At 62.2% G+C, this 55,314-nt stretch carries 55 protein-coding genes and 3 pseudogenes (2 of these 58 cut by a window edge); 37 read left to right on the plus strand and 21 right to left on the minus strand.

Annotation, left to right across the window (positions count from 1 at the left end):
• On the plus strand, positions 1-1,899 hold the 3' portion of the coding sequence (gene pdeR / locus OH764_RS25060) for a cyclic di-GMP phosphodiesterase (RefSeq protein ID WP_498848897.1). 105 nt of this gene lie to the left of the window's left edge; 1,899 of the gene's 2,004 nt are visible here — the last part of the coding sequence; its start codon lies off the left edge, out of view; its stop codon occupies positions 1,897-1,899.
• 52 nt (positions 1,900-1,951) lie between these two features.
• Here the strand turns inward: pdeR and OH764_RS25065 are convergent, their stop codons facing one another.
• The 3 genes from OH764_RS25065 to OH764_RS25075 all read right to left on the minus strand — a co-directional run bounded on the left by OH764_RS25065 (position 1,952) and on the right by OH764_RS25075 (position 5,893).
• Positions 1,952-2,839 carry a crotonase/enoyl-CoA hydratase family protein gene (locus OH764_RS25065; RefSeq protein WP_498848898.1) on the minus strand — a complete coding sequence of 296 codons (888 nt, stop codon included), beginning with the start codon at positions 2,837-2,839 and terminating at the stop codon, positions 1,952-1,954.
• Positions 2,840-3,240: 401 nt separating this feature from the next.
• Positions 3,241-4,344: a dehydrogenase gene (locus OH764_RS25070; RefSeq protein WP_498848899.1), complete on the minus strand. Its 1,104-nt coding sequence runs from the start codon at positions 4,342-4,344 to the stop codon at positions 3,241-3,243.
• An 85-nt stretch (positions 4,345-4,429) separates the two neighbouring features.
• Positions 4,430-5,893, minus strand: coding sequence for a M20 family metallopeptidase (locus OH764_RS25075; protein WP_498851286.1), 1,464 nt, complete (start codon positions 5,891-5,893; stop codon positions 4,430-4,432).
• A gap of 330 nt (positions 5,894-6,223) precedes the next feature.
• Here OH764_RS25075 and OH764_RS25080 point away from each other — a divergent pair, with 330 nt between their 5' ends.
• Entirely contained in the window at positions 6,224-6,535 is a 312-nt protein-coding gene (locus tag OH764_RS25080; protein WP_498848900.1) for a superinfection immunity protein, read from the plus strand.
• 43 nt (positions 6,536-6,578) lie between these two features.
• Here OH764_RS25080 and OH764_RS25085 read toward each other — a convergent pair whose 3' ends face one another.
• Together OH764_RS25085 and OH764_RS25090 are read right to left on the minus strand one after the other, a co-directional pair.
• The gene (locus tag OH764_RS25085; protein ID WP_498848901.1) at positions 6,579-6,848 is read right to left on the minus strand and encodes a YodC family protein; all 270 of its coding nucleotides are present in this window, start codon (positions 6,846-6,848) and stop codon (positions 6,579-6,581) included.
• A gap of 482 nt (positions 6,849-7,330) precedes the next feature.
• Positions 7,331-7,630, minus strand: a pseudogene (locus OH764_RS25090) (MFS transporter); the annotation flags it as partial.
• Between the two features lie 335 nt (positions 7,631-7,965).
• Between OH764_RS25090 and OH764_RS25095 the strand changes: the two are divergent.
• The 12 genes from OH764_RS25095 to OH764_RS25150 all read left to right on the plus strand — a co-directional run bounded on the left by OH764_RS25095 (position 7,966) and on the right by OH764_RS25150 (position 18,583).
• The gene (locus OH764_RS25095; RefSeq protein WP_498848902.1) at positions 7,966-8,139 is read left to right on the plus strand and encodes a Flp family type IVb pilin; all 174 of its coding nucleotides are present in this window, start codon (positions 7,966-7,968) and stop codon (positions 8,137-8,139) included.
• Positions 8,140-8,232: 93 nt separating this feature from the next.
• The gene (locus tag OH764_RS25100; RefSeq protein ID WP_498848903.1) at positions 8,233-8,724 is read left to right on the plus strand and encodes an A24 family peptidase; all 492 of its coding nucleotides are present in this window, start codon (positions 8,233-8,235) and stop codon (positions 8,722-8,724) included.
• A gap of 14 nt (positions 8,725-8,738) precedes the next feature.
• Positions 8,739-9,773 (plus strand): Flp pilus assembly protein CpaB, encoded by a 1,035-nt coding sequence (gene cpaB / locus OH764_RS25105; RefSeq protein WP_498848904.1) that lies wholly within the window; start codon positions 8,739-8,741, stop codon positions 9,771-9,773.
• 180 nt (positions 9,774-9,953) lie between these two features.
• Entirely contained in the window at positions 9,954-11,261 is a 1,308-nt protein-coding gene (locus OH764_RS25110) for a type II and III secretion system protein family protein (protein WP_498848905.1), read from the plus strand.
• A 15-nt stretch (positions 11,262-11,276) separates the two neighbouring features.
• Entirely contained in the window at positions 11,277-11,648 is a 372-nt protein-coding gene (locus tag OH764_RS25115) for a CpaD family pilus assembly lipoprotein (RefSeq protein ID WP_408416556.1), read from the plus strand.
• A 15-nt stretch (positions 11,649-11,663) separates the two neighbouring features.
• The gene (locus OH764_RS25120; RefSeq protein WP_498848906.1) at positions 11,664-12,884 is read left to right on the plus strand and encodes a CpaE/TadZ family protein; all 1,221 of its coding nucleotides are present in this window, start codon (positions 11,664-11,666) and stop codon (positions 12,882-12,884) included.
• Positions 12,881-14,293 carry a TadA family conjugal transfer-associated ATPase gene (locus tag OH764_RS25125; protein WP_498848907.1) on the plus strand — a complete coding sequence of 471 codons (1,413 nt, stop codon included), beginning with the start codon at positions 12,881-12,883 and terminating at the stop codon, positions 14,291-14,293. Before OH764_RS25120 ends, OH764_RS25125 begins: the two co-directional genes overlap by 4 nt.
• Positions 14,290-15,291 carry a type II secretion system F family protein gene (locus OH764_RS25130; protein ID WP_498848908.1) on the plus strand — a complete coding sequence of 334 codons (1,002 nt, stop codon included), beginning with the start codon at positions 14,290-14,292 and terminating at the stop codon, positions 15,289-15,291. Before OH764_RS25125 ends, OH764_RS25130 begins: the two co-directional genes overlap by 4 nt.
• 2 nt (positions 15,292-15,293) lie before the next feature.
• Positions 15,294-16,235 carry a type II secretion system F family protein gene (locus OH764_RS25135; RefSeq protein ID WP_498851287.1) on the plus strand — a complete coding sequence of 314 codons (942 nt, stop codon included), beginning with the start codon at positions 15,294-15,296 and terminating at the stop codon, positions 16,233-16,235.
• Positions 16,232-17,098 (plus strand): tetratricopeptide repeat protein, encoded by an 867-nt coding sequence (locus OH764_RS25140; protein ID WP_498848909.1) that lies wholly within the window; start codon positions 16,232-16,234, stop codon positions 17,096-17,098. The genes OH764_RS25135 and OH764_RS25140 overlap by 4 nt, the downstream gene beginning before the upstream one ends.
• Complete coding sequence (locus OH764_RS25145; RefSeq protein WP_498848910.1) at positions 17,095-17,523, plus strand: TadE/TadG family type IV pilus assembly protein; 429 nt, start codon at positions 17,095-17,097, stop codon at positions 17,521-17,523. Before OH764_RS25140 ends, OH764_RS25145 begins: the two co-directional genes overlap by 4 nt.
• Entirely contained in the window at positions 17,516-18,583 is a 1,068-nt protein-coding gene (locus tag OH764_RS25150) for a TadG family pilus assembly protein (protein ID WP_498848911.1), read from the plus strand. Before OH764_RS25145 ends, OH764_RS25150 begins: the two co-directional genes overlap by 8 nt.
• Positions 18,584-18,685: 102 nt before the next feature.
• Here the strand turns inward: OH764_RS25150 and OH764_RS25155 are convergent, their stop codons facing one another.
• The 4 genes from OH764_RS25155 to OH764_RS25170 all read right to left on the minus strand — a co-directional run bounded on the left by OH764_RS25155 (position 18,686) and on the right by OH764_RS25170 (position 23,456).
• On the minus strand, positions 18,686-19,753 hold the full coding sequence (locus OH764_RS25155; protein WP_498851288.1) for an amidohydrolase family protein: 1,068 nt from the start codon (positions 19,751-19,753) through the stop codon (positions 18,686-18,688).
• A 65-nt stretch (positions 19,754-19,818) separates the two neighbouring features.
• On the minus strand, positions 19,819-21,126 hold the full coding sequence (locus tag OH764_RS25160; RefSeq protein ID WP_498848912.1) for an MFS transporter: 1,308 nt from the start codon (positions 21,124-21,126) through the stop codon (positions 19,819-19,821).
• A gap of 75 nt (positions 21,127-21,201) precedes the next feature.
• On the minus strand, positions 21,202-22,476 hold the full coding sequence (locus OH764_RS25165; protein ID WP_498848913.1) for a CaiB/BaiF CoA transferase family protein: 1,275 nt from the start codon (positions 22,474-22,476) through the stop codon (positions 21,202-21,204).
• Positions 22,473-23,456 (minus strand): hydroxymethylglutaryl-CoA lyase, encoded by a 984-nt coding sequence (locus OH764_RS25170; protein WP_498848914.1) that lies wholly within the window; start codon positions 23,454-23,456, stop codon positions 22,473-22,475. The genes OH764_RS25165 and OH764_RS25170 overlap by 4 nt, the downstream gene beginning before the upstream one ends.
• Before the next feature lie 148 nt (positions 23,457-23,604).
• Here OH764_RS25170 and OH764_RS25175 point away from each other — a divergent pair, with 148 nt between their 5' ends.
• Positions 23,605-24,423, plus strand: coding sequence for an IclR family transcriptional regulator (locus tag OH764_RS25175; protein ID WP_498848915.1), 819 nt, complete (start codon positions 23,605-23,607; stop codon positions 24,421-24,423).
• Between the two features lie 518 nt (positions 24,424-24,941).
• Here OH764_RS25175 and gloA2 read toward each other — a convergent pair.
• The 4 genes from gloA2 to OH764_RS25195 all read right to left on the minus strand — a co-directional run bounded on the left by gloA2 (position 24,942) and on the right by OH764_RS25195 (position 27,711).
• Positions 24,942-25,331 (minus strand): VOC family protein, encoded by a 390-nt coding sequence (gloA2, locus tag OH764_RS25180; protein WP_498851289.1) that lies wholly within the window; start codon positions 25,329-25,331, stop codon positions 24,942-24,944.
• Between the two features lie 118 nt (positions 25,332-25,449).
• Positions 25,450-26,037 (minus strand): flavin reductase family protein, encoded by a 588-nt coding sequence (locus OH764_RS25185; RefSeq protein WP_498848916.1) that lies wholly within the window; start codon positions 26,035-26,037, stop codon positions 25,450-25,452.
• Between the two features lies 1 nt (position 26,038).
• Complete coding sequence (locus OH764_RS25190; RefSeq protein ID WP_408192147.1) at positions 26,039-26,773, minus strand: GntR family transcriptional regulator; 735 nt, start codon at positions 26,771-26,773, stop codon at positions 26,039-26,041.
• The gene (locus OH764_RS25195) at positions 26,770-27,711 is read right to left on the minus strand and encodes a polysaccharide deacetylase family protein (protein ID WP_498848917.1); all 942 of its coding nucleotides are present in this window, start codon (positions 27,709-27,711) and stop codon (positions 26,770-26,772) included. The genes OH764_RS25190 and OH764_RS25195 overlap by 4 nt, the downstream gene beginning before the upstream one ends.
• A gap of 301 nt (positions 27,712-28,012) precedes the next feature.
• Here OH764_RS25195 and OH764_RS25200 point away from each other — a divergent pair, with 301 nt between their 5' ends.
• The 4 genes from OH764_RS25200 to OH764_RS25215 are packed head-to-tail and all read left to right on the plus strand — an operon-like array spanning position 28,013 to position 32,260.
• Positions 28,013-29,068, plus strand: a complete 1,056-nt coding sequence (locus tag OH764_RS25200; RefSeq protein ID WP_498848918.1) for an ABC transporter ATP-binding protein — start codon at positions 28,013-28,015, stop codon at positions 29,066-29,068.
• Between the two features lie 46 nt (positions 29,069-29,114).
• Positions 29,115-30,416, plus strand: coding sequence for an ABC transporter substrate-binding protein (locus tag OH764_RS25205; RefSeq protein WP_020067994.1), 1,302 nt, complete (start codon positions 29,115-29,117; stop codon positions 30,414-30,416).
• Positions 30,417-30,447: 31 nt separating this feature from the next.
• Positions 30,448-31,362, plus strand: a complete 915-nt coding sequence (locus tag OH764_RS25210; protein WP_020067995.1) for an ABC transporter permease — start codon at positions 30,448-30,450, stop codon at positions 31,360-31,362.
• 1 nt (position 31,363) lies between these two features.
• Complete coding sequence (locus OH764_RS25215) at positions 31,364-32,260, plus strand: ABC transporter permease (protein ID WP_020067996.1); 897 nt, start codon at positions 31,364-31,366, stop codon at positions 32,258-32,260.
• A gap of 30 nt (positions 32,261-32,290) precedes the next feature.
• On the opposite strand, the gene OH764_RS25220 is transcribed toward OH764_RS25215, so the two are convergent.
• The 5 genes from OH764_RS25220 to OH764_RS25240 all read right to left on the minus strand — a co-directional run bounded on the left by OH764_RS25220 (position 32,291) and on the right by OH764_RS25240 (position 37,710).
• A complete protein-coding gene (locus OH764_RS25220; RefSeq protein WP_498848919.1) occupies positions 32,291-33,004 on the minus strand; it encodes a TetR family transcriptional regulator in 714 nt (237 codons plus the stop codon).
• A gap of 74 nt (positions 33,005-33,078) precedes the next feature.
• On the minus strand, positions 33,079-33,996 hold the full coding sequence (locus OH764_RS25225) for an ABC transporter permease (protein ID WP_498848920.1): 918 nt from the start codon (positions 33,994-33,996) through the stop codon (positions 33,079-33,081).
• Positions 33,993-35,111: an ABC transporter permease gene (locus OH764_RS25230; protein WP_498848921.1), complete on the minus strand. Its 1,119-nt coding sequence runs from the start codon at positions 35,109-35,111 to the stop codon at positions 33,993-33,995. The genes OH764_RS25225 and OH764_RS25230 overlap by 4 nt, the downstream gene beginning before the upstream one ends.
• Positions 35,108-36,688 carry an ABC transporter ATP-binding protein gene (locus OH764_RS25235; RefSeq protein WP_498848922.1) on the minus strand — a complete coding sequence of 527 codons (1,581 nt, stop codon included), beginning with the start codon at positions 36,686-36,688 and terminating at the stop codon, positions 35,108-35,110. Before OH764_RS25235 ends, OH764_RS25230 begins: the two co-directional genes overlap by 4 nt.
• A complete protein-coding gene (locus OH764_RS25240) occupies positions 36,685-37,710 on the minus strand; it encodes a BMP family protein (RefSeq protein WP_498848923.1) in 1,026 nt (341 codons plus the stop codon). The genes OH764_RS25235 and OH764_RS25240 overlap by 4 nt, the downstream gene beginning before the upstream one ends.
• A 196-nt stretch (positions 37,711-37,906) precedes the next feature.
• Here OH764_RS25240 and OH764_RS25245 point away from each other — a divergent pair, with 196 nt between their 5' ends.
• From OH764_RS25245 to hpxZ, 5 genes are read left to right on the plus strand one after another with little or no spacing between them, the layout of a single operon-like run.
• Positions 37,907-38,713, plus strand: a complete 807-nt coding sequence (locus tag OH764_RS25245; protein ID WP_087754913.1) for a cysteine hydrolase family protein — start codon at positions 37,907-37,909, stop codon at positions 38,711-38,713.
• On the plus strand, positions 38,710-39,861 hold the full coding sequence (locus OH764_RS25250) for an amidase (RefSeq protein WP_498848924.1): 1,152 nt from the start codon (positions 38,710-38,712) through the stop codon (positions 39,859-39,861). The genes OH764_RS25245 and OH764_RS25250 overlap by 4 nt, the downstream gene beginning before the upstream one ends.
• 11 nt (positions 39,862-39,872) lie before the next feature.
• Complete coding sequence (locus OH764_RS25255; protein ID WP_498848925.1) at positions 39,873-40,064, plus strand: DUF4089 domain-containing protein; 192 nt, start codon at positions 39,873-39,875, stop codon at positions 40,062-40,064.
• Positions 40,061-41,482, plus strand: a complete 1,422-nt coding sequence (locus OH764_RS25260; RefSeq protein WP_498848926.1) for an amidase — start codon at positions 40,061-40,063, stop codon at positions 41,480-41,482. Before OH764_RS25255 ends, OH764_RS25260 begins: the two co-directional genes overlap by 4 nt.
• The gene (gene hpxZ / locus OH764_RS25265) at positions 41,479-41,859 is read left to right on the plus strand and encodes an oxalurate catabolism protein HpxZ (RefSeq protein ID WP_498848927.1); all 381 of its coding nucleotides are present in this window, start codon (positions 41,479-41,481) and stop codon (positions 41,857-41,859) included. The genes OH764_RS25260 and hpxZ overlap by 4 nt, the downstream gene beginning before the upstream one ends.
• A 288-nt stretch (positions 41,860-42,147) precedes the next feature.
• Here the strand turns inward: hpxZ and OH764_RS25270 are convergent, their stop codons facing one another.
• Positions 42,148-43,335, minus strand: coding sequence for a GGDEF domain-containing protein (locus tag OH764_RS25270; protein WP_498848928.1), 1,188 nt, complete (start codon positions 43,333-43,335; stop codon positions 42,148-42,150).
• 215 nt (positions 43,336-43,550) lie between these two features.
• On the opposite strand from OH764_RS25270, the pseudogene OH764_RS25275 reads away from it, so the two are divergent.
• From OH764_RS25275 to OH764_RS25290, 4 genes and pseudogenes are all read left to right on the plus strand, one after another.
• Positions 43,551-43,726, plus strand: a pseudogene (locus OH764_RS25275) (GntR family transcriptional regulator); the annotation flags it as partial.
• 368 nt (positions 43,727-44,094) lie between these two features.
• The gene (locus OH764_RS25280; protein ID WP_498848929.1) at positions 44,095-44,328 is read left to right on the plus strand and encodes a hypothetical protein; all 234 of its coding nucleotides are present in this window, start codon (positions 44,095-44,097) and stop codon (positions 44,326-44,328) included.
• Between the two features lie 126 nt (positions 44,329-44,454).
• Entirely contained in the window at positions 44,455-44,688 is a 234-nt protein-coding gene (locus tag OH764_RS25285; RefSeq protein ID WP_498848930.1) for a hypothetical protein, read from the plus strand.
• A gap of 126 nt (positions 44,689-44,814) precedes the next feature.
• Entirely contained in the window at positions 44,815-45,048 is a 234-nt protein-coding gene (locus OH764_RS25290) for a hypothetical protein (RefSeq protein WP_498848931.1), read from the plus strand.
• Between the two features lie 550 nt (positions 45,049-45,598).
• Here OH764_RS25290 and OH764_RS25295 read toward each other — a convergent pair.
• Positions 45,599-46,393 carry an alpha/beta fold hydrolase gene (locus tag OH764_RS25295; protein WP_498848932.1) on the minus strand — a complete coding sequence of 265 codons (795 nt, stop codon included), beginning with the start codon at positions 46,391-46,393 and terminating at the stop codon, positions 45,599-45,601.
• Positions 46,394-46,507: 114 nt separating this feature from the next.
• Here OH764_RS25295 and OH764_RS25300 point away from each other — a divergent pair, with 114 nt between their 5' ends.
• The 6 genes and pseudogenes from OH764_RS25300 (at position 46,508) to OH764_RS25325 (ending at position 51,387) form a co-directional block, all read left to right on the plus strand.
• The gene (locus OH764_RS25300; protein WP_498848933.1) at positions 46,508-47,467 is read left to right on the plus strand and encodes a LysR family transcriptional regulator; all 960 of its coding nucleotides are present in this window, start codon (positions 46,508-46,510) and stop codon (positions 47,465-47,467) included.
• Between the two features lie 173 nt (positions 47,468-47,640).
• Positions 47,641-48,492 carry an ABC transporter substrate-binding protein gene (locus OH764_RS25305; protein ID WP_027778486.1) on the plus strand — a complete coding sequence of 284 codons (852 nt, stop codon included), beginning with the start codon at positions 47,641-47,643 and terminating at the stop codon, positions 48,490-48,492.
• Positions 48,493-48,505: 13 nt separating this feature from the next.
• Positions 48,506-49,222: an amino acid ABC transporter permease gene (locus tag OH764_RS25310; RefSeq protein ID WP_498848934.1), complete on the plus strand. Its 717-nt coding sequence runs from the start codon at positions 48,506-48,508 to the stop codon at positions 49,220-49,222.
• 11 nt (positions 49,223-49,233) lie between these two features.
• A pseudogene (locus tag OH764_RS25315) lies at positions 49,234-49,877 on the plus strand (amino acid ABC transporter permease).
• Positions 49,874-50,626, plus strand: a complete 753-nt coding sequence (locus OH764_RS25320; protein WP_027778483.1) for an amino acid ABC transporter ATP-binding protein — start codon at positions 49,874-49,876, stop codon at positions 50,624-50,626. Before OH764_RS25315 ends, OH764_RS25320 begins: the two are co-directional and overlap by 4 nt.
• An 11-nt stretch (positions 50,627-50,637) precedes the next feature.
• Positions 50,638-51,387, plus strand: coding sequence for an IclR family transcriptional regulator (locus OH764_RS25325; protein WP_498848935.1), 750 nt, complete (start codon positions 50,638-50,640; stop codon positions 51,385-51,387).
• Between the two features lie 188 nt (positions 51,388-51,575).
• Here the strand turns inward: OH764_RS25325 and OH764_RS25330 are convergent, their stop codons facing one another.
• Complete coding sequence (locus OH764_RS25330; protein ID WP_498848936.1) at positions 51,576-53,036, minus strand: outer membrane factor lipoprotein domain-containing protein; 1,461 nt, start codon at positions 53,034-53,036, stop codon at positions 51,576-51,578.
• Positions 53,037-53,112: 76 nt separating this feature from the next.
• Here OH764_RS25330 and OH764_RS25335 point away from each other — a divergent pair, with 76 nt between their 5' ends.
• The 3 genes from OH764_RS25335 to OH764_RS25345 all read left to right on the plus strand — a co-directional run.
• Positions 53,113-53,733 (plus strand): TetR/AcrR family transcriptional regulator, encoded by a 621-nt coding sequence (locus OH764_RS25335; RefSeq protein ID WP_498848937.1) that lies wholly within the window; start codon positions 53,113-53,115, stop codon positions 53,731-53,733.
• An 83-nt stretch (positions 53,734-53,816) separates the two neighbouring features.
• Entirely contained in the window at positions 53,817-54,932 is a 1,116-nt protein-coding gene (locus tag OH764_RS25340) for an efflux RND transporter periplasmic adaptor subunit (protein WP_498848938.1), read from the plus strand.
• Positions 54,929-55,314, plus strand: the beginning of a protein-coding gene (locus OH764_RS25345; RefSeq protein WP_498848939.1) for an efflux RND transporter permease subunit. The gene runs 2,752 nt beyond the window's last position; 386 of the gene's 3,138 nt are visible here — the first part of the coding sequence; the start codon lies at positions 54,929-54,931; its stop codon lies beyond the right edge, outside the window. The genes OH764_RS25340 and OH764_RS25345 overlap by 4 nt, the downstream gene beginning before the upstream one ends.

Raw genomic sequence — 55,314 nt, forward strand, 5'->3', positions numbered from 1 at the left:
ACTGGCGATATGCCAGCCAATGTTGCCATTCCGCTCAATCCTCAGCAGGCATCGCAAATTCGTTGCCTCACTGGCATTACGTCTCACCTGGTTCTCGACGTGCGGCTGTTCGGCGAGCCTCTGCGTTTGCACCTCGTCGGCAGAAAGATCAACAGCGGCAGTTGGGCCGGCACCGCGTCGGCTTATGACGACACCGAATCTGTCGCGCGCGATCTGATGCATGGCTTGTCGTTCGCCGAGCAGGTCGTGTCCGAAGTGAATTCGGTTGTCGTGATCGTCGACCGGCACGGGCGAATCCAGCGCTTTAACCGGCTGGCGGAAGAACTCACGGGCGTCAAGGAAGAGAACATTGTCGGGCGCAACGTGTGGGCGCTTTTCATGTCATCGGAAGACGGCGCGGCGTCGAGCCAGAACATTGCGGGCTTCTTCAATCGCGGCGTGTCGTACGAAGTCGAACGGCGCATCAAGACACTGCACGGCGAACGGCTCTTTCTCTTTCGCAACAAGTTCGTGCAAAGCGGCAGTGGTGTAGACGAGCAGTACCTGATCTGCTCGGGCACGGACATCACCGAGGAACGCCTTGCGCAGGAGCGTCTCACGCAGCTTGCCAACACGGATTCGCTCACCGGCCTGCCCAATCGCAATGCGATCCAGGACAAGATCCGCACCGCGATCGAGGAAACGGCGCCCGGCGAATCGGTGGGCGTGCTTTTTCTCGATCTGGATAACTTCAAGAAGGTCAACGATCACTACGGCCACGTGTTCGGCGACCGTCTGATCCGCGACGTGTCGGCCGCGATCGGCATGTGCCTGAACAAAGGCGACACACTCGCGCGGCTCGGCGGCGACGAGTTCATCGTGCTCGCGGCAAAAGGCACGGCGCATGAACTGGAGGCAACCGCGCAGCGCATCCTCGAACGCATGCGCACGCCGTTCAGCCTCGGCCTCGTCGAAGTCTATACGGGCTGTTCGATCGGCATTGCGCGTTATCCGGAACACGGCGACAACCTGGAGTCGCTGATACGCTCGGCCGATACGGCCATGTATGTCGCGAAAGACGAAGGCAAACGCACGCACCGCGTGTTTTCGCCGGAGATGAACCGCAAGGTCGCCGAGTACATGTGGCTCGACACGAACCTGCGGCGCGGCCTCGAAGATGGCCAGCTGACGCTGCACTATCAACCCAAGCTGCTGCTTTCAACCGGCGCGGTGCAGGGCGTGGAAGCGCTGGTCCGCTGGAATTCGCCGGAACGCGGGCAGATCATGCCGACAGAGTTCATTCGTTATGCCGAAGAGTCCGGCTTGATCGGCGTGCTCGGCCGCTGGGTCATGCAAACGGCCGCGAAACAGGCGGCAAAATGGCAAGCGGACGGCTACAACCTGCGCATCGCGATCAATGTGTCGGCGCGGCAACTGGTGGATACGGCGGTAGTACGCCACTTCACCGAAGCGCTTCAGCAGGCGAAGCTGGAACCATGTCTCGTCGACGTGGAACTCACCGAGAGCTGCCTGATCGAGGACGAAGCCGCAGCCATCGACCTGATCAAGCAGTTCCGTCAACTGGGCGCGCAAGTGCATCTGGACGACTTCGGCACCGGTTATTCGTCGCTATCGCAGTTGGGCCGCATTCCGCTCGATGTAATCAAGCTCGATCGCAGCTTCGTGCGTTCAATCAACGCCGACACCAAAGCGCAAGCACTCGTCCGCTCCATGGTGGTAGTTGCGCAGGAACTCGATTTCAAGGTCGTCGCCGAAGGAATCGAAACCGAGTCCGAAGAAACTTTCATGAAAGGGCTGGGCGTCGAATACGTGCAGGGTTATCTGTACGCTCACCCAATGCCGGCCGCGGACTTCGAGCGCTGGTTGCAGGACAGGCAGAAGCTCAGGCTGATCGCCTGAGCTTGCGGCCTGAGTGTCGCAACGGGCGCGCGTCGGCCGCAAGTGGATTGAGTCAGCCGAAATTGGCCGCGCTGGCAGCCGTCTGCCGCAAGTTGGCCGTGCGGCGGTTTTGCAGCGTCACGAGCCGCTCCATGAAGGCCAGGTCCTTCTCGTCGATCATGAAGGCGGCGTCCACCCAATCTTCGGTAATTTCCATCAGTTCGGCGCGCGGCAATTGCAGCACGCGCTGACGCGCCCGCAACATCGCGCGGATGCCGTTCATCTTCGGCTTGAGCGTGTCGATGAACGTGCGGGTCGCTACATACGCGTCGCCCGGTTCGAACAACTGGTCGACTAGACCCTTCTCCCGATGCCATTCCGCCGTGTGCGGTTCGCCCACGCCGATCAGTTCCTCGGCGAGACGCATGCCGGCCTTGCGCGCGACGAGCGAATAGCCGCCCATGCCGGGGAACAGATTGAACGCGATCTCGGGAAAGCCCATGCGCGCGTCCGATTGCGCGAGCAGGAAGTGATGTGCAAGCGCGGCCTCGAAGCCGCCGCCTAGCGCCGTGCCCTCGACCATCGCAATGGAGATCGCGCCCGTATCGAAGCCGCGCGCCGCCGCATGCACGCAATCGACGCAGGCACGTGCGTATGCCATCAGCGCCTGACGCTTGCCCGAGCGAATCGCATCGGCGAAGAAATCCAGGTCGCCGCCCACGTTGTAAATGTTGGGGATCAGCGAGCCGGTCACCCAGAAGTCGATGGGCAAGCCTGACTCCCGTGCGGCCTGCGCGAGTCCGAGAATGTCGTGGACCAGATCCAGATTGAAACACGGACGCGGCTGCGCACGCAGCATCATCCACATGACATTACGGCCTTCTTCGTAGTAAGCCGAGACTTGTGACAGATTGCCGGCTTCGAGGAACGGGCGGCAGGCGTGGTGGTTATGCAGATTCATTTTGAACGGTCCTTTAGGGTTAAACACTGATATTGCAATGCGAGCCTAAAGCAGACCGGATTCGGATGGGAGCGGGATAACCAACAGATCAATGCAACGAAATCTCGAAGCCTTGCGCGACGGGCGTCACAACGGTGCCTGACATCCCCCCGGCGTGCGCCGCACCGCAAACGCTTGCGCGGCGACGATGCGCGACATTGCACGACATTGAGTGCAGGCGCCCAATGCAATTAGCGGACGAGCGAAGCCGGAATTCGCCCGCGAATTCGAAAGAAAAAGCAAGGCACGCCGATTAGGCGGCGCAGTCGAAAATGCCGCTTGCGAATATTTTTTTATTCGTGGTCCAACAGACGGAATATCTATATTGCATAAGCGGCAATTTGCTCATTATCCAGGCGATGCTATTTGAGCAACGCCGACCGGCGCGCGACCTCGTCGGCGTGCATGCCGACAGCGAGCGCGGCCGTGCAGATTTGCGTCCATGTAGCGGCATCGACCGGAATGCCTTGGGCTTCGCGCTCCGCGCGCGTGACGCGCTCCGGCTCGCCAGGCTCATAGATATGATCGACGCCCGCAGCGAGCGGTGAGTCTTTCACCCACGCGATGAACGCGTCGGCTTCTGCTTGCGCGTCAGGGGCGTCGAACGCCGCCGGGTCGATGATGACCGACAGCATGCAGTTGATGATTGCGCTGGTGGTGCCGAGCGTGTCCGCGTGCGTGGTGAAGCCGCCCGCCAGCGCGCCGCTGAATATCTCGCACATGGCGGCAAGCCCGAAACCCTTATGGCCGCCGAACGGCGTCAGCGAACCGAACGGCTCCTCGTGCATGACTTTGGGATCGGCCGTCGGCACCCCTTCATGGTCGATCAACGCGCCCGGCGGCACCTGCTTGCCCTGGTTGTAAGCGACGCGCGTCTTGCCGTACGCCACGGTGCTCGTCGCGAAATCGAGCACGAGCGGCGGCTTGCCGCGCCGCGGATAAGCCGCGCAAAACGGGTTGGTGCCGATGCGGCGGTCCGCGCCGCCAAACGGTGCGACGAGCGGGTCGCCCGCCACATTGACGAAGTGGAACGACACGAGCCCCGCTCGCGCGCATTGCTCGGCCCAGTGACCGATGCGGCCGATATGATGCGCGTCGCGCAGCCCGACTGCGCAGATGCCAATGCGCTGGGCTCGCGCGATGCCCTCTTCCATCGCCTCGAACGCGACTACCTGGCCGAAGCCTTTGCGGCCTTCGACCGTGAGAACGGCACCCGCGTCTTTTACGACGTCGGCATGCAGGTTCAGTTGCAGTTGCCCGTCGGCAAGCGACGCCACGTAGCGCGGAATCATGCCGACGCCGTGCGAGTCGTGCCCGGTCAGATTCGCCGCCACCAGATGATCCGCGACCAGTTCGGCTTCGCGTGGCGCGCTGCCCGCCTGCTCCCAGATCGCCCGGACGAAGGCGTGTAGTTGATCGGCCGCAATGCGGGGCGTGGTGGATCCAGCGAGCTCTTTGTCGGTCATTCGAATCGGGGCGCTAGTTAGTAATGGCAACGCAATAATGGCAACTCAAGTGGAACGGGAGCCGCAACAGGCCGGCAAAAACCGGTCACGGCGCGGCGGCGATCACCTGCGCAACCGCGGCCGTGAGCTTCTTGCCGTACGGCACATGCAAGAATTCGTTCGGCCCGTGCGCATTCGACTTCGGTCCGAGCACGCCGCATACCATGAACTGCGACTTCGGAAAGCCGGCCTTCAGCACGTTCATCAGCGGGATGGTGCCACCCTGCCCAATGTATGCGACGTCGGCGCCGTAATGTTCGCGCGATGCATTGTTGAGCGCGGTCGCGAGCCAAGGCGCGAGGTCGGGCGCGCTCCAGCCGCTCGCCGCTCCGGCGTCCGGCTTGAATGTCACCTTCGCGTTGTACGGCGGGTCGAGTTCCAGCAGCGCCTTGAGTTCCGCAACGGCCTTTTCCGCTTCAATCAGCGGCGGCAGACGCAGCGACAGCTTGAACGCGGTGCGCGGGCGCAGCACGTTGCCGGCGTCGGCGAGTGCGGGCAAACCGGCGGCACCAGTCACCGACAATGACGGACGCCACGTCGAGTTGAGCAACGCCTCCTTCGGATCGGTCGTGGTGGGCAGCACCTGACGGCCGTCCTGACCGCATGCCCACGGCAGCTTCTTCCACACGTCGTCGCCGAGAATTTGCGCGGTGGCTTCGGCTTCGCGCAGACGGTCGGCGGGAATCGGGCTGTGAAAACCCTTGGGCAGCAGCGTTCCGTTAGCGGAGTCTTCCAGACGGTCGAACAACTGCCGCATGATGCGGAAGCTCGACGGCGCAATACCGCCGTAACCGCCCGAGTGAATGCCTTCGTCCAGCACCTGCACTTCCAGGTCGCCGGCGACGAGCCCGCGCAACGACGTGGTAAGCCACAGCTGATCGTAATTGCCCGCCCCCGAATCGAGGCAGACGACGAGGCCGACGTTGCCGAGCCGTTCGCGCAATGCGTCTACGTAAGGCAGCAGATCGTAGCTGCCCGACTCTTCGCAGGTTTCGATCAGCCCGACGCAGCGCGGCCGCTCGACACCTTGCGCGTCCAACGCGGCGAGCGCGGTAATGCTCGCGTAGATCGCATAGCCGTCGTCGGCGCCGCCGCGGCCGTAGAGCTTGTCGTTTTCGAGCTTCGGCGTCCACGGGCCAAGATCCTTGCGCCAGCCGTCGAATTCCGGCTGCTTGTCGAGGTGGCCGTACAGCACGATGGTTTCGTCGCTACCTGAACGTGTTGCCGGCGTCTCGAAGAAAATCACCGGCGTGCGGCCCGGCAGCCGAACGATCTCGAGTTTCAGCCCGCGTACCGGCTGCTGCTCGACCCATTGCGCGGCGTCGGTAATCACGCGTTCCAGGTAACCGTGCTTGACCCACTCGGGATCGAATGCCGGGCTCTTGGCCGGCACCGCAATGTAGTCGGTCAGCGCAGGCACGATCTCGTCGTTCCATTTGCGGTCCACGAATTCGCGCAGCGTGTCGGGGTTCAGGCGTTCAGCCTGCTGGGTCGTATCGTCGGAGATCATGATGGCGGTCCGTAACAGGGTTCGGTTTCGTTCGAGCGAAACGAACATGATAGTCCTGATGCCCGCGGTGCTGAAGTCCTCGTCGCACGTCCGTGTGATGTAGTGCGTGCCGTGGGGCGTGCCGTGGGGCGTGCTGTCGGACTGCTGGACGGCGGCGTGCACGACTGGCGTCTGCATCGCCAGGCTTTCATTCAGGCTGCACGCGTCAGACAATCGCGCGACAATTGGTGAATGAAATGCGGGTGAATGAACTGCGCGCGCAGGCCCGCACCGTATGCGGAACGTTGACCTCGGTCGCCGCGAGGCGAGCCGTATTTCGGGAGGCGACATATGAATGACACGGCCGTCGTTCAGATCATCGCCGTGATGATCGCGCTGGCGCTGTATTTCCTGCCGGCGATTCTGGCCGATCGTCGCAAACGCGTCGACGTGCTGACGCTCGCGCTATTCAACGCGTGCCTTGGGTGGACCGTTCTTGGATGGCTGCTCGCGCTTTACTGGTCGTTGCAGCCGAACCCGCCGAAGAACCTTGCGGGCGACGTGGAGGAAAAACGCAAGCTAATGCGCATGCGCGCATTTTCGTCCGCGCTGTTGCTGCGCGTGCAACGGCGCAGCACAACGCGGGATGGTTCGCAGGAGTAAGCCCGGGAAAGCGGCAGCAGAACCAGAAGCAGAACAGCAGCCGTTATGCCGCGCGGCCGATCCGGTTCCACTGCACAGAGCCCGCCGGAATGGAACGCGGCTCGGCGCGCACGCTGGAGGGCGCGAATACTTCGCGACGCAGTTCGCCGTGGTCGTCGAACCACTCGCAGATCAGCCTGTCGCCGGGATTGAGCGCCACCGGGCCCGCATACGTAACAGTCATGCGCGGGCCGCCGTCTTTCAACGTGACCACGTCGCCGATTGAGAACCGGGCGGGAGGCGGTGTAAGCGTGTCAATGGTAGCGGTCAGCATATCAATCCTCTACGGAACCGTTAGCAGTATTCAAGTCATTGCGCCGTCTATCGACTAAGCCCTATTGAGGGATACCTCTAAACGCGTTCAGATTAACAATCGAAATTAAATACGGCAAGTGCTTTTTATTGATACCGATTTCATAAAACGCGGAAAGACAATTTGACGCACCGCAATTCCGGGTTAAACCGGAGCGATCTCAGTACGCCGTCCCAGCCTTGACGGTGCGGCAACGCACAGACCGCAAGACTTACTGCTCCAGATCTGGCGTCGGGTAGAAAATGCATGGGCGAAAATGCTTCATTAATGAAACAATTTCGAATGTTGCGCGGTCGCCGTCCATTTGGCCCGCCCCGCCGAATTACCTGTGAACTGCTCAATCACCGGTAAATACAATCGCAATTAAAATGAATTTCGTGTGAAAAGCATAATGATTTTCCGCGGAGACACAGCTATGAAAACGATTACCTGCACGGCAATTTTCAAGCGGCTGCGGCGGCCCGCCCCAAGGCGGTTTGCTGGTGCCGCACGAGCAGCACGCTCGAGCCGATGCAGACGAACATCAGCACGGCGTTGATCGCAAGACTCAACTGGAACGCGTGGGCGTAGCGGGCAGGCGCCACTTCTTCAGCACCCGCCGCACCCACTGCGTCGAAGAACGCGCCGCTGATAGCGGCCGTGCCGAACGCCGAGCCGATCTGCAATGTCGACGAAATCACGCCCGACGCGAGCCCTGCCTTTTCGGGCGCGACCTCCAGCAGCACGATGCGCATGATCGACGGCCGTCGACGTTGCTTCCCATGCGTGGGCTCAAGACTTCGTCCATCTGACGATGCGCGATAGACGTCCCCGCCAAGGACCAGCCACTTTTGCCCGCAGGCCAACGCCCGTCATCTTACGAAACACATACAGTCGAATTGCGACGCTTTTTGACCGCACCTCGGTGATTCGACTTGCCGCTGCGAGTGCTCCAATGTGCAGTAGCAGATCGGCGAGGTCACGGTTTCGGAGATTAAAGACTTCCCTCGATCTGCCGATAGCACATCTGGACGGATGCGATCCGCATTTTCCGTTGTCTCGTTTTCCCAAGTAAACGGACTCAACACAGGAGCTGCTTATGGTGCAATTCATCAAGTCCCTGTCGCGTGATGAACGCGGCGTCAGCGCACTCGAGTACGCCGTGCTCGCGGGCATCATCATCGTTGCGGTTGTGGCCGTGGGCACCACATTCAGCCCGGCTCTGTCGACCGTATTTAAGGCTCTGACCGACAAAGTGACAGCAGCAATCTAACCGCATCGCGATCGAATTGGCGGGAACATTAGTTCTCCAATGTTCCCGCCGCATCCCTCGTGCAAATGCATAGCTGAGCGTAGGCAAACCAACATGCTGTACACGGTAAAGCTGGCGACCTGCCTTGCGTTGACCTCACTGGCGGTGTCCGATCTGCTGTTCCGACGCCTGCCCAACAGTGCGGTGCTCGTCGTCGCCGGTCTCTATTGCGTCGCCGCAGCGCTTGTTGGAGTCGGCGTTTCCACATTTTTCAGCCACCTCGGCATGGCGGCGAGCGCGTTTGTTTCATCCGCGCTGCTGTTCCGGTTCGGATGGATCGCAGGCGGTGACGTGAAATTCGCCGCAGCGGTCTTCCTTTGGGCGGGCCCGTCCCTCGCGGCGCCCGTCTTCGTCATCGTATCGGTTTGCGGCCTGGTATTGGGCCTTGCCATCATCGCGGCCGATCCCCTGTACCGCCGCATTCGGGCGTTGCACTGGCTGTCATGTCTGTCGCGCGCGCGCGGCGTGCCTTACGGCGTAGCGCTGGCGCTCGGTGGGGGCGCGGCAGTGTGGGCGCCGCTCGCGCATAGCTCCCCCATCGTCTAGGACAGTTCGCCGCCATGTCGCGAATCCTCAAATTTGCCGGACTCGTCGTCGTCGCGATCATTGGCGCGCTCGTTCTGCGCACGCTTTATATCTCGGCGTCGCATCCGGGTGCCGCAGGTTCACGCGGGACGCAGCGCATTCGCGCCGCTGCCGCCGATTTGCCCGACGGTCTGCTGCTGCGCGATAGCGACCTCGTCTGGAAAAGCGTGCCGCGCGGACAGGCTCCGGCGGGGGCGCTCGTCGAAGGCCAGACGGGCAACGGCGACGCGGACAGCGACCTCAAGGGCGACGTACTGCGTCATGCCGTACGAGCCGGCACAGTGCTGGGACCCGGCGATGTAATCTCGCCTAACGCGCCGGGCTTTCTCGCCGCGGCACTCAAGCCCGACATGCGCGCGATCTCCGTTGCGATCGACGACGTAACGGGCAACGCCGGGCTGATTCAGCCTGGCGACTACGTGGACGTGCTGCTCACCCAAACGCTGAGCGATTCCGAAAAGAACACCGTCGAGGCCGGTCGATCGGTCGAAGCAGAGACCGTGGTCAATCGCGTACGTGTGCTCGCGGTCGGCTCAGCCTTTCAGCGCCCGAAGGACAACACCGCGCAAGCCGATACGCGCGCGCGCACCGTCACTTTCGAGGTGACGCCGCACAACGCCCAGGTGATTGCAGTCGCGACCCATCTGGGCACGCTGTCGCTCGCGTTGCGCAGCTTCGCCACCAAGGACCGTCAGCAGCAGCCAGCCGACACTACAGCGCCGCAAACGCCGCCGGTATGGGGCGGCGACGTGTCCCGCGCCTTGCATGCGGCGCAAATCACTACGAAGCGCGCCGCAGTGGCGCGTTCTGCCGCACCAGCTGTGATCGTCTATCGCGGCTCGAAGTCGAGCGAGGCCTCGGGCGCTGCGTCATTGAGTGGGCCAACGGGCGTACCGGGACTGCCACCGTTGCCGCCGGGCCAGCCGCAACTGCAATCGTCCGCCGCGCCACCCGCACGCCCGCTCGAAGCCGCGCAAACCGGGAACGGCGGGCAGGCGCGCATGCAGTAGCGCAGGAGCCCGCGACGCTCGCGTGGTTTGCCGACTCAAAGGGGTTCGCCCACGCGAAGGGTGTGCAGGATTCATACAGGAAAGGCTATGTTGCACGTTGTTTTCTCATTTCATCGCCCGTGGCGTCGGTTCGCATCGACGCTCTTTTCGTGCGCTGCCGTCCTGTGCTGCGTCGCATGCATGAACTTCGCGTATGCGGCAGACGGCCAAGGGACGCTGCTCATACCCGCGGGCAAGGGCGAGATGGTGAAGCTGCCCGCGCCGGCCGTCGCCGTATTCGTTGCCGATCCAGATGTCGCCGACGTGCATGTGCCGACGCCGGAAACGGTATTCGTGCTCGGCAAGAAAGCGGGCACGACGACGCTCTTCGCACTGGGTGCAAACAATCGCACGATCCTTCGCAAGACCATTGAGGTCAACGTCGATACGCAGTCGGTGCAACGCATGCTGGATGCGCGTTTCCCACAGTTGCACCTCACCCTCACCAGCGCGCCGGGATCGCTGATGGTTGCCGGCCGCGTGCCAGCCGCGGCGGATGCCGATGCGGTCGTCGAGTCGCTCAAACCGTCGCTGCGCGACAAGGAAACGCTGGTCAACCGCCTCACATTGGATCATCCAATCCAGGTGAATCTGCGCGTGCGGGTTACCGAAGTAGACCGAAACATCACGCAGGAACTCGGCATCAACTGGAGCTCGCTCGGTTCGGTCGGCAATTTCGTTGGTGGCCTTTTCAGCGGGCGCCAGTTGTTCGATTCGGTCACCAATCGTTTCCTCCTGTCGTCGACCGGCGCGTTCTCGACCTTGGCGGGTTTCCATACGAAGAACGTCAGCATCGAGGCCGTACTCGATGCGCTCGATCAGGAAGGGCTCATCACAATGCTCGCCGAGCCGAACCTGACCGCGATGTCCGGCCAGACCGCAAGCTTTCTTGCGGGCGGAGAGTTTCCAGTCCCGGTCGCGCAGGACACGACGGGGGCCATCACCGTCGCCTTCAAGCCTTACGGCGTGTCGCTCGACTTCACACCAACCGTACTGGCCGATAACCGGATCAGCCTGAAAGTACGTCCGGAGGTCAGCGACATCGACCCGAGCAACTCGGTCACGCTGGACAGCATCAAGATTCCCGCGCTGACCGTGCGGCGGGTGGACACCACCGTCGAGCTGTCGAGCGGGCAAAGCTTCGCCATCGGCGGTCTGCTGCAAAGCAAGACGAGCGACATACTCGCCGAGCTTCCAGGTCTCGGCCGCCTGCCGATCCTCGGCAAGCTGTTCTCGTCCAAAAACTACATAAACAACAAGAGCGAAGTCATCGTCATTGTCACGCCTTACATCGTGCAACCCACTGGTCCCGGGCAACTGCGCCAGCCGCTCGACGGCGTGACGCACGCAGCCGGCGATGTCGAATACGCGCTGCAGCGTTCGCTCGGCATCGATCCGCTGTCCGGCGACGCCCCGCGTCTCGTCGGAGCAGCGGGCTTTGTTTATTGAACCGGGAGTCATGCCATGATTGCGCGCCTTTTCTCTCTCGCCCTGCTCGCTGCGATAGCGGGCTGCATGTCGGCGCATCCGCCGCTCGGCATGCCCGATTCATCGGTGATGGGGTTCGACGGCTCGCATGCCGTGCCGCCCGACTGCGCGACGCTCATGCAGCCGTCGCATCTGGTGGATGCGGGATTCGGCCGTCCTGGTGTCGCTTTTGGCTGTGCCACGTACACGAACCTGGCCGTCATGCTTGCGCGCCCGGCGGACCTGGTCGCGCCGATTCCTTACGCAGGAGCCGACGCAGCGCTCGGAGCGAGCGCGGTGCGCCGTTACGAAGAAGGGCGCGCGACTCCGCTCAATTCGACCTCGACAACCACCAACGTGGTTCATTGATCACGGAGCATTCCAGTGAGCGCCATCGAATCGTTCCTCAGAGTCACCAGCAGTAGCGAAATCAACGCTGATGATCTGCTGGCGGTCGTGTCCGATCGCGACAGTGAGATCGCCGTGAAGAACCTGATCGTCGATCAATCGATAGAGAGCGCATGCGTGCGCAGAGGAACAATCGACGACGCGATCCGGTTGCTTGGAAATCTTGATCATTCTCCGAGGCAACTGATCGTCGACGTCTCCGGCTCCGAGATGCCGATCAGCGATCTCGCGCGTCTTTCAGACGTCTGCGACCCGTCCGTCGCCGTGGTGGTGGTGGGGGAACGCAATGACGTGGACCTTTATCGCAGTCTGCTCGGCGCTGGAGTCCACGACTATCTTTTCAAGCCGCTTTCGGTCGGCCTTCTGCAGCGCGCGCTGACGGCGCGCGACCCGGCCGCCGCCGTGCGCACCGGCAACGCCGTCAGCTTCGTCGGTGCCCGCGGGGGAGTCGGTACGACCACCATCGCAGTGTCGCTCGCGCGCCACCTGGCCGACGTCACGCGTCGACGCATCGCGTATGTCGACCTCGATTTCCGCGGCGGGGCCGCCAACTCCATGTTGGGACTGACCACCAATAACGGGCTGACCGAACTGTTGCAGAACCCGCAGCGCATCGATGCGCCGCTGATCGGCCGGATGCTCGTCGCGAAGAGCAACCAGCTTCTCGTACTGTCGTCCGAACTGCCATACGGCAACGAGTTCGTGTGTCGTCCGGGTGCGATCTCGGAGCTCGTCAATGCGCTGAAGCGGCATTTCCACTACGTGATGCTCGACTTGTCGGGCGTCACCGGGATGCTCGCTGAAGAAGCACTCGACGCGTCCGCATTCGTCTATATCACCTCGGACCGCTCCGTCCATGCGGCCCGCCAAACGGCCCGCCTGCTGCGGTTCGCCGAAGAACGCGACAGCGATCCGACGATCACGCTGCTGCTGAACAATCCGCATGAACCCGTGGCGGGCCGGGTCGCCGCCGCCGACTTCCAGCGCGCGCTCGGTCGCGCATCCATGTACGAGTTTCCCTACGAACCGAAAACGCTCGCGGCTGCGGAGAATCTCAGCGAACCGGTCGCGGCCGGCAAGCCGACGCCTTTTACCTCTGCCGTGGTCGAGCTGGCCAACATGTTGACCGGCCGAACGGAGGCGGCGCCGCGCAAGCGCTGGTATGAGCGTTTTGTCGGCAACAGGGGCCGCACATGACGTTCGGCAAAAGGACCTACACCGCCGTCGTGCCGCCCGTGGCAGATAGTGAAGCGGCCGCCAGGGCAGGCGCCAGAATGAGCGCAGAGCCGCCGCAAGTCGAGGCGACGCCGGTGCGCGCGGCCGCTCCGATCGACAAGCATGAAGCGCTGATCCGCTCGGACAACTTCAAGAAGATACGCACTGTCGTGTTCGCCTCGATGAACATGTCGGCCGCGTTGATGATGTCGCGCGAGCAGGTGCGCGCAGGCATCGAGCAGATCGCCGCGGAAGTGGTCATGCGCGAGCGGCTCAATGTGACGACGGCCGAGCAAACGCTGATCGTCAACGAAATACTCAATGACATGTTTGGTGTCGGCCCAATCGAGCCGCTGCTCGCCGACGAATCGGTGACCGACATCCTCGTCAATGGGCCGGATCAGGTGTACGCGGAGCGGCACGGCCGGCTGGAACTGACGCCGCTCAAGTTCCGCGACAACGCGCATGTGATCAACGTCGCGCAGCGCATTGCCGCGGCGGTCGGGCGCCGCGTCGATGAAAGCAGTCCGATGGTCGACGCGCGTCTCGCCGACGGCAGTCGCGTCAACGTCGTCCTTCCGCCCATCGCAATTCGGGGCGCGTCGATCTCGATCCGCAAGTTCGCGAAGCGCAACATCACGCTCGCCCGGATGGCGCAGCAGGGCAACATGTCGCCTGCAATGACGCGAATGCTGAAGATCGCCGGCGCGTGCAGACTCAATGTCGTGATCTCCGGCGGCACGGGGTCTGGCAAGACGACGCTTCTCAATGCGCTGTCCCATCATATCGACGAGCATGAGCGGATCGTCACCATTGAAGACGCGGCCGAGCTTCAATTGCAGCAGCCGCATGTCGTGAGCCTCGAGACGCGTCCGGAGAACGCCGAGGGTCTTGGCTCCGTTTCGCAGCGCGATCTGGTGCGCAATGCGCTGCGGATGCGTCCCGACCGCATCATCCTCGGCGAAACACGCGGGGCGGAGGCGTTCGACGTGCTGCAGGCAATGAACACCGGGCACGATGGCTCCATGACGACGATCCACGCGAACACGCCGCGCGATGCGATCACCCGGCTTGAGAGCATGGTGATGATGGCGAACGGCAATCTCCCGCTGCTGTCGATACGCCGGCAGATCGCGAGCGCGGTGCACCTGATCCTGCAGATCGAGCGGATGCGTGACGGCATGCGTCGCGTCACGCGCATCACCGAGGTCGCCGGAATGGAAGGCGACGTCGTCATTACTCAAGACCTCTTTACGTTCCGCTTCGACACCACCGTGTATCAGGACGAGGTACGTGGCGCGTTCGAGTCGTCGTCGTTGCGCCCGGTGTTCTCGGCGCGAGCGGCGTACTACGGGCTCGAAGAGCAACTGCTTGAGGCGATGCGGCCATGACGCCCGCCGATGTCGTCGCCGCCGGCGCTTTTTTCGCGATCCTGATCGCGGGCATGATGGTGTCGTCGCTGCGCGATATGGCTCGGCGCCGGACAGCGCCACGTATTCGCAGCCGGATCGACGAGCTGGGCGCCGACGTCGCTCGCCAGCGAAAAGGGGGCCCTCGCAAGCCGGAGCAGGAGCAGGAACTCTTTAGCCGGCGGCGCCACACTGGGGATAGCGGCGCGTTGCTCTCGTGGTTGCAGAAGCACGCGCAACGCGTGCGCGTGGTGAGCGGCGGGAGCGGCGGGAGCGGTTTCCGGCTGATCGCGGCCGTCGCGATCATCACCTTCATCGCTGCGCTCGTGGGCGTCAAGCTGGCTTCGGCTCCTGAATGGGCGGGCGCTATCGCCGTCATCGGTCTGCCGCTCTTTGCGGTGCGGGCGACGTATCGTTTCCTGATCGCGCGGTTCCGCACCCGCTTCCTGACCGCATTTCCCGACACGCTGGATCTGATCATCCGGGCGGTGCGCGCCGGCATTCCGGTCGTGCAGGCCATCAGCACGGCCGGCCGCGAGGCCGACGAGCCGGTGCGCTCAACGTTTCGCACGATGGGCGATGCGCTGCGCCTCGGCGCGGATCTGCCCGACGTGCTGGACCAGGCCGTGAAGCGGCTGGAGATCGCCGACTTCGCGTTCTTTTCCGTCTGTCTGCTGCTGCAGCGTGAGACGGGCGGCAATCTCGCGGAGACGCTTGAAAACCTCGCGTCGATCATCCGCAGCCGGCGCGATATCCGCCTGAAGACGAAGGCGCTGACCGCGGAGGGCCGGCTTGCGACCAACATCATTTCGGCTGTGCCGTTCGCGATCACGGGCATGCTTTACATCGTCAACCGGCCCTACATCGAACTGCTCTTCATCACACGCGCCGGGCACAAGATCCTCACGCTCTCCGCAGTATTGCTGACGATCGGACTCTGGATGGTGCGGAAAATTTCGCAACTGGATACCTCGCGATGAACATCACGGATGCCGGTACTCTTACGAACCTCGCGCTGCTCATCGTGCTGATCAGCGCCGTTCTCCTGATCCTGCTTCGCACCGGGAGCACACGCCATCGGATTGCGCAACGCGTGCGGCAAGCCGCCGCGCACCGGGTCGCCGATCCGGCCGCAGACGACCGCACGCTTGCGAACATGCGGCAGCGGCTGACGGGGCGCGTAGCACAGATCGGCGAACGCGTGCCAATTCTCAATGCGTTTCAGCGCGAGAAGCTCGCCAGGCAGCTCGCGACTGCCGGCTTTCGCGACCGGCGCACGGTGGCAGGACTGGTGGGTATGAAAATCGTCGTGGGGTCGCTGCTTGCGCTCGTCGCCATCGTGTTCGGCGCGCAGGTGCCGCGCGTCGGCGAATACTTTGTCTTTCGGGTGCTGATGCTGGCCGCGGCTTTCATCGTCGGCATGATTGTGCCGGAGTACGCGCTCGGATTTCTGATCAGCCGCAGACAGAGGGCGATCTCATCGTGCCTGCCGGACGCGCTCGATCTGCTCGTAATCTGCACGAATGCGGGCAACAGCCTCGTCGTCGCGATCAAGCGCGTTGCGCACGAATTGACGCCTATCTGCCCGCCGCTCGCGGACGAACTTTCCGTCGCAGCAGACGAGTTGCAAATGGGCACCGACAGCGCCACCGCACTGCGGAATATGGCAGACCGTATCGGTCTTGCGTCGGTACGCGGACTGGTCACGACGCTGATTCAATCGCAGCAGTACGGCACGCCGATCACCCAGTCGCTGCGCATGCTGTCGCGCGCCGAACGTGCCGCCCAAATATTCGCACTTGAAGAAAAGGCCGCTAAGCTCGCCCCGAAAATGACCTTGCCCATGATGCTGTTCGTGTTGCCGACGGTGGGCCTGATCGCGGCCGGCCCTGCTGTCATTCAACTCATCGCGGTGTTCAAATGAAACACGTCATTTCGTCTTGCCGTTCGCTCGCCGTGGCTTCGGTTGTCACGGCCCTTTCCCTTGCAGGATGTGGAAGCCCGGGCGCCACCAATTCGTGGCCTGTATCAGCGCAGCAGAAACTCGGCCCTGCGAGCGATCTGCACATTGCCGACAGCGCGCTCTCGTCGGGCAATACTGAACTCGCCCTGACCTTGTACGACAAAGCCTTGCAAGCCAAACCCGACTCGATTGAAGCGCAACTGGGTTTGGCCGATACCGTGTACCAGGCCGGTGACCTCGAACGCGCACGCGTGCTGTATGCGCGCACGGCGGACTCCGCGCCGTCGAATCTGAGGTCAAAGCTCGGTCTCGCCCGGGTAGCCCTGCGGCAGCGCCGGCTCGACGATGCGTCAGCGCTTTACCGTTCGCTCGCGGCCCAGCTTCCAGACAATCCAGTCACGGCCGAGGGTCTCGGTACGGTGCTCGATCTGCAAGGCCGCCACGATGAAGCGCAGGCCGTCTATCGCGCCGCGTTGCGCGCGCATCCGGAAGCGCAGGGCCTGACGACGGACCTCGGGTTGTCGCTGATCCTCGCTAACAAGCCACGAGAAGCCGCGAACGTGCTCCTAGAGATTGCGGGGCTCGCCAATGCGCCGCCGCAGGCGCGCCAGAACCTTGCGCTCGCATATGCGCTGCTCGGCAACAGGAACGCGGCGAAACAGATCCTGCAGGCCGACCTGCCCCCCGGATCGGTCGAGGACAATCTGCGCTTCTACGAGACGCTTCGCTCGAGACTTGGGCAGCCGACTGGAGCGCCAGCCGCCACTCGTGTGGGCGCCCTGCCCGCGGATCATATAGCGCGTGACGTGGAGACTGCGAAATGAAGGTGCGCGGCCCTCGATGCCTTCGTGAGGAAAGAGGCATTGCCGCGCTCGAGTTCGTGCTCGTGCTTCCTTTCCTGCTGATGGTGCTCTTCGGCATCATCGACGTGAGCATGATTCTGTGCGACAAGGCAGTGATCACGAATGCGAGCCGTGAAGCCGCGCGGGCGGGCGTCGTGCTGCGCGTGACGCCGTTGACCAGCACGCAGATCCAGAACATCGCGCTCAACTACACGCAAGGCAGCCTGGTGACAGGAGGGCCCGCGACGTCCGCGAGCGCCGTCGCCCAAGTCGGGACCCAGACATCGGGCTCGCCCCTGACGGTAACGGTCACCTATCGGTACCAGGGGTTCGTATTCGGCTCAATATTCAGCGAGCTCACAGGCCCGGTGACGATCCGTGCGATCACCGTGATGAACTATGAGTGACCGGGTGATGCCCCGCCGAACGTCTCGCGCGTATCCGCAACGTCGTGCATTGCCGTCGCGAACGCAGCAGCGAGGATCGGTTGCTATGTTCTTCGTTGCCATCCTCATCCCTTTGCTCATATTCGCCGCGTTCGCGATCAACATGGCACGGCTTAGCGTGGTGCGCAACGAGTTGCAGAATGCGGCAGACGCCGCAGCGCTTGCGGGCGCCTCGCACTTCATTGCAAATGGCGCGGGTGCGCCCGACTGGACAGGGGCGGCCTCCGCGACGACTGCCGCCGTCGCGCTCAATGCGTCGGACGGGATCCAGTTGTCGAGCGCAACGGTGACGACGGGCTATTGGAACCTGGCAGGTTCTCCGTCAACGTTTCAGCCGACCACGATTACGCCCGGCACCAACGACGCCCCTGCGGTGCAGGTCAAAATAAGCCGCACCGCGAGCCAGAATGGCGGATTGGTCAGCCTCGCCTTCGGCGCACTGCTAGGCGTGCCCAGCGTGGGGACTAGCGCCACGGCGGTCGCGGTCGCCGCTCCGCCGGGCACCGTGGCAGGAGGACTCTTTCCCGTCGCGTTGGGGCAATGCCTATATCAAACGTATTGGGATTCGAGTACCAATCAGCCGAAAATCGATCCTTCAACCGGCAAGGCATACCAGTTCCAGATTGGCAGTGACTACGCTTACGGCGGCGGCTGCGATGCGGGTCAATGGACTTCGTTTACCAGCGTCGCGAACGATGTCCCGACGATTCGCGGACTGATCGAAAACGGCAACCCTACCTCGCTCAGCATTGGTGACAACATCTACATTCAACCGGGTGCAAAGACCACGCTCTATAGCTCCGTGCCTAGCAACACGGTCATCTATGTTCCCATTGTGAGCAACATCGTCACGAAGACCTTTCAGCCGATCGTTGCCTTCGCGGCGTTCTACGTCGACTATGCGGTGGGCGGCAGCAGCAAGTACATCTCGGGCCATTTCCTGACCGGCTACAACATACCGCAGTCTTCGGGCGTGGGTCCGGGCTATGGTGGGTATGTGCCGCCTCGCCTCGCTTTTTGATTCGCGAACACTGCCCGTACCGAGGTTGTCGAAAGGCCGCTCTTCAGATCACACCGGCCTTCCCTTCTTCGGATCAGATATGCATCTTGAACAGCCCTGGTTTCAAGCGAGTCGGTAGACCCTCGTTGCGGTTCCGCCGAACAACGTGTGCCTCTCTTCGGCACTAGCGTGGGCCGTCATTCGCTTGAACGCATTCCATCCGTTGCTGAATGGATAGGACCCCTTGTCAACCGGAAAATTGCTTTCGAACATGCAGCGATTCGCTCCGAACGCCTCAATGCAAGTAAGCATCCATGGTTTCCAGGCTTCGGCCAGCTCAATAGACGAAGGCGGCCGTTCGCCTTTCTCGAATTCAAACCCATTGATACGCATCCCGAGGCCGCCCACCTTGACATGAACGTTCGGCAACTGTGCCAGTTCGCGCATTGACCGTGACCACACATCAAAGACGTCCTTGCGGTAGTCCGCGTAACTTGCGATCCGCACCACACCTCCGCAGTGGTTAATGATGAAGGGCGTATCGGGGTTATCTTTCGCCAGATCGAACAGCTCCGGAAGCTGGGGAAAGAAAAGCCACGCGTCGTAGGATAAGCCCAACGACTTCAGCTGAGCGACGCCCGCGCGATAGTTGGGGTCCAGCAATAACCCACGGGGAGCTGCCGACAGCGGATTGACAAGAGTAGAATCCGCATCCCACGTAACAAGGTGACGTACACCGCGCAAGCGGCCCTTACCCGCTTCCAGTTCTGCCTCAAGCACCTCCCGTACGCCAGCGCCGCGTCTCAGGTCTGCATATCCGATAATGCCTTTTGCAACCTGCGGCTTTTCCTTCTGCATCGGTGCTGTTACCTGGGCAACGTACTCGACCTCACCGACCGGACGAAGCTGCTCCGGGCCGGTGGTACGGTATCGGGTCAGCGCCTGCATGAATACCGATGCCGTAATGTTATGTCCCGACCGGGCGTCCTCCAGATACTCATCGAGCAAATAGGTCCAGCCTGGACGGTCATAGAAATGATGATGCGCGTCGACGATGGGCATATCCGGCTCAAGCGCAGCTTCCGTGCCGGACGCAAGCCACTCCGCGCGAACAGGAAGATAATTGCTGGTTGTGCTCATACTGCGCGATTCCCCTTTGGCAAAAACTTGACGCTCACTCAGTGCAGGCATTACAGCCGCGGCGGTGGCGGCGACCAGCAACCTGCGTCGGCGCTTTGAATGAACAGATTGCACTTTTATCTCCTCTTATCAAAGGCAAACAGGGAAAGCGTCAGCAACGTCGTTACACCGAGAACGACAGCCAGGCCAGTCATGCCTGCGGTGAACGTGCCGAAGCTGTCCTTCAGGTAGCCCACAAGGTAGGGCCCCGCAAAGCCACCCAGCGCACCGATGGAATTGATAAGCGCGAGCCCGCCAGCGGCTGCCTGACCGGACAGGAAGCGTGCCGGCAGCGTGTAGAAGACCGTCCGGCCAGCGATAGTGCCGATCAACGCCAGGGTGATGCCCGTCAGCGCCGGAACAAGCTGATGGAACTGGGCCGAAACCCCGAGTGCGACGGCACCGACGAAGAGGCCTGCTGCGAGGTTGGCGACAGGGGCTCCGCGACGATCTACCCGCTTTGCCCACCACAGAAGCGCGATGGTCGCGAAGAAATACGGTACCGCCGAGACCCAGCCGGTTTGCGTCAGATTCATTCCATGGGCTTTGAGCATTTGCGGCAACCAGATGCCGATGCCATAAGAACCCATGGTGAAGCCGAAGGAGATCATCGCGAGGATATATGTGCGCACATCCTTCAGGGCTGCGCCGAAATTCTTCTTTTTCTGGCTTGAGGTGTTCTCACGGTCAAACGCCCCTTGCAACGCCTGGCGTTCTTCCGGCGAGAGCCACCTGGCATCTGCCGGTTTATCGGCAAGCATCTTAAGCACAAGAAAACCGAGAATGCACGCCGGCAGGCCCTCGATGATAAACATCCATCTCCACCCGGACAGGCCAAGCACGCCGTCCATCTTCAGGAGCCAGGTTGACAGCGGCCCTCCGACCAATGAAGACAGCGGCGTCGAAACCGTGAACCACGCAAGCACCCGAGTGCGATAGCTGGCCGGGAACCACACAGCCAGAAAGAAGATAACGCCAGGGAAAAATCCTGCTTCGCCAATGCCCAGCAACAGACGGATCAGGTAGAAGCTAGTAGGGCCGACCGCGAGAGCGGTCGCGGCAGCGAAGAAGCCCCATGTGATCATGATGCGCGCGAGCCAGCGTCGTGCGCCGAAACGGTACAGCGCGAGATTGCTCGGCACTTCGAACAGACAGTATCCGGCGAACATGATGCCAGCACCCCAGCCAAACTGCGTGGCGGTAAGGCCAAGCTCCCGGTTCATCGTCAGCGCAGCAAAGCCGACGCTGGTGCGGTCGAGATAATTAAAGAAGTACGCCAGCGCAAGAAGCGGGATGAAACGCCACGCTGCCTTCTTGACGGCTTGTTGTTCCAGCGTAGTATTCGCGTGGCTTTCGCGCGCTATGTTGGATGATATGGAAGTCATGCTTTGTCTCCGGACGAATGACCGCGCCGCGCTCCGGTATTGCGCGACACAGTGCTTCCTGGTGTGCTTGTCGAATCAGGCGCTTGCTAACTCGTTTGCCGATGGACTGGACGTATCGCCCGAAGGCGTTGCCTGGCACTTGATAACGCCGGCCCTCTCCAGCTGGCTAAGGTCCTCGAAGGAGTAGCCCAACTCCAGAAGCAGCGTCTGCGTGTCCTGCCCTAACGATGGGGGAGCTGCCCGGAGTCGCAGCCGCTCGCCACTGAGGGTAATAGGCAGAAGCGCGGTCTTCGTTTCCACCGGCTGCGCGGCTCCGCTTGCATCGGGCGGCAGGGTAACGTCGGCAAGTCCGCCCGTTGCGAGCAGGTGCGGATCGTGAAAGAGATCTTGTGGTTTGGTGATCGGCGCGTACGGCAACCCGCAGCGCTCAAAGATGGCGCTGATTTCCGCTGCGGAGAACTTTTTAATATGCTGGCGAAGTTCGGGCAGTAGCCACTCGCGAGCTTGCACGCGCTGATTGTTCGTGGCGATACGCGCGTCGGCTTTCAACTCCTGAAGGCCGAATGCGTCGCAAAAAAGTGCCCATTGGGTATCGGAGACGACCGCCAGAAAGATCTGTTCGCCGTCTTTGACAGAGAAAACATCGTAGACCGCCCATGCCGAGATGCGGTTGGGCATGGGTGCCGCGGGCTTGCCAGTCACGGCGAATTGCATCATGTGCTGAGCGACCAGAAACACGTTGTTTTCGAACAAAGCGCTTTGCACCTCCTGCCCCTGCCCCGTCCGCTCGCGTTGCGCAAGTGCAGCCATCGCACCGATCGCGCCAAACATTCCGCCCATGATGTCGTTGACGCTCGTTCCGGCCCGGAGCGGCCTGTCTTCGGGACCGGTCATGTACGCCAAGCCGCCCATCATTTGCACAACCTCGTCCAACGCCGTGCGATGGTCATAAGGCCCCGGCAGGAAGCCTTTATGCGATACGTAGACAAGACGGGGATTGAGTTTTGACAGCGCTACGTAGCCGAGACCGAGCCTGTCCATCGTGCCGCTCTTGAAGTTTTCGCTGAATACGTCTGCGCCACCGAGCAGCTTGTGAACAACTTCCAGGCCGCGTGGATCCTTGAGGTCGATGGCGAGGCTTTTCTTGTTGCGGTTGAACGTGCTGAAGAACCCAGCTCCAGAACCTCGCAGGTTGCGGGTACTGTCTCCAGTGATCGGCTCGACTTTGATAACGTCCGCGCCAAGGTCCGCCAGCACCATGCCGCACGTCGGTCCCATCACCATGTGCGTCATTTCGACGACACGCACGCCGTTGTATGGCAGTGATTGATTCGATTTCACGTCGCTCATTGCGCCACTCCCAACAAACAGCCTTCCGGTTGCGGCGCGCTCGGTGTCCGCCCGTCTGCATACGAGAAGCCTTTTGGCAATCCCGCGTCCGGCACGTGCCCGTAGAGTGCCTCCTCCGGAAGCGCCTCCGCGAGAATTGCGCGCGCGGCGACGAGCTTGTCGATATCGACACCCGTGTCGTAGCCCATCGCTTCAAGAAGAAAAGCGAGATCTTCGGTGACGATGTTTCCCGTCGCGCCCGGGGCATAGGGACAGCCACCGAGGCCTGCCTGACTGGCGTCAATGGTGGTGACGCCGACGTCTAGCGCGGCGACGACGTTGGCGAGGCCTTGTCCACGTGTGTTGTGGAAATGGGCACCGCCTGCCTTCTCTCCGACTTCAGACTGCAACCGACGAAATAAGCGGCGCACCTGGGCAGGATTCGCGTAGCCGCTTGTGTCCGAAAGGCCGATCTCATCGACACCACATTCGGCCATCGCAAGACACATGCGGATTGTCTGGTCGTCGGTAACCGTTCCCGCGATGGTGCAGCCGAAGGCAACCGATACGCCCGCTTCGATCGCGATTCCGGGGAACTGCTGGTTGCGCAACGCGACGATGTTGCGGACCTCTTCGATCAGTTGCTCGGTGGTCTTACGGATGTTGGCCAGTGAGTGCTCATTGGTTACTGAGACGGGCAGCGTGACCTTATGCACGCCGGCTTCAAAAGCGCTTTGGGAACCGCGCAGGTTGGGAGCCAGTGCTGCGACACGAAGGCCACGGATGGTCAACGCATGTGCAACGACTTCTCGAATGTCTGCCATTTGCGGCAGCAGCTTTGGAGGCACGAATGAGCCAACCTCGATTTCCTTGAGGCCGGCGGCTGCCAGCGCCGAGATCCATCGGATCTTGGCAGCCGTCGGCAGGACGCTCTTGATGCTTTGCAGGCCATCGCGAGGACCCACTTCGCTGATCAATATCTGAAGGCTGGAGGTGTTCATATTGCTCCTTGTGTTCTGTTTGACAGACCTCTCGTTCTGCTAGAGAGAACATTATGCCAAAGCAAGAGCACGCAAAAGAGGGGTTAACCCCTTTCTTAGAACTGGCGTTCTGTCACGCAGAACGGTACAGTGATGGCATCACTGGGGGATGTCGATGGTGACGCCGGAAGCAGTACCGAAGAGAAGCACAAGTGACGTGGCGAGCGGCGTTGCCGTTTTGGACCGCGCCTTCGCGTTGCTTAACGCATTTGGCGCTACCGACAGTCGGCTCACGCTGAGTGAGCTCTCGCGCCGAACGGGCCTCTACAAAAGCACCGTCTTGAGGTTGCTCGGTGCTTTGGAACATGGTGGCTTTGTACGGAAGCTGGGCGACGGCCAATACGCGATCGGTCATCAGCCTTTACGCCTTGCCATGCTGTATCAGCAGTCATTTCAAGTGGGGCCCGTTGTCGAACCGTTGCTTCAACAACTGAGCCGTGAGACTGGCGAAACGGCTAGTTTCTATGTGCGTCAAGGAGACCAGCGCCTTGTGCTCTATCGCGTCGAGCCGGCCAGAAGTGTGCGCGTATCGATTCGCGTCGGCGAGGAGTTCGCAATCGGCAAGGGTGCGTCAGGCAAAGTTCTGTTGGCTTTCACCGAAATGGAGGACCCGCGTTGGAAAGAAATCCGCGAACGTCTGTGGGCCGTCTCATTCGGTGAGCGAGACCCTGAAACGGCATCGGTCTCCGTTCCAGTGTTCGCCGCGGCCCGCGAGTTCCAGGGCGCGATGACACTGTCTGGACCTAAGGGACGCTTCGACATTCCACCCGCAATGGACTCCGCATTGGCGGCATTGCTCGAAGGCGGCCGACGCGCTACCGTTGAGTTGGGCGGCAATGGCTCGGTCTACGACGCGAGCATAGAAACGGTCGCACGCATGCCGGTCATCGGCTGCGGAACAGGACCGGTCAGCGGAACGACCGGATGATTGCAGTCCTACTTTCCAGGCGATAGCAGCAGCCTCTTGCTGGCTGTCAGTCCGCGGTCTGCAAGTCCGGACATTACCGGCCAAAGGGCGAGCTTGCAATCGAACTGCCGATCGTTTGACTCTGAGGCCTGAGCCTCCCTGTCATCGATTCGGATGGTGACGTCGAGTTCGAACAACAGAGCAAAGTTGTTCAAACGCAATGTGGCGAGAACGGGGACGCCGTCGGAATCTGAAAACCGCTGGGGTAAGGGTCCTCACCGAATCGACGCACGCCCTATTCCGCAAATCAAACCGAACGCTACCGATCTCATGATCGTACAGATCTTTGACAAGATAGTTCGGGAGCAAATCTCGGACGCTGCTCTCCTGTGGGACTTCATGAAGCTTTGCTCAATGAGCGCGCGCTCCTCGGGAGCGCGGATCTGCGATTCATCGTGTGGGTTGGCCTGCCAACCTGGTCGACAACGAGGATTGTCGCCGACCTGCCCGGCGGTTTAGAACGACTGGTTGTGGCTGAGTCAATCCCCCACCTCGTATAGCTCCAGCGGAAGTCCATCAGGGTCCGCGAAGAAAACGAAACGCCTGTTTGTATATTCGTCGATGCGTACGTCCTCAACGAAAACTCCCTTTGATTCAAGCAACGCTTTACAGACATCGACGTCGCTCACGCCAAAAGCAAGATGACGCAAGCCACACGCTTCAGGATAGGACGGTCGAAGCGGCGCATCGGGAAACGAAAACAGCTCAACCTGCGATCCGTCGGGAAGCATGAGGTCCAGCTTGTATGACTGCCGGTGCTCCCTGTAATGTTCGGCCACTATCTGGAGGCCAAGAATCTCCGTATAGAAGCGGCGAGACACCTCGTAATTCGAGCAAATGATTGCAGCGTGATGAATGCGGAGAAGCATGATAGTTGGCCAAAGCGGCCTGCAGACGATATGAAAGGACTGTACCGACCTTCCTTCCACTTCTGCAAGCCCCTGTTTGGCACGGCCGGTGCTCATGGGGTCGTGGCAGCGACCCGCATCACAATTGGAAGCGATCGCGTGTTGTGACATAGTCGCTCGCGCCGAAGCGGCCCACCGGAAAGTAGTGCTGCAATCGCACTCGCCACGTTTCGATGTCGATCAGCTCGTCCCGCACGTGCAGCATCAGCACCTTGCCGATAAAGATGTGGCGGCTCGGCGTTTCAAGGGTCTCCCACAGCGCGCATTCGAACGCGACGGGCGCCTCCGCGATGCGGGGCGGCTTAACGCGCGTCGACGCCATCGCTGATAAACCCACCTCATCGAGTTCGCTGATATCCGGCGCAAAGCGCTCGCCGCAGCGATGCATCTGTTGGGCAATCGGCTCGTCGGCAAGATGCACGACGAACTCCTTTTCGCGCGGAATGTTCACGGCGGTGTCTTTCAGCGTGCCGTCTGCCAGCCGGTTGATGCTCACCATGACGATCGGCGGTTCCTCGCCAACCATGTTGAACATCGAGAACGGTGCCGCATTGACGGTGCCGTCCGCGCCGAGCGTGGTCACGAGCGCGATGGGCCGCGGCACGATCAGGCTCGCCATCAGCTTGTAGCGCTGATATTCGGTGATCGCTTCGAAGTCGATTTGCATGTCATTCCGTAGAGGTTGATCGATGCGGTTCGATGCCGAGCAGATGCGCAAGCCGCTTCGTTCCCGGCATGTCCGAAGTCTCGATGCGCGCTTCGAGACTTTGCAGATGCGCGGTCATATGCGCAATCGCACCTTCCGCATCGCGCGATTCGAGGCAGTCGAGAATAGCCGTGTGCTCGTCATGCTCGCAGGGCGCATTGCCCACCCGCTCGTACGCTCCGACGATCAGCGAACTGCGCGAGATCAGCTCCGTCAGATAGCGCTCAAGAATCGCATTGCCGGACAATGCGGCGATACGCAGATGGAATTCGCTGGCAAGCCGCGCCCACGACGGCTGATCGAAGCGATGCATCGCTTCGTGCTCATCGGCAAGCTGCTTGCGCAGTGCGCTGATGTCCTCGACGCTCGCGCGCTGCGCCGCAAGCTCGACGAGCGCACGCTCGACCGCGCGCCGCGCCTCGAAAATCTCGCGCGTTTCCTCGCGCGTCGGTTGCGCGATCACCGCGCCTTTGTTCGGGCGCAATACGACGACGCCGTCATGAGCGAGCTTCTCCAGCGCGCGCCGCACCACCGCGCGGCCCACGCCGAACAGCGCGCACAGTTCCGGCTCGGGCAGCTTGGTACCAGGCGTAAGCCTCTGATTCAACACCCCTTCGAAGATCGACTGATAGATCCGCCCATCCGCGCTCACCTCGTCGCGCTGGCCGTGCCGCGCAACCGCACGCACGGTGCTCATGCGGCTTGCGCCGGTGCGGGCACGGCCTCCTCGACATGACGCGCAATCGCGCCGGGCGTGGTGAGCCAGATGTCGTCGCGCGCGTTGGCAACATGCGCGAGCGCCCGACGCAAATGCCGCAACCGGTATGGCTGGCCGACGATGTACGGGTGCAGCGCAATCCCCATCACGAGCGCCTGAGACTCGCGCGTACGCAGAGTCTGCTCGAGCATTTCGTCGAACTGGTCGACGATCATGTCCGCGAAATCGCGCATGTCCATCTGCCGCGCCATGATCATCGGCAGATCGTTCAACTCCTGCGGATAGGGAATCGACCAGAGCGGCCCCGCGCTCGTGTGCATTCGCACGGGGCGATCGTCGTGACACCAGTTGAGCGTGTAGCGATAGCCCGTTTCGGCAAGCAGGTCCGGCGTCGCATGCGACTCCGAGATCCACGGTGACAGCCAGCCTTCCGGCACGACGCCGGAACACTCGCGGATGCGCGCGCGGCAATGCGCGAGCAGCGCGCGCTCGTCGTCCCGATCCAGATCGCTTTGACGCTGCGCGTTCGTGTGGCCGTGAGCAATCAGTTCGTCGCCGCGCGCCACGCACGCGTCGATCAGCGCGGGGCAGTGATCGTACAGCGACGTATTGATGAGCGTGCCCGCCGGCATGTCGAGCGAGTCGAACAATTCGATGCACCGCCACGCGCCGACGCGGTTGCCGTACTCGCGCCAGCTGTAGTTCAGCACGTCAGGCTGCGGCGACAGCGGCCCGAGCGCCGCGCCCAGCCCTTCGCCGAACGCAAAGTGCTCCAGGTTGAAGCCAAGGTAGACCGCGAGCCGCGCGCCGTTCGGCCAGGCGTAGCGGTTGCCTTCATGAACCGGCTGATAGTCGAATCGGCCATGTGTCTTTAGGAAACCCAACGAAGCACACGGCTCTCGCTTGTAGTCGTTCATTGTCACGTGTGAATGATCCGGTTTGGTTAGTTCGTGCCCCAATCCGAACGAAATCTGCACTGCGATCGCACACGGAATGCATCGGCAAGTGCTGACGATCGGGGCCTGCAATCGTGTGCAATATGTGCGCCAACGTGTCGACACATGCGGTCAGCAGGCACGGTGGCGCTCGTTGCCGGTCCCGCACGCGGCCGACACCATCGCGAATGGCATACGACTTGCAAAAGCCCCCGGGCTGCATGCGCCGTGCCCCCGCACGTTCGCCGTATTCCACTCGTGTCTACACTCAGGACAAACCTTCATGGTTCAGCCGGCATCCACTGTGGTTCATGCAAGCCCAGCCGACATCGAGCTCGTGCATGTATCGAAGCGCTATGGCGATTCGCTCGCCGTGAACGCCATCGACCTGCGCATTCCCGGCGGCGCTTATTGCTGCCTGCTCGGTCCGTCAGGTTGCGGCAAGACCTCGACTTTGCGCATGATCGCGGGTCACGAGTCGGTGTCCGACGGCGACGTGCTGATCGGCGGTCGCAATGTCACGCGCGAGCCGCCTGCCTCGCGCGGCACGGCAATGGTCTTTCAGAGCTATGCGCTGTTTCCGCATCTGTCCGCGCTCGACAACGTCGCGTTCAGCCTCAAGATGCGCGGCGTCGCCAAAGAGGTGCGCAGAAACCGCGCCGGCGAACTCCTCGAACTCGTCGAGATGTCAGCCTACGCGCACCGCAGGCCCGCGGAGCTTTCGGGCGGCCAGCAGCAGCGCGTCGCACTCGCGCGCGCCTTGCTCAACGAACCGCGCTGCCTACTGCTCGACGAACCGCTCTCGGCGCTCGACCCCTTCCTGCGCGTGCAGATGCGAGCCGAACTGAAACGCTGGCAGAAGGAACTCGGCATTACCTTCGTGCACGTCACGCATTCACAGGAAGAAGCGATGGCGCTCGCCGATCTCGTGGTGGTGATGAGTCACGGCCATATTGAACAGACGGGCACACCGTTCCAGGTCTTCAACCAGCCGCGCACGGAATTCGTCGCGCGCTTTCTCGGCGGCCATAACGTGCTCGGCGCGAACGGCCGGCTCTTCACCGTGCGCGCCGACCGCCTGCGCATTGCGCCGCAAGGCGTCACGCCCGGCACGAGTGCGGGCGAAAGCGGCTTGAGCCGCATCGGCGGGCTCGCGTGCACGGTGCGCGAAGCCGAGTACCAGGGCACGCACCTGCGCATCACGCTCGATCCGCAGGATGGTTCGCCCGCGCTGGTCTCGCTGATGAGCGACGCCGACTACGACCCGCAACGTCTCGGACCGGACGCGCGCGTGACCGTCTGGTGGGACGAGCAGAACGCCCATCCGCTCGCGGCGTAATGCCCAAGATCACAACCCAACGATAAATTCCTTCGAGGAGAAAGCAATGAACGACGACAAGCTGGCAGCACCCGCGCAACACGTTGAAGAAGAGACCGTCAGCAAGGGCATGTCACGCCGCACGTTCGTCAAGGGCGCCGTCGCGGCGGCGGGCATCGCGGGTTTTCCGTATGTGCACGCACAAGAGAAAATCACGCTGCGCTACCTGGGCACGGCCGTCAACCAGAGCGCGGAGATCGCAAAGAAGTTCAAGGCAGACACGGGCATCGAGATTCAATACATCCCCGTGACCACCGACGACGTCACCAAGCGCATCATCACGCAACCCAATTCATTCGATATCGTCGACACCGAGTACTTCGCGCTCAGGAAACTCATTCCCGCCGGCACGCTCGCGGGCATGGACGCGAAGCGCATCAAGCTCGCCGACAAGATCACCCCCGTGCTCACGAAGGGTGAAGTGGACGGCAAGAAGATCGGCGATCAGGGCACCGCCCCGAAGAAAGTGATGTTCCTCAAGGGCGCGCGTTCGACAGAGTTTTCCACTACGCCGACGGAATGGATGACGCTCATCCCGACCACGTACAACGCCGACACGCTCGGCATTCGCCCCGACCTGATCGCCCGTCCCGTGACGAGCTGGGCCGATCTGCTCAATCCGCAATTCAAGGGCAAGGCAGCGCTGCTGAACATTCCCGCCATCGGGATCATGGACGCGGCCATGGCGATCGAAGCGACGGGCCGCGTGAAGTACGGCGACAAGGGCAACATGACCAAAGCCGAAATCGACCAGACCATCAAGATACTGATCGAAGCGAAGCGCGCCGGCCAGTTCCGCGCATTCTGGCGCGACTTCAACGAGAGCGTGAACCTGATGGCCTCGGGCGAAGTCGTGATCCAGTCGATGTGGTCGCCCGCCGTCACGAAAGTGCGCACGATGGGCATCGCCTGCAAGTTCCAGCCGCTCAAGGAAGGCTATCGTTCATGGGCATCGGGCTTCGGCTTTCCGCGCTCGCTGCAGGGCAAGAAGCTCGACGCGGCGTACGAGTTCGTCAACTGGTTCCAGGACGGCTGGGCGGGCGCCTATCTGATGCGCCAGGGCTATTACCCCGGCGTCACGGAAACGGCGAAGTCGCATATGCAGGCCTACGAATGGGACTACTGGATGGAGGGTAAGCCCGCCGCGCAGGACATCAAGGCGCCCGACGGACAGTTGCTCGAAAAGGCGGGCAGCGTGCGCGACGGCGGCTCATACAACCAGCGCATGGGCGCGATTGCATGCTGGAACGCCGTGATGGACGAGAACATCTACATGGTGCAGAAGTGGAACGAATTCATCGCGGCATGACGGTCCTCACGCATCAGCCCGGAGTGTAACGATGGCCTCGGTCGACTACCTGCAGCAAACGAAGCGAATGCCCGCGCGCCATCGCCGCGTGAGCGCCTGGCTGCAAGCCACGCCGCTCACGCTGACATTCGCGTTCTTCTTCATCGTGCCGCTTGTGATCACGTTGATCGTAAGCTTCTGGGACTTCAACGAGTATCAGATCATCCCGGCCTTCACGTTGAAGAATTACGCGGCGATATTCGACGGTTGCGGCTCGCTGACGGATGTGTGCGTCACCTTCAAGACGTACTGGTCGACGCTCAGGTTCTGCGCGATCGTCTGGGCGGTGACGCTCGTGCTCGGCTTCGCGATCGCGTATTTCCTCGCGTTTCACGTTCGCACGACCGCGATGCAGACGGTGCTGTTTCTCGTCTGCACCATTCCGTTCTGGACCTCCAACGTGATCCGCATGATCTCGTGGATTCCGCTGCTCGGCCGCAACGGCCTCGTCAATCAGGCGCTGATGTCCGCGCATCTCGTCGATCAGCCGCTCGACTGGCTGCTGTATTCCAGCTTCTCCGTCGTGCTCGCGTTCGTGCATCTGTACACGTTCTTCATGATCGTGCCGATCTTCAACGCAATGATGCGCATCGACCGCTCTTTGTTCGAAGCCGCGCGCGACGGCGGCGCGAGCAGCTGGCAGGTGATCCGCGACGTGGTGTTGCCGCTGTCGAAGACGGGCATCGTGATCGGCTCCATTTTCGTCGTCACGATCGTGATGGGCGACTTCCTCACCGTCGGTGTCATGGGCGGGCAGCAGATCGCTTCGGTGGGCAAGATCATCCAGGTGCAAACGGGATACCTGCAATTCCCCGCCGCGGCAGCCAACGCGATCATTTTGCTCGCCGTGGTGCTCATGATCGTCTGGACGCTGACGCGCGCGGTCGACATCAGAAAGGAACTGTGACATGCGACTTCTCGCCCGCCATCGCGAGCAGCGGCCCGCGAGCTTTTACTGGCTCGCCCTGCTCTTCGGACTCTTCGTGCTGTTTCTGTACGGCCCGGTCATCACGATCTTCATTTTGTCTTTTCAGGGTCCTGAGGGCGGCTTGACCTTTCCGATGCGCGGTGTGTCGCTGCACTGGTTCGCTGTCTTGCGCGACGGCGTCGGCGATGTCGATATCTGGGCCGCATTCGGGCGTTCAGTGAAGCTCGCTCTTGCCGTCACCGTGTTGACGGTCCTGTTCTCGGTGAGCGCGGGCCTCGCATTCAGGCGCCGCTTTCGCGGCGACACGGCGGTTTTTTACGTGTCGGTCGCGAGTCTGATCATGCCTTCGATCATCGTGTCGCTCGGCATCGGGCTGACGTTCCGTCTGCTCGACACGCTCATCAAGTATCTGGCGAACGCGTGGGGCTTCCAGTCGTTCGCGGACGGCTGGACGACGTCGATGGGTCTCTACACGTCCGCGCTCGGCGCGCATCTCACCTGGACCCTGCCGTTCGGCCTGCTCGTGATGTTCGCCGTGTTCAACCGCTTCAATCCCGCATTCGAAGAAGCCGCGCGCGATCTCGGGGCCTCGCCGTGGCAATCGTTCAAGAATGTCGTGCTTCCCATCATCGGGCCCTCCGTCATCGGCGTGGCGATGTTCGGCTTTACGCTGTCCTGGGACGAAATCGCCCGTACCTCGCAGGCAATCGGCGATCAGAACACGTTGCCGCTCGAATTGCAGGGCTTGACGACATCGGTTACCACGCCGGTCATTTACGCGCTCGGCACGATGACGACCCTCATCTCGCTGCTGGTGATGATTGGCGGGCTGCTCATCGCGAGGTCGATCGCGCGGAAGCGGGCAAGCGTTCGTTGAAGCGCGCCGCACGCAACGTGCGGCATCCGCTCAGGCATGCGCCGCCAGCTCCGGCACGCGTGCGCCGGCGAGAAACGCGCGCACCAGTTCGTGCGCCTGCGCCTTGTGCGCAGCCTGCCATGAAGGCTCGAGCATCTCCGTCGCGAACATGCGCGAGAGCGTGTACGCATTGGACTTGTGAAAATACGCGAGACTCACGAGCGTCACGTACATGTGCAGCGGGTCGATCCCCGTGCGCAGCGTGCGCGCGGCCTCGCCACGCTTGAGCAGCGTGCGCAGCTTGTCGAGCACGGGCGACGACATCTCCGGAATGGCCTTCGAACGTTTCAGGTAGCGCGCGCGGTTGAGGTTCTCCCACGACAGCAGACACAGCAGTTCAGGGTGCGCAGCGAAGTGTCCTTCGATGAAATCGTAAAGCTGGACGATTCCCGCTACGGGTTCGACCGTCTGCACATCCGGCGCAACGGCGAGTTCGGCTTCGCGCAGCCGCTCGAGCACATGTTCCAGCACTTCGACGTACAGCATCTCCTTGCCGCCGAAGTAGTGATAGATCATGCGGATGTTGACCTTCGCGCGGCTCGCGATGCCTTCCACGCGCGCGCCGCTAAAGCCTTTGTCGGCGAACTCCTTGATCGCGATCCGGAAGATGCGCTCGCGCGTTTTCGCCGCAAGCTGCTGGCGACGCGTTGGCGCTTCCTTCGTGTCCCGGGGGTGTGCGCTGGATGCAGGGGCGTTGCGTGGCATGGTATCGATGAAAGTGGGAAGATGGCGCGGCGAATCGCTATGGTACTCCGCCGCGCCTGGGCGCTCGCGCCGTGTCAGCGCCGGAACGGCTGGGTAAGCGCGGGCGGCGCGGACTGGCGGCCAATCAGACCGGCCACGGCCACCAGCGCGAGCAGATACGGCAGCATGATCAGCAGCGCCGTCGGCACATGCAGGCCGAACATCGGCAGCTGGAATTGCATGGCCGTCGCCGCCCCGAATAGCAGGCACGCAAGCGCCGTGCGGCCGACCTTCCAGTTGCCGAAGATGATCGCGGCAATCGCCAGATATCCTGCGCCGTTGGTCATGCCTTCCGTGAACGTGTGAATATCGCCGATCGACAGGAAGCAGCCCGCCGCCGCCGACATCACGCCCGAGAACACCACAGCGCCGTAGCGGAGCCGCGCGACGCCGAGTCCCGACTGATCCACCGCGCGAGGCGCGACGCCGGTCGCATGCAGCGCGACGCCCAGTGCCGTGCGCCGCATCACGACGGATGTGCCGATCAGCACGGCAAGCCCCGCATACAGCAGCCAGACCTGCGCGAAGACCGGCTCGCCGAGCACGGGAATCTTGCCGAGCACGGCCGGCGACCAATGCGCGAGCCCCGGGATCACCGCGCTCGACCGCTCGCCGAAAATCTTCCGGTACGCGAGCGTGGTGCCGCCAAGCGCCAGAATGTTGATGCCGATGCCCGTCACGATCTGGTTCGCGCGCATCGTCACGCTGAGAAAGGCCTGCAGCAGCGCGAGCGGAATCACGCCGAGCATGCCGCACAACAAGCCGATGACGGGATTGCCCGTAAGCCACGAAAACGTCGCGCCGAGAAACGCGCCCGTCAGCATCATGCCTTCGACGCTCATGTTGAGGACGCCCGCGCGCTCGCTCACGAGTTCGCCCGTCGAGGCGAGCATCATCGGCGCAGCAAGGCGGATCGACGCGCCCGCGAATACCGCGAGAAGTTCGAGATTCATTGCCGTGCGTCTCCCCTGTCGAGCCACATCGCGCCGCCCGCGAGGGCGATCGTGACGATGCCCTGCACGATCAGCACGAGCGCCGACGGCACTTGCGCGATCATCTCCATGTTGATGCCGCCCGAGCGCAGAAAGCCGAACAGCAGCGCCGCCGCGAACACGCCTGTGATCGAACCGCGCGCGAGCAGGCCGACCACCAGGCCGTCGAAGCCGTAGCCCGACGAGAAGCCTGCTTTCAGCGAGTACTGGTCGCCTTGCAGCATCAGTGCGCCGGCGAGGCCGCTGAACGCACCGGCGAGGGCAAGCGCGCCCACGATCGACGAGGTGATCGGCAAGCCCGCGCGTTTTGCCGCGATCGCGTTGAGGCCCGCGGCGCGCAGCGACAGTCCGAAGCGTGTGCGCGTGAGAAGAATTGCCGAAGCGAACGCGAGCGCGACGCTCACCGGCAGGCCGATATTGAGGTTCATGCCGCTCGCGGCGAAGATCGCCGGAAGCTTGGTCAAGTCGGGGATTTCGAGCGATTCGGGCAAGGTCGCCGCGTTGCTCATCGGCTGGCGCAGCAGGGCTTCGCTCTGCACGCACCAGTAGAGCAGCCACACGGCGATGAACGACAGCAACAAGGTGCTGATCACTTCATTGGTACCGGCCTTCGCTTTCAGCACGCCGGGCACGCCGCCCCACACCGCGCCCGCCATCGCCGCGCCCAGCATCGGCACGATGAACGACAGGCCCAGCGGCAGGTGCGCGCAACCGCCATAAAGACTCAACGCTGTCGAGACGATGCCGCCGATGGCGATCTGTCCTTCGCCGCCCACGTTGGTGAGCTTCGCGCGGTCCGCGATCACGAAGCCTGTGCCGACGAGCGCGAACGCGAGGCTGCGATTGATCGACGCGCCGATCGCATACGGCGAGCCCCATGCGCCGTCGGCAAACGCCGCGAGCGCATCGCCGACGGGCACGCCCATCATCGCGATCAACAGCAGCGCGGCAAGCATCGCGACGGCCACGGCCGCTGCGATCACGCCGGCGACGCGCCAATGCGGCAAACGCGTGCGCCAGCCTTGCGCGCCGTGCGCGGCGCCAAACAAGGTCTGCGACTTCATATGCGGATTCATGCAGGTTCTCCCGCGCCCGCCATCCATGCGCCGATGCGGCCGCGATTGCTCGCCTCGGGCGTGCAGGTGCCCATGATGCGGCCGCGATACAGCACGACGATGCGATCAGCGACGCTCATCAGTTCGTCGAGTTCGGAGGAAATCAGCAACACGCCCACACCGCGATCGCGTGCGGCGCGAATGTGCGAGTACACGGCGGCGACCGCGCCGACATCGAGTCCGCGCGTCGGCTGCGCGGCGAGCAGGAACAGCAGCGGATCGAGCGTCAGCTCGCGCGCCAGCACGGCCTTCTGCTGATTGCCGCCGGACAGCCCGCCGAACAGCGCGTCGGGCCCGCTCGCCCGCACGTCGAAGCGCTGCATCAGATCCAGCGCGGCGGCGCGCATCGCACGGCGGCGCAGAAAACCGGCGCGCGTGTACCGATCCAGATGATTGAGCAGCAGGTTGTCGGCGACACTCATGCCCGTCACGCAGCCCACCGCGTGACGATCTTCCGGCACGATGCCCACGCCCGCCTGCGTGAGTTCGCGCGGGCTCGCATGCGTCATGTCGCGACCCGCAACGAAGAAGCGTCCCGCGGATGCGCTCGTCATGCCTGCCAGCACCGCACCGAGTTCGCTTTGCCCGTTGCCCTCCACGCCCGCTATGCCGACGATCTCGCCGCGATTCACGACGAGCGTGCAACGCTCGAGACGCGTGACGCCTTCGGCATCGCGCGCGCTCAATCCGTCGATTTGCAGCACCTCTTCCGTCAGCGGCCGCGAATACGGCGAGCGCGATTCCGCAAGCGACAGGCGGCTTGCCATATCGTCGTCCGTCTCGCCGCGCTCGTGATCCGGACGATGAATCATCGCGTGCACGAGCCGGTCGATCTCCGCCGATGGTGCCGCCGAACGCGCGACTACGCGGCCCGACTGCAACACCGTCGCATGCGTGGCGATCCGGCAGATCTCCTTCAGCTTGTGTGTGACCAGCACCACGGCGCAGCCCCGCTTCGCGACACGCTCACAGGTGTCGAGCAAGGCGTCGATCTCGGCAGGCAGCAGCACGGCCGTCGGCTCGTCGAGCAGCAGAAGACGCGGTTCGCGCATCAGGCACTTGACGATTTCAATGCGCTGCCGCTCGCCCACCGACAGATCCGCGACCTTCGCATCGAGCTGCAACGTCAGCCCGACGCTCTCCAGCACTTCGCGCAGCCGCGCCGCCTCGCGCTGGCGGTTGAGCCAGCCGCGCGCCTGGCCGAGCAACAGGTTGTCGAGCACGCTCGCGTCGTCGACGAGACTGAAGTGCTGATGCACCATCGCGATGCCGTGTGCCAACGCCTCGCGCGGATTCTTCGGGCGATAGGGCGCGCCATTCACATGCATCGCGCCCGCATCCGGCTGATGAACGCCGAAGATCACGTTGCACAGCGTCGACTTGCCCGCGCCGTTTTCGCCGAGCAGGCAGTGCACATCGCCCGGCATCAGGTCGAGCGACACGCCTTCGAGCGCGGTAAACGAGCCAAAGCGCTTGCCGATATCCGTCAGCGAGAGAATCGGCTCGGCGTGCGCGGCGGCGGCAGCGAGCGCGCTCATCCTTCGGAAACCTTGATCTTGCCGCTCAGAATGTCTTCTTCGATCTGCTTGAGCTTCGCATCCATCGCGGGTGTGGATTTGCAGATCACCATGCCGGAGGCCTTGGGACCCATCGCGAGGCCGAACGCCTTGTAGCCCGGCTGCCATTGCCCTTTCTCGAGCTGCTCGATCGCGTACTGTGCCTGATAGCCGACACCCGTGATGCTGTACGCGACGTACAGCGGATCGCTACCGCAACGGTCCGTATAGCTGCCGATGATATGCGTGTCCTTCTCCTTGGCCGCCTGCTCCAGCCCGCGCAAACCGAGATTGAGAATGTGGTAATGAACGTCGGCGCCCTGCGCGACCGCTGCGGCGGTCGCTTCACGCGCTTTCGCGACGTTGTCGAAGTCGCCGGTATAGGCCTCGAAGTACTTCACCTTCGGGTTCACGTAGTGCGCGCCGTTGCCGAACTCCTTGCCCGCGTTGACGATAGACGGAATCTCCATGCCGCCGACATAACTCACCGCGCCGTTCTTCGACAGCATCGCGGCGGCAGCGCCCGCGACGAATGCGATTTCAGCCTGCTTCACGTCGTACCCGGCCACATTCGGCGGCATGTTGTCGCCCTTGTTGCCGCCGACGATCGAGAACTTCACATTGGGAAAGCGCTTCGCGATCTTCAGCACGGCGGCCTGCGTCTGTCCGCCGATGCCGATCACCAGCTGGTTCCGGCTCGCGAGATTCGTGAGCGCCTGCTCCATGTCCGCGTAGTTGATGTTCTCGATGACCTGCGTCTTCAGCTTCGGGCCGAACTCTTTCTGCGCGGCCACGACGCCGTCATAACCCGATTCCATCCAGCCCTTGTCGGTCTTCGAACCGGGAATCAGCACGCCGACGCGCATCGCGTCATCGGCGGCGTGCGCGGCGGGAATGAAGAACGAAGGCGCGGCGAGCGCGACGATCCCTGCCGTGACGAGGCAGCGGGACACGAGATGGCGGCGCAGTCTCGCACGCGATGCCTGTTGTGAACTGACCATCATTGGCACTCCTTTTGCGTTGAATTTCGGTAAGTAGGTTATTCATGACTGAAATGCACGTTGCAACTTCGATGCCAATGCGCGATCCGTCGCGCCCGAAACGCCAGGCGCTCGCCGTCTGGTTGATCGGGCGGACACCGCGCAAGGCAATCCACGACCGACGTTCGAACAACACTCGCAAGACGCTCCGGAGAACTCCATGAACCTCGCTGCAAACCCAGACCTAGCAAGCACGGAAGGCACACTCGGCGCCTTCGCTCACACGCGCTGGACCGCCACCGGCACGCTCGTCGATATGGCTGCGCCGACGCCCGCGCCGCGCATTGGGGTGCTCGATTCCGAACCGCAAAAAGTGCGCTTCGACATCGGCAAATCGGCGCTCGTGATCATCGACATGCAGAACGACTTCTGCACCAAAGGCGGCTGGGTCGACCACATCGGGGGCGATTTCGGTGCGGATCGCGCGCCGATTGCACCGTTGCAGCGCCTGCTTCCCGTGGTGCGCAACAGTGGCGTTCCGGTGATCTGGGTCAATTGGGGCAACCGGCCGGATCTCGCCAACATGCCGCCGAACCAGCTTCATCTCTACAAGCCGACAGGCACCGGCATCGGCCTCGGCGAGCCCTTGCCGGAGCATGGCGCGCGGGTGCTCGAGAAAGATTCGTGGGCCGCCGCCGTGGTCGACGAACTGAAGATCGAGCCGCAGGACATCTGCGTGGACAAGTACCGCATCAGCGGCTTCTGGGACACGCCGCTCGACAGCATCCTGCGCAATCTCGGCACGCGTACGGTGTTCTTCGCGGGCGTCAATACCGATCAGTGCGTGATGCACACCCTCACCGATGCCAACTTCCTCGGCTATGGCTGCGTGATGCTGAGCGATTGCTGCGCGACGTCGTCGCCCGCGTTCTGCACGGAGGCGAGCATCTGGAACGTGAAGAAGTGCTTCGGCTTCGTCGCGGATTCGCTGCAATTCGGCGCTGCGCTCGAAGGGGCCGCCGCATGAGCCCGTTCATTCCAGGCACGCGCTTGCAGGTTGCCGCGACGATGAGCGGCCCGCTCGACGGCTTGCGTTTTGCCGTCAAGGATCTGATCGACGTTGCCGGTACAACGACCGGCGGCGGCAATCCCGACTGGCTCGCGACGCATGGGCCCGCGCCGCGTCACGCGCGCTGCGTCGCCCGGCTGCTGGCAGCGGGCGCCAGCGTGGACGGCAAGACCATCACGGACGAACTCGCCTACAGCCTCGAAGGCGTCAACGCTCATTACGGCACGCCGCTCAATCCGCGCTGGCCGCAGGCGTTGCCGGGCGGCTCGTCGAGCGGCTCGGCGTCAGCCGTCGCGAGCGCTGATGTGGACTTCGCGCTCGGCACGGACACAGGCGGCTCCGTGCGCGTGCCTGCCGCGTTCTGCGGGCTCTGGGGTATCCGGCCGTCCTACGATGCCGCGGCGCTCGAAGGCGTGTTGCCGTTTGCGCCGCGCTTCGACACGGTCGGCTGGTTTGCGCGCACGGGCGAAATGCTCGCGCGCGTTGCGGACGTATTGCTCGATGGAGCGCCTGCTGTGGAGGCGCCTTTGTCCCTCGTACAGTGCAAGGAAGCATTCGAGGCCCGCGCAGCTAACGAGCCCGACGATGCACAGCGCCTGCGCGATCTCTTCCCCACGTGCGACGAAGTCGAAGTCTTCGCTGGTGAGCGATCGCGCTGGCTGCACGTGTACCAGCAATTGCAGGACGATTCGATCGCTGCGTCGTTGGGCCCGTGGATCGACGCGAACGCGCCGCGCTTCGGCGCCGACATCGCGGCACGCTTCGCGCGCCTGAAGACGCTTGACGCCGCCGAAGTCGAACGCTGTCACGTGATGCGCGAAGCTTTCGCGCAGCGCATCGAGCGAATCGTGGCCGACGCGCTGATCGTGCTGCCGACCACGCCACGTTCGCTGTTGAGCAAACAGGAAAGGCCTGAACTGATCGACGCGTTCTATCGCGACGCGCTCACCATGAACACGATCGCCGCGTTTGCTGGCTTGCCTCAAGTCAGCGTGCCCGTCGCGAACGACAGCGAACGTCCGCTCGCGCTGTCGCTGATCGGGCCTCGCGGCAGCGACCGCGCGTTAATCGCTCGCGCGCGCGAACTCTTCCCCACTCTTTTCTGAACGGATAGGTCATGTCCTCTTCCTTCGACACCGCACTCGACCGTTACGTCGACGCAGCGCTCGCACTGCATTTCCCGGACCTTTCCGCCGAAGCCGCCGCGCAGGTGAAAGCCCAGTTCGAGCGCATCGCGCAGCTTGCAGCGCCTGTACTCGCCTATCCTGTCGACACGAATGACGAACCCGCTCCGGTATATCGCCCATGACACCCTCTAGCAGCGGCGCCGAAAGCGCCCTCTCCATTGCGCGGGCGTACGCCCAAGGTGCGTTCAGCGCACGCGAGTTGATCGAAGCGACGCTTGCGCGTATCGACGCCTACGACACGCAGGTCAACGCATTCACCACCGTCACGCGTGAACGCGCACTCGCCGAAGCCGACGCGCTCGATGCCCGCCGCGCCAGCGGCCACAACTTGCCGCCGCTGGCAGGCGTTCCGTTTGCGGCGAAGAATCTGTTCGATATCTCGGGGGTGACGACGCTTGCCGGTTCGCGCGTGCTGGCTGGCGCACCGCCCGCCGCCGCAGATGCGACCCTCGTCGAAAGCCTCTGCGCGCAGGGAGCGATCCTCGTCGGCGCGCTCAATATGGACGAGTTCGCATACGGCTTCACGACCGAGAACCATCACGCTGGACCGTGCCGCAATCCGCACGACCTGACGCGCTCGGCGGGCGGCTCGTCGGGCGGCAGCGCGGCGGCCGTCGCGGCAGGGTTCGTGCCGCTCACGCTCGGCACCGACACAAACGGCTCAGTGCGTGTGCCCGCTTCGCTGTGCGGCGTGTTCGGCCTCAAGCCCACCTATGGCCGTCTGTCGCGGCACGGCACATGGCCGTTCGTCGCGAGCCTCGATCATATGGGCGCTTTTGCGCGCACCGTAGACGACCTCGCGGCCGTCTACGATGCGCTGCAAGGCACGGACGCGCTCGACCCGGCCTGCGCGCAGCGCGGCTTCGAATCCGTTGACACGCGTCCCGGTCCGCTACGCGTTGCGCGTCTCGGCGGCTATTTCGACGCCCACGCAAACGATGATGCGCGCGAAGCCTCGCATGCCGCCGCGCATGCGCTGTCGGCCACGCACACCGTCGAGTATCCGGACGCCGACGCGGCACGCGGTGCAGCGTTTCTGATCACTGCCGCTGAAGGCGGTCAACTGCACATGGAAAACCTGCGCACGCACTATGGCGCTCGCGAGCCGTTATCGCGCGATCGGCTGATAGCAGGTGCGCTGCTGCCCGCCGCGTGGATCGTGCAGGCGCAGCGCGTGCGCGCGGCGTTGCGGCGCCGCGTGCTCGAACTCTTCGAGCGTTATGACGTGCTGATCGCACCGGCCACGCCCGTCGTTGCGCCACGCATCGGCGACGAGTTCATGGAGGTCAACGGCGAGCGGCTCGCGGTGAGGCCCAATCTGGGCATGTTGACGCAGCCTGTTTCATGTCTGGGCTTGCCTGTGGTTGCGGCCCCAATGCGAACCCGCGGCGGGCTGCCTGTCGGCGTGCAACTGATCGCCGCGCCGTGGCGCGAACATCTCGCGTTCGAAGCGGCGCGGCGTCTCGAAGCCGCACAGCTTGCCGTGTCTCCTCCGCCGCCGTTCAGCGAGTTGGCCGCCCATGCGGGAGCGCAGCGATGAACGACATCAACCGGCCCGACGCGCTCGCAGAAGTCAACGCGGCCTTCGACATCTATGAGCAGGCTCTCGTCACCAACGACGTCGCCATGCTCGACACGCTGTTCTTCGATTCGCCGCATACGCTCCGATACGGCGCAACGGAAAACCTGTACGGGTACGACGCGATTCGTGCATTTCGCGCCGCGCGCCCCGGCAAAGGGCTCGCGCGGACTGTCGTGGCGCGTGTCATCACTACGTATGGCGATTCATTTGCGGTCGCCAACATCGAGTTTCGGCGAGATAACGAGGCGCGTATCGGCAGGCAGAGCCAGACCTGGATCAGGACGCAGGAGGGATGGCGCGTGGTGAGCGCACATGTCAGCTGGATGGACGCGTAGCTGTTACAGGGAGCCGCCTTCGTGATCGACTCGCCCGAGATATTGCCGACTCCTCCTCGGTGCGGCGCCCGGCCGTAGCTGACGTTGAACCGACGATGCTCGGTGTCACAAGTGGATCATGCCGAAACAAAGGCGGCCTCTGCCGCAGCCTTCCGCATTGGCAGACGCGCAGCAAACAACTTTGAAGCGGTGCCGATAATCGCGTGATAGTAATGTTTGATTGGGTTTAAACCAAATCCTATGCCTTCGGGTGTGATGCCGCCCATCCGTGAGCGATAGAAGCATCCTCTAAGCCGAGAGCCTGCCCATTCCGTCAAGCAAGCTATCCGCCTGAATGTTGTTCCGGCCTTCCGTCTTCGCACGATATAGCAGTTTGTCCGCAGCAGCGATGATGGCTTCTTCTGTGACATCTGCGTCACCGGCCGTGAGATCCACCGCTAATACCCCGAAGCTCGCCGTGACTGCAACGCTCTGTCCGCCAACTACGACCGGCGTTTGCGCGCAAGAGAGCCTCAAGCGCTCGGCAAGACGCACCGCGTCCGTCTTGTCCATTTCAGGCAGCAACAGCAAGAACTCCTCGCCACCGTAGCGAACGACGCAATCGACCTGGCGACGAACACAGTTGTGGAGGACCGCAGAGCAATTCTGTAAAACAGCGTCTCCGCACAGGTGGCCGAACGTGTCGTTGATGGATTTGAAGTGGTCGATGTCGCACAGGATGACGGCGAACGAAAGCCTGTGGCGCTGTGCCCGCTTGAGTTCGGTCGGAAGAAGAACATCATGCAAATGGCGCCGGTTATAGCACCCGGTCAGATGGTCCTTCATTGCCTGGTCAGTCAAAAGCGCTCTTACGCGATATTCATCGCGCCACAGTCGATGGTAACGGCGCGCAGCGACAAGCCCGAAGCTGTTTGTCAGCAGGAGCAACATGGACATGGTCAGCATGTCAGAGAACCTGAGCGTCAACTTGCTCGAGACGACGATGATGAAGAGCGCCGTCGCTGAAAAGGCGATGGTCTGCGAGACGATCAGTCGGTTCGGGATGAAGACATAGACAACGATCAGCATGATGCTGAAGGACATCGCATGCCAGGGAATTTCGCCGGGCCGATGCTGCACGATCAGCATGAATGTACCCATCCCGACGATTTCAGCAGCAGTTGCGGCGAGCTGAAGCGCGGCACTCGATGCGGGCCGCGTGCGCGCCAGATACAGCCCAGTCATCGCGGTCACCGCAACGAACATCCGGGCGAAAAACAGCAGCAGCGTCTCACTTGTATAACCGAGAGCACTGGCATCGGTCAGAGCGAATGCCAGGTAGAAGAAGGAACAAAAAACAAGCGTCGTACGCAATGTCGCCTGATTGCGGGGCAAGTGATGAGCCTGGAAATTCCGTTCGACATCTTTGTTTCGAAACTCCACTCGCAGCGGGTGAATGTCGAATTCAGCCGGTAATGGGGCAATGATATTTTTCATGTCTTTTTTATTTACCGATGGCGCGATAGCACTTTAAGGCATTTTTCCGATCGCTGTCGGGCAGATTAGGAAAGCTTTGCCCACTTGCTACAGAGCCCAGACCGAGCGCCGCTCGAGGTCGGCGACCGCGTTCGCCCGAATCAGGCGATCCTCCTCAATCTGCTTGACGATACGATGACGTATGCCGTCGTCGGCCGGCCGCATACGTCATCGATGTTTCCTACCGGTCGATGCAGCATCGCGAGCGCTATATCGAACAGGCGAAGTAGCGCTTGCATCTGCTTGAACTGCTCGAACGTGAGCGCAACGAAGGGGCGTCGGAAGCAATGCGCGAGCATCTTTCGCGCACCCCGACGCGCTATCGCGCATCAGCCAGATCCTTGAACCCTGAAGCGTTAGGTCGATGCGCGCAACAACCCCGCCTCCGCCTGCTCGATCAACGCTTCATGGCCATCTAACAGGCCATGGGCGCGTCCTCGTCATTCGAACGAATAAGCTGCCTGAATGCGCGGCCGTTCTCTCAACGCAGACACTCGGCCAAAACGTGTTTGCTATCCCACGACACCTTTTGCTGCCTCACGCCCCGCAACCGCATGAAAATGCTCGCGGGCGATTTAATTTTTTCCTTTATATTCCGCGACTTATGCGAGTTTTGCCAGCTTGCCCGGTTCACGTTGGCACACCCTGTGCAAATACCCCTGTGAGCGCGACAAATAGTGCTCTTCCACCCAGACCGAAGACCCTCACAGGAGATTTACCATGAGCTCGCTGACCATCAAAGACATCGCCCACACCGAAGAACTTTCCGCCAAGGCTCTGTCCGCTGTACGCGGCGGCAGCAACTACAACTTCGGAAACCTCAATGCTGCTTATGGCGGCGGCTTCGCCAGCCCGGGCGTCGTGGTCGCACCCGTCACGCAGACGGACACATACACGAAAGTCGAGATCCCCACGATCCAGAATTTCGGCGGCCTGCAGCTTGCCAAGGCGTGAGGTAAGCGCCGCGGAGAGTCGCGCTGATAGCGGATGCCGTTCGATCCCATAGAGGTGCGCTCTCCCCGCTTGCACGTCGAACCGTACTCTTTAAACCGAAACTGAAACAGCTCCAGGAGACCTACCATGACTTCACTGACCATCAAAGACATCGCCCACACCGAAGAACTTTCCGCCAAGGCTCTGTCCGCTGTACGCGGCGGCAGCAACTACAACTTCGGAAACCTCAATGCTGCTTATGGCGGCGGCTTCGCCAGCCCGGGCGTCGTGGTCGCACCCGTCACGCAGACTGACACGTACACGAAAGTCGAGATCCCCACGATCCAGAATTTCGGCGGCCTGCAGCTTGCCAAGGCGTGAGGTAAGCGACGCGGAGAGTCGCGCTGACAGCGGATGCCGTTCGATCCCATCGAGGTGCGCTCTCCCCGCTTACACGTCGAACCGTACTCTTTAAACCGAAACTGAAACAGCCCCAGGAGACCTACCATGACCTCGCTAACCATCAAAGACATCGCCCACACCGAAGAACTGTCCGCCAAGGCTCTGTCCGCTGTACACGGCGGCAGCAACTACAACGCGGGAAACCTCAACCTTGCCTATGGTGGCGGCTTCGCCAGCCCAGGCGTCGTAGTGGCACCCGTCACGCAGACTGACACGTACACGAAAGTCGAGATCCCCACGATCCAGAATTTCGGCGGCCTGCAGCTTGCCAAGGCGTGAGGTAAGAGATCGGAAGTCGCAATCCCGGATCGCATAACGGATGCACTGCCGTGTCTGACAGCTTCATCTCAGGGGAGCGCAGTGGCAAGGCCAAGCGATTGGTCCAGCCATTGTAGTTCGCTATCCTTCCGACTCCTCCGGACTTGTCACCGAGGTTCGGATCTCAGAGCCCGCCGGCCATTCCGCCCGGCGGGCTTTTTTCACGCGCTTGCAGTCAGCACAGAAATGCCTCGCATCCGCCTTCTTTTCGCACGCTCTAGCTCAACAGCCAGGCGATTGCGAACACCAGAAACAGCCACCGATCCACTTCAACATTGACCGCCGGAAGTTGAAACAAAAACGTCTCATACGCGACGCGTTGGCACTCTTGCCCGCTCGACGCTATCCGAAATGCGCGCCGCATTCGTATAGCACTCAGATTGGCAGCCCGGTTCAGGCAATCCATCCACCGTCGACCGTCAGGCTCTCGCCGGTCGTTTCCTATTTCTGCTGCGAGAGGAAAGACCGTGAGCGCCGACGCCTTCGTATTCGTCAATCGTCGTCGACACGGTCACACGACAAGCTTGCCTACGACTGCCTTAACGAATCCGGCAATGATTTGCGCTACCTCTTCTGGCGCTTCCAGAGGCGACAAATGCCCGGTTGCGGGGATGACCTGCATGACCGCATGAGGGATGCGAGGAAGCAGTTCAGCCTGCAATGTTGCGATGCTATCCACCTGGTCAAGCTCGCCCGAAATGACAACCGTCGGCACGTTGATCGACGCTACTTCTTCTGTAATGTCCTCGTTCATGGCGATGTTGGGCCATGCCGCCTTGGCCTGCGGCGCGCCTCTCAGACTATCGTCAATCACCTGTGCCCGGAGTTCCTCATCAATCTTCCTGGACGTCAGCACGTGATCGATTACGAAATCGACTGACTCACGGGATTGATACGCGCCTGCCAAAGTTGCACGCGCCTCTTCGGTGAGCAAGGTCGGAGACGGAGGCGACGGCGCAACGAGAACCAGACCTATCAGCCCGGCTGGCCGTCTCGACGCGATCAGTTGCGCTACCTTGCCGCCCATCGAATGTCCGACCAACACATAACGCTGCAGACCTAACGCCGCAATTACACCCTCGGCGTCGTCGGCAAGGTCTGCGATCCGATAACCGGTTGCTGGTGCAGAGGAACGGCCCCAGCCGCGGTGATCAGGCGCGACGACACGGTACTGATCCGACAATTCGTCAGCCACCCGATCCCATGTCCGCGATGAGCCGCCGTAGTAATGCAGAAACACCAGAGCCACGTTGCCGCTGCCACGCAGCGAGAGATGAATCCGAGTGCCGCTCGTTTCGATTTCCATGTTCGAACCTCTTTCTGTTTGGGAATGTACGAATCGTAGATTCAAACCTGCGGCTTGATAATTCCCTATTCCGTACGTACAGTCGATAACGCGATTATCGAATTGAAATGGCGAATGGACCGATTGACCAGTCTTGGTATTTTCGTCGCCGCCGTAGAGGACGGCAGCTTCGCCGCAGCGGCGAGACGCTTCGGACTATCGGCAGCCATGGCGGGAAAGCATGTCAGTGCGCTGGAGACGGAACTGAGCGCGCGGCTGTTTCATCGCACAACGCGCCGCCTGAGTCTCACCGATACGGGGCAGACATACTACGAACGCTGTAAGCGCATTCTCGAGTCTTTCGACGAAGCAAACCGGGAGGCAAGTGACTCGCAAGTCACTGCGCGAGGCGTGCTGCGCGTTGCGGCTCCCGTCACTTTTGGCTCGATGCATTTGGGTGCGGTCGTCGGACGCTACCTGGACGATCATCCCGAAGTGAATGTGGAAATACAGCTTGAAGATCGTTATATCGATCTCCTCGATGCTGGCGTTGACGTGGCGATCCGTATCGGACGCCTGCGCGACGAGGGGCTTGTGGTACGCCGTCTCGCGCCTTGCAAAATGGTCGTGTGTGCTTCGCCTGCCTACCTGAAGCGACACGGAACGCCGCGGACACCGGATGATCTGCGTCGCGCACAGCGCCTTGCATTCAGCGAAGCTGTGTCGACAGGTGACTGGACTTTGTTCGACGCGAAGAAGCGCGCGCATTTGATCGATGGGCCCTGCAGAATGGCTGCCAACAACACTCAAATGCTGCTCGCCACCGCAGTTGCAGGAACTGGAATTGCATATGGCCCCACGTTTGTGTTTGGCGAGCATATTCGCCGGGGCGAGCTGGTTGCGCTCTTGCCCAAATATCATGCTGCTGAACTTGCAATCCAGGCCGTGTACCCGAGCGCGCGGCGCATACCGGAGAAAGTGCGCCGCTTTGTCGACTATCTGGCAGAAGCGTTCGGCGATGAGCCACCGTGGGATCAGCGATCGATCACGCGACCGCGATCGTTAGCTAGCCCGACAAAATTCCCGAAGCAATAAGGGTTCTGGCTGCTTGCGCGTCTCTTTTTAGCGTCCAACACTGGGCCATCAATCCGGCTCGCCAGATAACTGTCCGGTATATCGGACAACCTAGTGCTTCGACGGCAAGTGTCACGAACGCGAGGCCACGCTGGGAGCGGTTCTCAGACCAACCCCTCGATCAGGACCTGAACATGAAGCTCGCCACCAAGGGCGCCAAGGCCGCCTTGCTGTTTGCCGCAACCGCTGTGAGCGGACTCCTTGTGCTCTCCGCCTGCACGAAAGTGGCGACGCCCGAGCAGGGCCCAGCGGCAGCGGCGCCTGCATCGACGCTTCAAGCCGTGCTTCAGCGCGGCACGCTGCGCGTTGGCGATTGCCTAACGTTCGCGCCGTTCGGCTTCTACGACAAAGACGGCAATGCGGACGGCTATGACGTCGACCTCGCCAAGGAACTGGCAAAGCAAATGGGCGTGAAGCTCGAAGTCGTGAACACCACTAGCGCGAACCGCATCCCGAACCTGCAGACCGCCAAGGTCGACGTCGTGTTCTGCAATTTCACGCGCAACCTGGAACGCGCGAAGGTCGTCGAATTCACGTCGCCGTACGTTGTCGCGAGCGAAGCGATGCTCGTGAAGAAGAGCAGCGGCATCCAGTCGGCGAAGGACATGAACGGGCGCACCATCGCCACGGTGAAAGGCTCGACCAACGGCGACGAAGTCCGCTCGATGGGCATCCCCGTCAAGATTCAGGAATATGACAGTTCGCAGGCGGCCATTCTCGCCGTCAAGCAGGGTCAGGCCGATGCGATGATCGAGGACAACAACTTCCTTGCGTATCAGGCGAAGCTCGATCCGGAACTGACCGTGACGAACGAAGCACTCGTGCCGCTCGAGTACAACGCGTTCGGCGTGAAGGCGGGCGACCAGGCGTGGCTCAACTATCTGAACCTGTTCCTGTTCAACATCAATGCATCAAAGCTGAATGCGCAGTTGTACAAGAAGTGGTTCGGCGTCGATCCGAGATATCCGCTCAATCCGCAGTTCTGAAGCGGAGGCGCAGATGAGCTATCAATGGCTGACTCTGTGGGGCTACGTCCCCGAGTTTCTGAAGGCTGGCTGGCTGACCTTGCAGGTCACGTTGCTGTCGTTCGTGCTGGCGCTCGCGCTCGGTCTGATCGCGGCGCTTGCTAGCATGTCGCCGTCAGCCATCGTGCGGTTCATCGCGAGAGCTTACGTGGAAGCCATTCGCAATACGCCGGTGCTGCTGCAGATTTTCATCGTGTTCTTCGGCTTGCCGTCGATGGGCGTTGCGCTCGATGCATATTGGGCCGGTGTCATCGCGCTGGGCGTGAACGTGGGCGCGTATCTGTCGGAAGTATTTCGCGCGGGCATGCAATCGGTGCCGCGCGGACAGATTGAAGCAGCCGGCATTCTTGGGCTGGAACGCGGGCAGATTTTCAAGGAGATCGTGATGCCGCAGGCAGCGCGTGCGGTGTATCCGGCCATCGTCAATTATCTGATTCAGTTGTTGCTCGGTACTTCGCTGTTGTCGGCAATTGCGTTGCCCGAACTCACCGGCACCGCCACCGTCATCAATTCGCGCACGCTCTTGTACGTCCAGACGTTTGCGGTCGTGCTCGTCGCATATCTGGTGCTGAGCAATGTGCTGTCGTGGATTGCCAGTCAACTCGGTGCACGCATGTTTCATCCGCCGCTCATCGTCAGGCCGGGTATGCGTTGGGCCGGCTTCACGCTGCGTCGTGCGAATCGTGCATGAGGGATTGAGTCATGTCACTCGAACTGCTGAAAACAGTCTGTCAATTTTGCTGCAAGGTCTCGTGACGACGCTGCTCCTATCGATCGCGGCGATCGTGGGGAGCACGCTCATCGGCCTGCTCGCTGCGGTGTTGCGCTCGTTCGGGCCGTGGGGCACGGACCGGATCGCGAAGCTCTATACGGAGTTGTTTCGCGGTACGCCCGTGCTCATCACGCTGATGTTCATCTACTTCGGCGTCTCGTACTTCGGCTATGCAATCGATGTCTTTGCCGCGGGCGTGATCGGGTTAAGTGTGTATCAGGGCGCGTATATCGCGGAAGTCTTTCGCGCGGGCATCGAGTCAGTGCCGAAGGGACAGTGGGAAGTCTCGCAGATTCTCGGCCTGTCGCGCACACAAACCTTCGCCTCGGTCGTGTTACCGCAGACCGGACGCATCGTGCTGCCGCCGCTCGTCGGGCAGTATTTGTCCCTCATCAAGGATACGTCGATCGTCAGCATGATCGGCATGTCCGAACTGATGCACGGTGGCCAGGCGATCGTGGATCGCGTCGGCAAGCCGGTCGAGATTTACGGACTCGTCGCGCTGATCTATTTCGTCGTGTGCTTCCCGCTTTCGCAGTGGGTGCGCCATCATGACCGCCGGAGACTTACGTGAGCGATTCCATTCAGAACAAGCCCGTCATTTCGCTGTCGGGCGTAAGCAAGTCATTCGGCGCGACGCGCGTTCTCAACGACATCAATCTCGACGTGCGCGCAGGCGAAGTACTCGTGCTGATCGGCGCATCCGGTTCGGGCAAGAGCACGGTGCTGCGCATCATGGCCGGCCTGGAGACGACGGACTCCGGCGAAGTCTGGGTCAACGAAGTGCCACTGCACGATCCGAAGCGCGCGCGCGAAATTCGCGGCCACGTCGGCATGGTGTTTCAGCAATTCAATCTGTTCCCGCATAAGACCGCGCTCGGCAATGTCACCCTCGCGCTGATCAAGGCGCGCGGCATGTCGCCCGCCGATGCCCGCAAACGCGCAATGGATTCGCTCGACCGCGTGGGGCTCGCGGATCGCGCATCGCATTATCCGAGTCAGTTGTCGGGCGGACAACAACAGCGTGTCGCGATTGCGCGGGCACTGGCGGTCGAACCCGGCATCATGTTCTTCGATGAAGCCACATCCGCACTCGATCCCGAACTCGTCGGCGAAGTGACGGAAGTGATGCGCGGCCTCGCGCGCGACGGCATGACGATGGTCGTCGTGACCCATGAAATGGGCTTTGCGCGCAAGACGGCGGATCGCGTCCTGTTCATGGACAAGGGCGTCATTGCAGAGCAAGGCGATCCGGAGCAAATCTTCGTCAACCCGTCGAACGAACGCACGCGGCAGTTTCTCAGCCGTGTGCTCGATCATTGAAGAGTGAATGAATGGCAGTAACGGAATCGTCGCGCGCGCGAGGCGTGGACCGTGTCATCGATATCTTCAGGAAGCTGCATCAAGCGCAGCGGCCCATGACGATGCGCGAGCTAATCGAAGCGACCGGCTCGCCGCGTTCGAGCATCTACGAACTCGTCGCCATTCTCACCGAAGTGGGCTGGCTCGAAACATCGGCGGATGGCAATGTGTTCTTCGGGCGCGAGATGCATTACTACGGCTCGGACTACGCGACGCACAACGACCTCATCAGCCGTGCGCATCAGTCTATTCTCGCACTCGTTCGCAAGTACGACGAGACCACGCAGTTGTGCATGCTCGAAGGGAACAAGTACTCGGTCGTGTTATCGGAGAACAGTGCGCGGCCGTTCAACATCAGCTCGGATATCGGCGTGCGTGTGCCGATTCCGTGGACCGCGACCGGACGCCTGCTGCTCGGTCACATGAGCGCCGAGGCCATCCGCACGCTCATTCCTGCAGATGACTTCGTGCTCGACAACGGCGTGCGCATCGATTTCGATGAATTCATGCGGGATGTGCAGAACGCCAAAGCGCTTGGCTATTGCTGCACGGAAGGCCTGTCCAACGCGTTCCGGCTTTGCATGGCTGCGCCCGTTCGCGACCGCGCGGGCATACCGATCGCGGCGCTGTGCTTCATGACGGGCCGCGACACAGATCCCGAACGCCGTCAGTCGATGCTGGACGATCTGCTTCAGTCGGCGCAGGCGCTTTCGTATCGCTAACATGGATACACGGCTTCAGCGCATCGATGAGTTGGAACGGGAGAACGCGGCGCTCAAGGAAGTAAACGATATTCTGCGTAAAGCAGTGGCGTATTACGCGCGTTCGCTTGGCGAATTAGCGAACACGAAGTGCCGAGAAAGCCTTTTGCAAACGGAAGTGCCGCCTGCAGCCGATGGCAGCGATAGTCCTATCGGCTTGCAACGGCCCCAGGATCGGTAGGTTGCCACCCTCCTCCGAGCGCCTTGAACGCGGCAACCGCTGCGCGTGCTGATTCCGTTTGCGCCTGCACGCGCCCATCCGAGGCACGTAGCAGGTTGTCGTCGGCCTGCAGGACCTCGATCAGGCTCACGACACCTTTTTGATAAGCCGCAAACGAGGCGGCTCGCGCCCGGCCGAGCGAGTTCACACCCTGCGCGAGAACGGCGGCCTGCTCCTCGCGCTTCACGAGTGCAGAGAAAGAATTCTCGACGTCCTCCGTTGCGTGCAATGCGGCAAGCCGGTATGCGGCGAGCAACTCGGCGTCCTGGCCTCTGGCTGCATCGATCTGCGCGTTGATGCGGCCGAAATCGAACAGACGCCAGCGCAGACCCAGCACGCCAGCGGCCTGACTGGCGCCGCTACTGAACAGGTTTCCGCTGGCCACAGAGGTGGCGCTCCCAATCAATCCACTGAGCGACAGCTTGGGGTAATACTCAGCGATTGCCACGCCGATACGCGCATTCGATGCAGCGAGGCGCCGCTCGGCCACGATCAGATCGGGGCGACGCCTGAGCAACTCGCCTGGCGATCCGGTGCCCGCGATTCGCGGAGCGGCCGGGATATCGCCGCCGTCGAGGAGTTCCGCCCGATGCGTGCCGGGCTGTGCACCCAGCATCACGTCCAGCGCGTTCATGGCCGCATCGAGACCGGCCTCCAGCACCGGGATGGATGCCTTCACCTGCGCCAGCGCGCCTTCGGCCTGGCTCACCTGAAGATCGGCCGCCAGCCCCTTTCCGTACAAAAGGTTGATGGTCGAGAGCAAATCCTGCTGCGTCTGCAACTGCTTGCGGGCCACCTGCAGACGAGCCTGCAATCCGCGAATCGTGATGTAGATGTCGGCAGTCTGCGCTGCCACAGCCAGGCGCGTGGCCGCTTCGCCCGCCTCTGAAGCCTGATAGTCGGCAAGTGCCGCTTCCCGCCCGCGGCGCAGGCCGCCAAACACATCCAGTTCCCAGCTCGCGCTGAGGTTGGCTTCGTAGTCGTTGCCGTAGCGATCGAATCCGGGCGTTGAATTCAGCACACGTCCCAGCGGAGTTTCAACCGACTGGTAGACCCGGGCCGCCTGGCCGCTGACATTACCAGAAGGCAGCAGCGCCGCATTCGCTGCCCCGAGTCCCGCGCGCGCCTGCGAGACGCGCGCGGCGGCTTGCGCGAGGTCCAGGTTCTGCTCCAGCGCTAGCGTAATGAATCGTGCAAGTTGCGGATCGCCGAAACCCGTCCACCACGTGATCAAGTCCGCACTCCCGGCCGCCTGACGGTGATCTACCGCGGCCTGGCCGAGAAAATGGCCCGGCATGGCTACATCAGGCCGGCTATAGTCGGGACCGACAGCGCAGCCCGCCGACAGGCTGGCAGCAATGAGCGCGGCAAGGAAATGTTTGGGTAGCATGAGCGTCTCTACGAGATTCTGATGGTGACTATAATACCAAATAGTCACAAGTTGTCCATTCCTGTATGCTGAGTCCATGAAAAACATTCCCACGCCTTCCGCAGTTCCCGCGCGCGGCCCGGCTGATCACGAAGTACGGGACCAGATCGTTGCCGCCGCTACCGAGCACTTCAGCCGGTATGGCTACGAGAAAACAACGGTCTCCGACCTTGCCAAGGCAATCGGTTTTTCCAAGGCCTATATCTACAAGTTCTTCGAGTCCAAGCAGGCCATTGGCGAGATGATCTGCATCAACTGCCTGCGCGAAATCGAAAGCGAGGTGCGGACAGCCGTCGCAGAGACCGATCTGCCGCCGGAGAAGCTAAGACGGATCTTCAAAGTCTTTACCGACGCGAGCCTCAGGCTGTTTTTCCGGGACCGCAAGCTATACGACATCGCAGCCTCGGCCGCCACGGAGAACTGGCAGGCCGTGCAAGCCTATGAAGCACGTGTTCAGCAGTTGCTCCAGGAAATTCTGCAGGAAGGCAGGCAAAGCGGAGACTTCGAGCGCAAGACACCATTGGACGAAACCGCGATGGCGATCTATCTGGTATTGCGCCCTTATCTCAACCCGTTGCTTCTGCAGTACAACCGCGACACCACCGATGTCGCGCCTGCACAGCTGTCCAGCCTGGTACTGCGAAGTCTGTCGCCCTAATGCGATCGTGCGCTGTGACTATTGACTGATCTGGTCACTAGAACCATAATGAGGTCCTTCATCACCTCATCGATGGGACTTTCATGTTCTCGCGTCGCCTCGCCACTTCCGCACTCGCCTGTGCACTGCCGTTTGCGCTAGCGGCCTGCGGCGAAAAAGCACCGTCCGATCCGCGCACCGAGGTGCCACTGGTGCGCACCGCCATCGTCCAGCGCGCCGTGCCCGCGTCCCGTTCATTCACGGGGACCGTCGCGGCACGCGTCCAAAGCGACCTGGGCTTCCGTGTTTCCGGCAAGGTGCTCGAACGGCGGGTGGACGCCGGCCAAACGGTCAGGCGCGGCCAGCTGCTGATGCGTCTCGACCCCATCGATCTCAAGCTGGCCGCACAGGCCCGGCAGGAGGCGGTCACCGCTGCGCGGGCGCGAGCGCAGCAGACCGCGCAGGATGAGGCGCGGTATCGAGACCTGCGCGGCACGGGTGCAATTTCGGCTTCGGCCTACGACCAGGCCAAGGCGGCCGCCGATGCAGCCAAGGCGCAGCTCAGCGCGGCCGAGGCTGACGCCGACGTGGCGCGCAATGCGACGGGCTACGCCGATCTCGTGGCGGACGGCGATGGCGTCGTGATGGAAACGCTGGCCGAACCGGGCCAGGTCGTCAGCGCTGGACAGCCCGTGGTGCGACTGGCCCACGCGGGCCGCCGCGAGGCGGTGATCCAGCTTCCGGAAACTCTGCGTCCCGACATCGGGTCGGTCGCCCAGGCGGCCCTGTTCGGCGACAGCGGCGCCAGCGTGCCAGCCACGCTGCGCCAGCTTTCTGATACCGCAGATCCGCGTACCCGCACTTTCGAAGCGCGTTACGTGTTGCAGGGTGCGCTGGCCGACGCGCCGCTAGGCGCGACCGTCACGATCGAGATACCGGACGCACGTGTGGCGCTACAGGACGGCATGCAGGTGCCGATCGGCGCGGTGCTCGACGCGGGCAAAGGGTCCGGCGTGTGGGTCGTCAACGGCGAGCCGGCCAGGGTTGCATGGCAGCCGGTGACGGTCCTTCACCTGGGCGACGACAGTGCGCGCGTGTCCGGTAAGTTGAAGCAAGGCGATCGCGTCATTGCCCTCGGTGCCCATTTGCTACGCGAAGGCGAGCAGGTGCGCGTGTCCGGCCAGGCCGTCGCGATGGCGAACGAAGGAGCACGTCCGTGAGCGAAGGCCGATTCAATCTCTCGGCGCTCGCCGTGCGCGAGCGTTCCATCACCCTGTTCCTGATCTGCCTGATATCGCTGGCCGGGCTCCTGTCGTTCTTCAAGCTGGGCCGTGCCGAAGACCCGGCGTTCACAATCAAGGTGATGACCATCGTCAGTGTATGGCCGGGGGCCACCGCGCAGGAGATGCACGATCAGGTCGCCGAGAAAATCGAAAAGCGCATGCAGGAGCTGCGCTGGTACGACCGGACCGAGACCTACACGCGGCCCGGCCTGGCATTTACAACGCTGACGTTGCTCGACAGCACACCTCCGTCGGAAGTGCAGGAGGAGTTCTACCAGGCCCGGAAAAAAATCGGCGACGAGACAGCCAACCTTCCGGC

Source organism: Burkholderia sp. M6-3, from assembly GCF_050858985.1.
GTDB lineage: Bacteria > Pseudomonadota > Gammaproteobacteria > Burkholderiales > Burkholderiaceae > Paraburkholderia > Paraburkholderia caledonica.

What these genes read in the sequence shown, in the direction of transcription:
- cpaB (WP_498848904.1), top strand. Translation starts at nt 8,739, where the DNA reads ATGTCGCGAATCCTCAAATTTGCCGGACTCGTCGTCGTCGCGATCATT.
- gloA2 (WP_498851289.1), bottom strand. Translation starts at nt 25,331, where the DNA reads ATGCTTCTCCGCATTCATCACGCTGCAATCATTTGCTCGAATTACGAG.
- OH764_RS25235 (WP_498848922.1), bottom strand. Translation starts at nt 36,688, where the DNA reads ATGAGCGCGCTCGCTGCCGCCGCCGCGCACGCCGAGCCGATTCTCTCG.
- OH764_RS25295 (WP_498848932.1), bottom strand. Translation starts at nt 46,393, where the DNA reads ATGGAAATCGAAACGAGCGGCACTCGGATTCATCTCTCGCTGCGTGGC.
- OH764_RS25160 (WP_498848912.1), bottom strand. Translation starts at nt 21,126, where the DNA reads ATGACTTCCATATCATCCAACATAGCGCGCGAAAGCCACGCGAATACT.
- OH764_RS25200 (WP_498848918.1), top strand. Translation starts at nt 28,013, where the DNA reads ATGGTTCAGCCGGCATCCACTGTGGTTCATGCAAGCCCAGCCGACATC.
- OH764_RS25175 (WP_498848915.1), top strand. Translation starts at nt 23,605, where the DNA reads ATGTCGATGGTGACGCCGGAAGCAGTACCGAAGAGAAGCACAAGTGAC.
- OH764_RS25330 (WP_498848936.1), bottom strand. Translation starts at nt 53,036, where the DNA reads ATGCTACCCAAACATTTCCTTGCCGCGCTCATTGCTGCCAGCCTGTCG.
- OH764_RS25150 (WP_498848911.1), top strand. Translation starts at nt 17,516, where the DNA reads ATGAGTGACCGGGTGATGCCCCGCCGAACGTCTCGCGCGTATCCGCAA.
- OH764_RS25140 (WP_498848909.1), top strand. Translation starts at nt 16,232, where the DNA reads ATGAAACACGTCATTTCGTCTTGCCGTTCGCTCGCCGTGGCTTCGGTT.
- OH764_RS25305 (WP_027778486.1), top strand. Translation starts at nt 47,641, where the DNA reads ATGAAGCTCGCCACCAAGGGCGCCAAGGCCGCCTTGCTGTTTGCCGCA.
- OH764_RS25260 (WP_498848926.1), top strand. Translation starts at nt 40,061, where the DNA reads ATGACACCCTCTAGCAGCGGCGCCGAAAGCGCCCTCTCCATTGCGCGG.
- OH764_RS25190 (WP_408192147.1), bottom strand. Translation starts at nt 26,773, where the DNA reads ATGAGCACCGTGCGTGCGGTTGCGCGGCACGGCCAGCGCGACGAGGTG.
- OH764_RS25205 (WP_020067994.1), top strand. Translation starts at nt 29,115, where the DNA reads ATGAACGACGACAAGCTGGCAGCACCCGCGCAACACGTTGAAGAAGAG.
- OH764_RS25210 (WP_020067995.1), top strand. Translation starts at nt 30,448, where the DNA reads ATGGCCTCGGTCGACTACCTGCAGCAAACGAAGCGAATGCCCGCGCGC.
- OH764_RS25220 (WP_498848919.1), bottom strand. Translation starts at nt 33,004, where the DNA reads ATGCCACGCAACGCCCCTGCATCCAGCGCACACCCCCGGGACACGAAG.
- OH764_RS25270 (WP_498848928.1), bottom strand. Translation starts at nt 43,335, where the DNA reads ATGAAAAATATCATTGCCCCATTACCGGCTGAATTCGACATTCACCCG.
- OH764_RS25255 (WP_498848925.1), top strand. Translation starts at nt 39,873, where the DNA reads ATGTCCTCTTCCTTCGACACCGCACTCGACCGTTACGTCGACGCAGCG.
- OH764_RS25285 (WP_498848930.1), top strand. Translation starts at nt 44,455, where the DNA reads ATGACTTCACTGACCATCAAAGACATCGCCCACACCGAAGAACTTTCC.
- OH764_RS25245 (WP_087754913.1), top strand. Translation starts at nt 37,907, where the DNA reads ATGAACCTCGCTGCAAACCCAGACCTAGCAAGCACGGAAGGCACACTC.
- OH764_RS25170 (WP_498848914.1), bottom strand. Translation starts at nt 23,456, where the DNA reads ATGAACACCTCCAGCCTTCAGATATTGATCAGCGAAGTGGGTCCTCGC.
- OH764_RS25240 (WP_498848923.1), bottom strand. Translation starts at nt 37,710, where the DNA reads ATGATGGTCAGTTCACAACAGGCATCGCGTGCGAGACTGCGCCGCCAT.
- OH764_RS25280 (WP_498848929.1), top strand. Translation starts at nt 44,095, where the DNA reads ATGAGCTCGCTGACCATCAAAGACATCGCCCACACCGAAGAACTTTCC.
- OH764_RS25125 (WP_498848907.1), top strand. Translation starts at nt 12,881, where the DNA reads ATGACGTTCGGCAAAAGGACCTACACCGCCGTCGTGCCGCCCGTGGCA.
- OH764_RS25080 (WP_498848900.1), top strand. Translation starts at nt 6,224, where the DNA reads ATGAATGACACGGCCGTCGTTCAGATCATCGCCGTGATGATCGCGCTG.
- OH764_RS25070 (WP_498848899.1), bottom strand. Translation starts at nt 4,344, where the DNA reads ATGACCGACAAAGAGCTCGCTGGATCCACCACGCCCCGCATTGCGGCC.
- OH764_RS25250 (WP_498848924.1), top strand. Translation starts at nt 38,710, where the DNA reads ATGAGCCCGTTCATTCCAGGCACGCGCTTGCAGGTTGCCGCGACGATG.
- OH764_RS25300 (WP_498848933.1), top strand. Translation starts at nt 46,508, where the DNA reads ATGGACCGATTGACCAGTCTTGGTATTTTCGTCGCCGCCGTAGAGGAC.
- OH764_RS25185 (WP_498848916.1), bottom strand. Translation starts at nt 26,037, where the DNA reads ATGCAAATCGACTTCGAAGCGATCACCGAATATCAGCGCTACAAGCTG.
- OH764_RS25115 (WP_408416556.1), top strand. Translation starts at nt 11,277, where the DNA reads ATGATTGCGCGCCTTTTCTCTCTCGCCCTGCTCGCTGCGATAGCGGGC.
- OH764_RS25145 (WP_498848910.1), top strand. Translation starts at nt 17,095, where the DNA reads ATGAAGGTGCGCGGCCCTCGATGCCTTCGTGAGGAAAGAGGCATTGCC.
- OH764_RS25225 (WP_498848920.1), bottom strand. Translation starts at nt 33,996, where the DNA reads ATGAATCTCGAACTTCTCGCGGTATTCGCGGGCGCGTCGATCCGCCTT.
- OH764_RS25100 (WP_498848903.1), top strand. Translation starts at nt 8,233, where the DNA reads ATGCTGTACACGGTAAAGCTGGCGACCTGCCTTGCGTTGACCTCACTG.
- OH764_RS25290 (WP_498848931.1), top strand. Translation starts at nt 44,815, where the DNA reads ATGACCTCGCTAACCATCAAAGACATCGCCCACACCGAAGAACTGTCC.
- OH764_RS25165 (WP_498848913.1), bottom strand. Translation starts at nt 22,476, where the DNA reads ATGAGCGACGTGAAATCGAATCAATCACTGCCATACAACGGCGTGCGT.
- OH764_RS25130 (WP_498848908.1), top strand. Translation starts at nt 14,290, where the DNA reads ATGACGCCCGCCGATGTCGTCGCCGCCGGCGCTTTTTTCGCGATCCTG.
- OH764_RS25310 (WP_498848934.1), top strand. Translation starts at nt 48,506, where the DNA reads ATGAGCTATCAATGGCTGACTCTGTGGGGCTACGTCCCCGAGTTTCTG.
- OH764_RS25215 (WP_020067996.1), top strand. Translation starts at nt 31,364, where the DNA reads ATGCGACTTCTCGCCCGCCATCGCGAGCAGCGGCCCGCGAGCTTTTAC.
- OH764_RS25110 (WP_498848905.1), top strand. Translation starts at nt 9,954, where the DNA reads ATGAACTTCGCGTATGCGGCAGACGGCCAAGGGACGCTGCTCATACCC.
- OH764_RS25075 (WP_498851286.1), bottom strand. Translation starts at nt 5,893, where the DNA reads ATGATCTCCGACGATACGACCCAGCAGGCTGAACGCCTGAACCCCGAC.
- OH764_RS25155 (WP_498851288.1), bottom strand. Translation starts at nt 19,753, where the DNA reads ATGCCTGCACTGAGTGAGCGTCAAGTTTTTGCCAAAGGGGAATCGCGC.
- hpxZ (WP_498848927.1), top strand. Translation starts at nt 41,479, where the DNA reads ATGAACGACATCAACCGGCCCGACGCGCTCGCAGAAGTCAACGCGGCC.
- OH764_RS25340 (WP_498848938.1), top strand. Translation starts at nt 53,817, where the DNA reads ATGTTCTCGCGTCGCCTCGCCACTTCCGCACTCGCCTGTGCACTGCCG.
- OH764_RS25230 (WP_498848921.1), bottom strand. Translation starts at nt 35,111, where the DNA reads ATGAATCCGCATATGAAGTCGCAGACCTTGTTTGGCGCCGCGCACGGC.
- OH764_RS25095 (WP_498848902.1), top strand. Translation starts at nt 7,966, where the DNA reads ATGGTGCAATTCATCAAGTCCCTGTCGCGTGATGAACGCGGCGTCAGC.
- OH764_RS25065 (WP_498848898.1), bottom strand. Translation starts at nt 2,839, where the DNA reads ATGAATCTGCATAACCACCACGCCTGCCGCCCGTTCCTCGAAGCCGGC.
- OH764_RS25325 (WP_498848935.1), top strand. Translation starts at nt 50,638, where the DNA reads ATGGCAGTAACGGAATCGTCGCGCGCGCGAGGCGTGGACCGTGTCATC.
- OH764_RS25335 (WP_498848937.1), top strand. Translation starts at nt 53,113, where the DNA reads ATGAAAAACATTCCCACGCCTTCCGCAGTTCCCGCGCGCGGCCCGGCT.
- OH764_RS25085 (WP_498848901.1), bottom strand. Translation starts at nt 6,848, where the DNA reads ATGCTGACCGCTACCATTGACACGCTTACACCGCCTCCCGCCCGGTTC.
- OH764_RS25195 (WP_498848917.1), bottom strand. Translation starts at nt 27,711, where the DNA reads ATGAACGACTACAAGCGAGAGCCGTGTGCTTCGTTGGGTTTCCTAAAG.